This is a genomic window from Pirellulaceae bacterium, assembly GCA_019636385.1.
Taxonomy (GTDB): Bacteria; Planctomycetota; Planctomycetia; order Pirellulales; family Pirellulaceae; genus Aureliella.
Genome location: JAHBXT010000004.1, coordinates 1 through 57,671, shown reverse-complemented (window position 1 = coordinate 57,671; position 57,671 = coordinate 1). Strand labels below are relative to the sequence as shown.

The following is a 57,671-nucleotide window of genomic DNA, read 5'->3' as shown; positions in this document are numbered from 1 at the left end:
GTAATCGATATAAAGAATATTGGCCGGTCTGGACGATGTTGTCGAGCAATCTGGACAAACAATTTGAACAGTTCCAAGACTTCTTCGGGCGACTTGTCTGAGTTGTTGGCATCTTTGCCACCGGTAATATCATTGGCGACAAACACGACCAGTGCTCGATAGTCATGCGCGGCCAGTAGTCTCTCGGTAAAGACCACCAAGTCACTCAGGCGTGCGCCGCCGTAACCACGCCCAACGGCTGGCCAAGGTGCCATATCCCGGGCGATGTCCTTCCACAGTCGAATACTGGACGAGCCTACAAACAGGATCGCGTTTTCTGGGTCGGGCTGTTGTTGGTCGAGCTGTTCCAGCTTTTTTAACTCACCCTCCCAACGCGTTATGGCTTCGTGGCGATAGCGTTCAATCAGCGGATGCTGGGCTTGGCAGGTGTCCACTGGCATCCAGCGAATCAGCCAACAGTACAGACCAACCGTCAGCAACCAGCGCAGCGGCATGTTGCCAGCCCTCCTGTCGGTAAAAGCTTTGAAATCAGGTGAACAAGACATACGGCGACTGCTGGCATGTTGTTTAGGGTGGCTGTGTTTCGGTAGGTGTAGGATTCGGATCGAGCGCTTGACGTGCGCGATTCAGATTGTCTACAGCTGAAGTATAGTCGGGCGCTAACGATACGGCTTGGGTGAATTGCTCGATTGCCTCCTTCGTCTGCTCAAGATTCATGTAGGCCACGCCCAGGTTATTGCGCGCTCGGGCGTGCCATGGTTGATGCTTGATAACCTTCAGGTACTGATCGCGAGCGGCTGACCATTGTTGGCGAGCTGCCATCGCTGTCCCGAGTTCGAAACTGGCTTCAGGGTACACCGGTCGGTTGCGCAGGGCCGAAGTGAAGTGCTTAATGGCTGTGTCGAATTGGCCCAATTGAGAACTCAGCAGCCCAGCCAAAAAAAGAGCTTGAGGATGTTCAGGTTGGCGCTCCAAGATCGAAGGCAAAAGTTCAGCCGCCTCAGGTGCCCGCCCAACTTTGACCAAGGAGTGTGCCAAGCCGAGTTTGGCATCAACATTGTCAGGCTCCAGTTGAGTCAACTTCTGGAAAAGCGGAAGCGCTTGCTCATATTGCTCTTGAATAACCAATACGTTGGTCAGATTGTCGATGGCTTCAGCGTAGTTAGGCTCAATCTCGATCGTCTTGCGAAAATGTTCAGCGGCCTGATCCAGTTGTTCCGGCTGAATTCCTTGATTCAGTGCCAATTTTAAGACGACGCCTCCCAGTGAATTGTAAACATCGGCGATGTGTGGCGAAGCGAGAACACCCTGTTGAGCCACCTCCAGGGCTTCCTGCTGACGTCCCTGGTACAGGTAGAACTTGGCCAGATTGACCGACGCTCCCCATGCCGCCGGATTCTTGGCCAGCGTGTCGCGATAGATGCTTTCCAGACCTCGATAGTCCCATGTGCGGCGGAACGTCAGCAGCGCTAAGGCAGCGATCAACGTACAAGCTACGCCTTTGAGGACGCGGTGGGTACTCGAGGGGAGCGTGGGTTGCCACGCGGCGTAAAATTTATAGGCAGCGGCCACGACAAGAGTCACGAAGGCGATGCTGGCATGATACTGAAAATGGTCGGCCACAAACGAGTAGCGGAAAGGATAGACATCGAAAAACCCAAGCGCCGGAAAGAGTACGCCGACAAAGATCAGCACTGCAGCTAGCGGCCCGCGTCCCAGCCTACCTCGTGCCAACCACAGCCCACCGATTACTGCCAATGCTGCTAGCGGAAATGCAAATTGCCAAGCTTGTGTTGCAGTCACCGTCCAGCGCGGATAGAAAAAGATCAGTGGCTCGGGCCAAACCAGCTTGCTGGCATAAAACCATACGACACGACCTGCCAACAAGACGCGTTCCACCAGTGTCATCGCCCACTCATTGCCTCGCGCACCCACGTGATACTTCTCTAGCCACGCCGTGGCCAGCCCCAGACCGCCACCCAGTACGAAGAACGGGATCAGTGGTCGCAAGCTCTTCCAGGGCGATACGCCGGTCTTCCACCACCGGAGAACAAGAATCACTGCTGGCAGGGTACAGACTACGGTCTTGCTGAGCAGTGCAGCGCCAAACAACAGCAGCGAAGCCCAGTACAGGCGCAAGTTAGACTTGCCCGGATCTGGATTTGGCTGACCCAGCTGAGAGTACTTGCAATAACACATTAGACTGGCCAGAGCCAACGGCAGCGACAGAACGTTCTTGCGTTCTGTGATCCATGCGACCGACTCGACCATCACCGGATGGACTGCAAAAATTGCCGCTACCCACCACGCTCCTGCAACGTTCAACAGGCGCAGCAAACGCCAAATTAGCCAACTCGCCGCCGCATGCAGCAGTACATTCACCACGTGGTAGCCGGTCGGCTTCAGTCCCCACAAGTGATATTCAATCCAATACGTTGTGTGAACCAACGGATAGTATTGCGGGATCGCTCGCGGCTCCAACCACATGCGATACAGTCCCTCCAGATTGCGGAGCGTCGAATTGTTGACGACATACGAGTCGTCGTCCCATATAAAATCGGCTCGCAACAACGGCAAATAGGCCACGCAGGGCAGAAGAATCAGTAGAGCTGTAGCCAGTAGAAATCGCGGTTTTTCATGATTGGCAGCTGGCTCCGTCGGGTTATCGCTCCGGACTGCCTCTGAGGATAGCAAACCGCCTGTCACCGCCGGTGATCGTTGCTCGCTAGCGCCAGCCAACAATTTGTGACTGCCGGTTGCATCGCGTTTTTTCTTACGTGCCATCGGCGAACTGGCTTTAACGCATCCAAATGGAAATTGAAACCAACAGGATTGTTAGCGGCAAGTGCAAAAGACTCACGTGCAGCATACGCCTGGCTGTCGCCTGATCGGGCTGCCGCGAGAAGCGCCACGCAGTCGCCGTCTGCCACAGGGCCAGCAACACGGCCAGCGTGCACAATACGCCCAGTCCAAAGTTGCTGGGAGGGATCGCCAGTATTGCCAAGACGATTAGCGCCAACGAGCCGGTCATGGCATGCCAAGCGGCCCCGCGCCCCGTCTTGTCGGTGACGGTAATCATTTGGTAGCCGGCCGCTTCATACTGCTGACGATACATCCAAGCAATGGCCATGAAATGCGGCAGCTGCCAAGCTACCAGCAGACCCAACAGAATCCAAGCGTACGGAGCCGAAAGTGAACCTTCAGCCGCTGTCCAACCCATCCACACCGGTAAGGCGCCAGGGATTGTTCCCACAAGCGTGTTGGTCCAGCTAACCATTTTAAGGGGAGTATAAATCCATACGTATGTTCCCCATGTCGCCAGGCCGATGAGCATGGTTGGCAAGTTTACAAGCCACGCCAAGTACAACGATCCGGCGATCACCAACAGCCAGCCCATCCAGGCCGCTTGGCTGGCAGCGATTCGACCGGTGGGCAGTGGTCGCTGGCTGGTACGAATCATCACCGCATCGCGTTCACGTTCGTACCATTGATTCATCACGCTGGCGCTGGCGGCAACCATTGCCGTTCCCACGCAGGCATGCAGCAGCGACAGCAGCGGTGCGTGTCCCCCAGCGGCCACGAAGGCCATGACGACTGAGATCAGGATCATCAGCAAAATACGAGGCTTAGTCAACTCGATGAAATAGCCCAGCCGTTGGCCCAGAGTTGCCGTTACGATCGCCGAAGCTTGTTCCACGTTTGACTTACCTGTCAACTTTTGAATTGGTCGCAATGCTTATTGCTGAAAGCCGCAATGGCCAGCACGCGGGTTGGTGGGCGCTGCCTACAACTTCTGGTGAACGTCGTTATGGGTACCATCGGCTGCGCCAAGCCCGCAGGGTGAGCATGGTCGCTAGGCTGATGACCAGTGCGCCTGTTGCTACGTGACCGGTTACGATAGCACTTTCCCAATAACCTTGAGCGCGAATCGTATACTGCGCTAGCCCACTACTCAACTCTTGCCAAGGCAACGCATAGCGAACCAGCCACGTTCCGCAGCCAAGAAATACTTGGCAGACGATAACTAACAGTATAAGCTTCGCCGGCCGCTTGACACCCCCAAAAAGCTGCTGGCGGCCGGTCAAAACAGCCGCAGTTACACTGGTCATCGCTACTAAGGCAGCCAGCATCAGGTGAATATGCACAAATCCCATGAACGTGCCAGGTTGCGTATCAACCGCTGCGTGACGCAGATGGGCTCCGGCGACAACTTGTGCGTAGGCGAGCAGCAGCAGGGCGCTAGCAATGATCGCCAAGCGGCGAGATGCTGATGCGCTCGAGCCGCCGCGCGGCTCGGCGGCGTGCCACCAACGGGAACTCATCACCGCCGTGGCCGTAGCCATCGCCAAAAACAGTTGCGCAATACAACCATGAATCAGCGCCACAAATCGCTCGTCCAAACGCACTCTCAGACCGCCCAGTACACCTTGTGCAATGACCGCTAGCAGCACGATCACACACCAGCGCCGGAACCAACACCGCTGGTCCCATCGCATTGCAGCGACGACGAGGGCAATCGACAGCATTCCGGCCAATGACCCCAACAACCGATGACCATGTTCGACCATCAGATCGAATCCGCCGTACAACCAAGTCGAGGGCGGATACAGAAACATATTCCAACCATAGGTCCCTGGCCAATCGGGAACCGCCATTCCTGCGCCGTAGGTGGTCACCAGACCTCCCACCCAAATCAACGGAAAGACGGCAATTGTCAGTGAAACGGCCAGCCCATGGACGATGCGGCAATAGCCGCTATCGACTGAATTGCAATGGCGAACCTCCGCCGTCGGCTGCACCTGTCGTCCCTGGCTCACAGTGTGGTCTCCTGACTCAAGTGTTCGTCGGGATTCTGCCGTGCAGCCTGCGTCGGTGCATCGCTGGTGACATGGGGAGTGCTCTTGGTCAGGCTCAGTAAGTAATTCACCACATCCCATACCTGCTCGGTCGTCAGTCCCTGGGGTACAGACGGCTGAACTGCAGCCGCCGGCATGGGTGTGCCTTCGATGCCATGCACGATTCGGTTGTACAAGTCGGCAGGTCGTGCTCCACCGCGAAAAACCCCCAATGTCAAATCGCGAGCTGAATTGGATATGGGCTTAAATGCACCAGCGCGGAAGAATGGCTTGAGGGAGGCTTTATCCGTAGTGTGGATACCGGTGGCACTGGTCCAGTCTTTCGTCCAGTCGTCGAAGTCTCCTTGCCAGCGACCACCCGCACCGGTTTCACCGTGGCACTTGGCACACCCGGCCAACTCACTTTGAAAAAGTTGCCGCCCACGTTCTACTGACTGACTTAACCGACTTTGTTCTTCGGAGCCCTTGGCCGCCTGACCCCAGGCGACCCAACCGGCTGGAGGTTCAGATTCGGGCTGCGATGGAACTCGCCACTGAGTCAACAATCGGGCAACAATCTTGTCGGTGGCTACTGTGTCCGCTTGACTGTCGGAATTGTAGGCGATTTCGTCCAAGAGCGCTCGTTCGGTTTGACCGCGAACGCTAAGGTAGATTACATAATCTACCAGGGCCTCGATGTCTTCGCCCTTTAGCAAATCAAAGGCAGGCATGCTGGTACCAGGGATGCCTTGGCGAAGCGTGCGAGCCAGGTCTGCACGAGTCGGCTTGGTGCCGATGGGCGTTGATTTGAATTTGAATTTTCCCATACGAAAGTCGCGCGGATAAGGAGCCAGCATTCTTGCCGCAGCACCTCTTCCATCGCCGGTTAGACCGTGGCAGCGAACGCAATGCTTGCGATACAAACCGAACTGCGTATCCTCCTCGTCGCTCGAAACGGGGCCTGCAGCACGCTTCAAATTAGCTAAGGATAAAACAGATGTTATTCCTTCGGCAGGAAATCGCGGATCGTTTGGTGTACCAAAGATGTCCTCAAGAGAATGGGCGATGTCTGACAGCGCTTGGCTGGGCAATGCCTGGCCAATTTCCTTTTCCAGTCGAAGGACTTGCACGCCGTTGGTCGAAAACGCCGGCTCGCTGCGCTTGCATCCCACAGCAAAAACGATGGGGCATAAAACAGTTGCGCAGGTCACCCAAAATCGTATGTTGTCGGATGTCGCTCCGCTAACCGGTGCGTGGATTGTACGACCGGTTATGATGCCGTCTGCGAGACGAAGGCTAAGTGACGCTAAGCTCGACAGAACCTGAAAAAGCAACCATCCAATGAGTGGCAGCGCGCCAGCGTAGGCTGGACCTCTGTAACCAGGATGCGCCAAGTTCCCGTGAAGTAGAGCATTTTGGTTTTGAACTCTTCGCGCACTCAACGCAATGGCCCGCGTATTCGAAACATACTGTCCGACTGAGAGTACCGCCACGAGCAGTGTACCCGTGCAAAGAACTGGCTTGAGGGGCATCTTGAATCTGTTCAAGCTGAAGCTCGCGACTCTAAAATCGGGATCCGCTCCCTGAACGCGTTAAGCCGGCGTTTCATCGCGCTCCGACAAGATGGCAGCCAGTCGCCGAATGGTTTGCGGTGACGATAGTGCTAGCTTTCCAAACCCAGGCAGGGCTCCGAGCGATACCGCCTGTTGTTGATGTTCTTCGTAGTTTGTTATTAGCATTACAGGCACCGATCGAAATCGTTCGTCCGCTTTAATCGCCTTCAGCACTTCAACGCCGTCGGAGTAGTCCTGGTCGAGCTTGCGGTTGATGAGCACCAAGTCAATTTGGCGGGTGGCAAGGATTTGAATCGCATCCTCAGCCCCGTGCGCCTGAATTACCTGAGCTTTGAATCGGCCAGTAACCAGATTGCAAATTGAGTTGTGGTCTGGACCGCAATTACCCACATCGAGAACTACTTTGGACATGGCTTGACTTGCACTTACGCACTCGAAAATCGCTACTTAGCGATCTGTTCAGCGGCAGCTTGTGTTTGAGAGCCACCGTCACATCCGCTGGTGGCCGCTGTTAGCAGCATTCCGGAGACGAACGCAAAAAATATCAGTGCTGCGGCATACAGTTCACGTTTCATGGCCCTGTCGATTCTCAGTCGAAGTACTCGTCGCTTTCATCAAATTTCGGCGAAGCTATTATAGCGACTCTCATGGTTCCCACAGCCCTATGGCGGGTTCCCGGATAAATGACAAGTGCGGTTTGTGGTCGCACAGGCAACAACCGTCCGTCCAGTTCCATTTGAGCGTCTTGGTCGCAGGCCAGAAATAGATAGGTCTCGGTGGTTTGCCGGTGGTAGTGGACACGGGCATCCTTGGATATGTCCGTTATATGCAGCGAGTATGGCACCTGTAGTTGGTCCATCAAACCGCGTCGAGCTACTCCACACGGACACTCGACTCCGGGCAGCGCTGCGAAGTCGATGAATTCAAACGGCAAGCTGGCCATAATCTGGGGCTACCCGGACAAAATTGCAGTCAAATCAGGCAATATAAGCCGTGCGTGACGGTTGTGTGGAACGCTGTGAATGGACCGAAAGCGGGAATTTTCAACACCTAGATCCTCTAGAAAGAGTGTACGAATGTTCCCTATCAATGCAATCGTGGGGTAGTCTGTACTGATTACTCTTTGTAGGTGTGTCCGTAAATATCTCCTAGCACGAAAAGTCTACGCAATCGAAACAACCGCGCCGGCAAAATGCCGTAACTCGTTTCTCGAAAAAGGCTTGCGGTTGCTCAACCTTTGCTTTCTGATCGACCGATACCTGAAGCTGACTCAGGCGACAAATGCGTCCGCGTTTTCCGCTTGAGTCAGGAAGGGATTACTGAGTCTTGGAAAGATTCGTCCCTTCTTCGGTGCGGTAGACCCAGGCAGAAAATGGGAGTGAACGCAGGATTCGAGTCATTCTCGGGTTTTGCATCCGTAATCGGCACACGAAGTGGAACAGGCGGCTGAGCCCCTTACTCGGCCAGTCTGTTCGTTGCCACCCCGGTCGGAGGGCGATTTCGGCGGCGACTTCGTACGTCGAAACCGGTCTCGGCCATCACCCCCAATTCGGCCAAACCGCGCCAATTACCAACGGTTCATCGTTTAGGGAGTTGAGAATCGATGAGATGGAACAAGTTACTCGGATCCCTTCTATTAGGCGCTAGCCTATGTACGCCATCCTTTGGCGGGGGACTACTAGACCGAATGCTCGGTCTGAATGGATGTGGGTGTGATAGCAGTTGTTGCGACACTGGTTGCGCTGCCGATCCCTGCTGCAAAGCCGATCCAAGCTGCGGTTGTGAAAACAACTGCTGCGACAACAGCAAAGGCTGTGGATTGTTAGGCAAACTGCGAGGCCCATCGTGCGGCTGCGAGACTGCTTGCGATCCTTGCTGCAAAGCCGATCCAAGCTGCGGTTGTGAAAACAACTGCTGCGACAACAGCAAAGGCTGTGGATTGTTAGGCAAACTGCGTGGCCCATCGTGCGGCTGCGAGACTGCTTGCGATCCTTGCTGCAATGCGGCACCTAGCTGCGGCTGTGAAACCGCTTGTGATCCTTGCTGCAAGTCGCGTCGCCGACCGATGCTGGAACTGCTAGGCAAGATCGAAGCTCGCAAGCGACAAATGCTGCGAGGTTTGTTAAGCTGTGGCAACAAGTGTGATAGCTGCTGCGACGCTTGCGATCCTTGCGCTAACTCCAGCTGCTGCAATGCTGCTCCCAGCTGCGGCTGCGAGAGCAACGCTTGCCATGCAGCTCCAAGCTGCGGTTGCGAAGACGCATGTTGCGATAGTGGCTGCGGACGCTCAGGCCTGTTGTCTCGCCTGTTCCAGAAGCGCAATGCTTGCTGCGACAGCGCTTGTGACTCCTGCTGCCAAAGCTCCGGTTGCTCGAGCTGTGCTCCGGCTGCAGCTCCTGCTGCCTCGGAAGCAGCTCCGATGCCTCCAGCACCAGTCGTTGACCCAAGTGCTTACCTGAAGAGCAATCGACGTGTCGTCCAAGCTACGAGCTACGTTCGCTAAGCTTCGGCATAGTAAACCGCTTGAGCTTCAGATACGTTAAACTTAAACGGCTCGCCAGTGAAAATTGGCGAGCCGTTTTTTGATGAAGCAATCCCACGAAATTCACAAATGTAGTAACGCCCCGTCGCCAAGCAGTTGTTGTTCTCCGCGAGCGGCCCTGAATCTGAACGAACGCAATTGAATGCTGTCAAACCTAACTTCAGCCACGTTACAACTTGTATGCGCTTTTCGAGCAAGCCGTGGAGTTCCCCACGCATTGCGTGCTAAGTTACAAAGTAAAATTTAATGGATCGTATCGGCTGTCTGGCCGACTATTACTTACTGGAGGAAATGACATCGCATTTTGGCGAGCCGTCGCAAGCGTCACGATTGATGCAAGCATAGGCCAATATCGATTCGTATTCCACGATCATTCTCGCAACTCAAGGCGCCAATGTATCGAATCGTTGTTGGACTGATCTTTATCCTGTCGCCATCGACTCTACTGATGGCACAGATTTCTGACGGAGGCTATGGATCTTATGATGAACCGTGGTTGCCACCGCGCTGGAACCAAAGCGACTCCGGCGGGATAGAGCTGGCCGGCGTCGAATTGTTTGGGGCTGATAAGCTCCGCGACAGTGATAATCGCCCACGCATTCCGGAACCGATGGTGTTCGATCTTGTGCGCCCCCTGGGAGCCCAGCGCGGCGAGGCGGAGATCAATGTGTTGGCAATCGTGCCCTGGCATCAACGCAAGCGACACGCCGAATGGGCACCCGAGATCGAGTTTGCTATTCGTGATGGAGTAGCTCTGGAATTTGAGCTGCCTTTCGAAGAAGGCACACTGGAGTCCTACAAATTCGCTGGACAGGTGACGTTTGGGACCGCCCTCGGTGATCGATTCATCCATGGCGCGCAGTCAATCCTGCTCTATAACCGTAAAACTCATAATTGGTCTCCCACCATCTTGTATCTGATGGGCATGGAATTTGATCGCTATTGGTCAGCTCTGGCCATGGTGGGTGTCGACACTGAGATCAATGGGCCTGATCGACAAGACAGAACTAGACGGCTGTTTAATTTGTCCGTGTTTAGACATCTGACCGACCATGCAACGCTGGGATTTGAAACCAATGGTGCCACCAGCTTGGGAGGAAGAAATTCTCTGTTGTTAATGCCTCAATTGCACTGGGAATGGCGGGATAACATTATGCTACAAACCGGCACGGGAGTGTTCTTTAATTCCCAAGTAACCTCCCCGGAGTCAGCTTTTCGCTTAATCTACACCTTTTGACGAACGCTTGCCGTTTCCTCAACATTCGTGACCCCAGCGAGTTTATCGGATTGGCCAAAGATTTTGGAACGCCGGGTGACTGTTTAACTCGCTGCCTGCAGGGAGATACTTGAGAACTGAAGAAACGCCGTGCGCGAAACATGGTTCAACCTGCATATTCTGAGAAAGCTTACTGCGCTTCTCGCTTCTGTCCTCACTGAACGTATCACAATTACATGCGCAAATCGAACTCGGAAGCTTCTAATAACTCAATGTCGCCGGCTAAGCCCGGTGCACAAGAAGTGGATTGGAAGAGTGTGCTGGGGTCGGATCAGTTAGGGCTAGATGGCGTCGAGTTGGAGCAGTTTTGCCAGTCGCTAATACAGCACTCCCGTCGAGGTTTGAGGTTGCGCGATGATTCGTCGGTAATTGTCCTGCCATTTGAGGTACAGCCTGTTCCGTGGTATCAGCGTGGTCGCTGGGTGGCGAATGACGCGATTCGCCCAGGTGCGTTTTTGCATCATGCCGCAGGCGATTACTACCTGCAAGATGCCGCATCCATGTTGGCCCTAGCGCTGTGCCAAGTTCAGCCGGGACAGCTTGTCTGTGATCTGTGTGCGGCGCCGGGGGGCAAGGCAACCGGGCTGCTCGAACAATTAGAGGGCAGGGGGCTGTTGGTCGCCAATGAAGTGATTGGTAGCCGCTTGCCGGTCCTGCAGCATGCGTTGTACCGAACCGGCTGGGCGAATCATGTGACTACGAGTTCCGATGTCGAGCGGTTGTCCAGTCACTGCTGGCAGATGTTCGATTGCGTTCTGGTGGATGCTCCCTGTACCGGGCAATCGCTGGTAGGGCGAGATCGACAGTCATGGTCGGCATTCTCCAAGCTGCAGATCGAACATAGCGCCGCGCGACAGTGGCGCATTCTACATGCGGCCAGCAAGCTGGTACGCCCTGGTGGGCGATTGGTCTATTCAACCTGTACCTTTTCAGTGGCTGAAAACGAACAGCTGATTGAACGATTTCTGAATCATGAATCGCACTGGGAAATGCTGGCGACTCCGGAACTAGCCCAGTGGAGCAGTCCGCGTCTGCCTGGCAGCTATCGACTGTGGCCACACCGAGATCATTGCGATGGTGGCTTTGCAGCCGCATTGCAGCGCCCACGTGGTCAGGATGATCCCCCGGCAATAGACAATGACTCATCAATGGGTGCGCGTAAACGATGGCAAGGCTGGCGTGGCAAACTGTCTCAATTGCCATTTTGGTTACCAAATGATTCTGTGGATGATTTCGACCTCCGGCAACAAGGTAAAGTCATCCATCTGGTTTCTAAGTTGTTTCCAGCTCGATGCAGCGCCATCTTGGAATCCGGTGTGCCGATGTTTGAACTACGGCGAGCGGTCGCCGAACCCTGCTATGCCAGTTCCGTATTGAATTCTGCACTCCTTCAGCCAGTTCAACAGGTAGTGCTGTACGATACTCAGGCAATTCGTTATTTTGCTGGAGAAAGCGTTTCCGTGGAAGCAGCCAACATCAAGGCTCAAGTAGCGGAAGCCGGCGGCTGGTGCCAAGTTCAGTGGCAGGGGCGTGCGGTAGCCTGGGGCAAGCTGGTCGCTGGCACACTGAAGAATCATCTTCCCAAATCGCTGCGACAGAATAACTTGATAGCTGCTCAGTCAAGGACTCGCTGCATTTAAGGAAGTATTCACGCGAAATGCTGTTCAGGCGTGTAGTCGGCGGGCGCGAGGCACAGCCTACGGTGATGGAGGAGCGTTCCTGGCAATCCACTCATTTAGTTTAGCCTCTGTCAAACGGATCGCCGGCGCCTCGCTGGTCCCTCTCTCCAAATCAACCTGCAAATCAGGAATTGCTGAACATGACGACAACTCAACTTAGAATCGTAATTGTCGGCGGTGTGGCCGGTGGTGCTACCGCAGCCGCCAGGGCTCGGCGAGCCAATGCCAGGGCCGAAATTACGATTTTGGAAAAAGGGCCTGTCATTTCATTTGCGAACTGCGGACTGCCCTATCATCTGGGAGGCGAGATTGCGCGCCGCGAGTCACTCTTGGTAGCCACCAGTAAGTTATTTTGGGATCGTTTCCGTATTCGCGTCTGCACCGGTCACGAAGTACTGGCTATTGATCGGGCCGCCAAATGTGTGGCTGGAAAAACCAGCCAGGGCGAGACTTTCAGTTATCCCTACGACAAATTAATCGTGGCCACTGGCTCTGAGCCGATTCGCCCTGATTTTTGCAATGTCACGGCAGACAACCTGTTTCAGTTGTGGACACTCAGCGACATGGACCTGATCGTCGACTGCCTGTCAAACCGAACATGCAAACGCGCCACCGTGATCGGTGCGGGCTTTGTAGGGCTGGAGGTGGTCGAGCAGCTAGTGCAGCGCGGGCTCAAGGTCGATCTGATCGAGCGGCTGCCCCAAGTCTTGGGGCCTCTGGATGCCGAGATGGCCCGACTAGTACAAGCCGAATTAGAGCGACATGAAGTCAACGTGAAGTTGAATACGAGCGTACGGCAATTGCGCGTCGATCAGGGGCGCGTCGTCAGGGTGGAGCAGGACGACGGCCAGTTACTGGATACCAATTTGGTAATCGTTGGAGCCGGTGTAAGACCTCGCACTCAGTTGGCAGCTTCGGCTGGTTTAGAAATTGGCTCGGGCGGAGGAGTGGTGGTGAATCGGTTCTGCCAAACCAGCGACCCTGATATTTATGCTGTGGGCGATGTGATTGAATATCATCACGGCGCGCTTGGTCAGCCGATGCGAGTGCCGCTGGCCGGCCCCGCTAATCGTTCGGGTCGAGTAGCTGGAGGTCATGCTGCCTGTGGTCATGGCCCGCTGATGCCGCCGGTTCAAGGGACTTCCATCGTCCGCGTTTTCGACGTGGCGGCTGGCCTGACGGGACTGAGCGAACGGTTGTGCGCTCAGCGTGGCATCGCGTACCGCTGCGCTACGATTCAAGCTGGTCATCACGCAGGTTACTTTCCGGGCGCTAAGAATCTGACGCTCAAACTAGTCTACTGCCCGCAAACTCGTCGCGTGCTGGGGGCTCAGGCCGTGGGTGCTCAGGGGATCGATAAGCGGTTGGATGTGGTGGCGACGCTGCTGCATTTTTCCGGCACGGTCGATGATCTGGCCGGGCTGGACTTGGCATACGCACCGCCGTTTGGATCAGCCAAAGACCCAGTTCACATGGCGGCCTTTGTGGCGCAAAACGATTTGGCTGACTATCCCCAGCTCGCACCTGCTGGCGCGTCTCTGGCCGGTATTCAAGTTGTCGATGTGCGCAACGATGACGAAATCAGCAAACTGCCACTACCCGATGCGATTGCCATTCCGGTTGACTCAATCGTCGAGCGTTGGCAAGAGCTAGATCCTCACCGCCAGACCATCGTGGTGTGTCACTCCGGCAAGCGGGCTCACGTGGCAGCCAGTTGGCTCAAAGGCCAGGGGTTTCAGGACGTCAAGAATCTAAACGGAGGCATGTCGATTCGCCAATTAGTAGCGCCCACGACTGAGCGGGTTGATGGCGGTAGTGGCGGCACCTGATGTCTGACCGGTGGCTACCCTGCCAGAGGCATCGCCTTTGTACTCGATTAGCAGCAAGGCTTCGGCGCGATTGCCAGGGCCGATGGGCAGCAGTCGATCCAGCCCCAGGATACTGGTGCCTTGTCCCAACAGCGAATTGTTAGGTGTGCCCTGTGGTGCAGCGACGATGCCGCAACTGAGAATCAATACTTGATCGCTTGGCCAAGCAAAGCGTTCATGCAGTCGCCAACTGACTACTTGCGGCACTTGGATTTGAGTATTCAGCGCCTGGCCGGTTGCTGTCGGCAGCTCCAAAGCAACATTGGTCAATCGTTCGACCTGATCGATGTCGCATTTGACAACTAGATCTACCGACTGGCGATCGACGCTTAAGAGTGGACTGAGTTGCATGCGATAGCCTTCTTTGATCTCGCCGGTGACCGGCATATAGGAAGGAAACGCACCGGCGATTGCCTGGTGATTCTCGACGAAGTTGCGCCCACGCAGTTGTTCAAAGACCTGTGCCTGGCCGTTGTGAACTACAACATCTGATGCTGTCAACTCGCGAAAGTCGGTGCGCCCGCGCAGGAGCGCTAATAGCAGCGCGGTGTTTTCTTTGGTCAACAGGAAGGCGTTCACACCGGGAGACTGAGCTCGCTGGATGCGCATCAACGAGTGAGCTCGGGTGCGCCAGTTAGGATTTCCCAAGGCCATTAGTCTCATGCCATACAGTTGTGGTGCCGTAGTTCCGTTGACGAATCGTTCGTGGACACGGCGAACGATCTCATGCATTTGTTGGTTATGGTAGACACGCAGTGTATCGCGATCGGCACTGATAAATCCAAAGGGATCGCTGAACCAAACATCCGTTCCCGTCTCTCGCAAGATCCAGTCAACGATCGCTTGTTGTGGGCGTTCCTGTTGGTTCAGCTCTTTGGTGTAAGGGCGCAAGTCATATTCTTGCCAATATTGACCGGCAGATGATGGAAGTTGTGGAGTGGTGCCTGCCGGACGGGAGCTGGATAGACCAGTGCTGGATGCCGGAGCTGGGCTAGTCGGCAGGCTTTGCAGACTCGGGGCCTCGGATTGAGCACCGGCTGGCAGGGCCGTCAAGCAGCTGCCGCAAACGGCTGCGCAGAGTCCTAACCAGACTCTTGTCCGGTCGATGACTGATGGAAACATGAGTGCGTCCTTGTTATGTTCTTCGCTGCGTTTGTAACCTACCGGTCCAGAATCGGACTTATAGTGCAATCGGGGTTGCCTAGCCAAGGCCAGTAAAGGCTAGCAACGGAGGCAAAGCACCGGCCTGGACCAATTTTAATTTCACCAAACATTTGACAGCGGGCTGCGAAACTGGCAGACTAAGCAACCTCACAGCCATTCGACAGCTTTTGCGAGCGGTGAGGTTCGACTGCCATGAATCCCTTGCCACTGGACTCTAAGAAGCCATTGGACGACAAGCAGGTTCGCCTGGACAGCGACCATGGTCTGCTGGAACTTGGGCGTCAAACTCTCCATCAGTTAACGGCCCAGGCTGAGGCCGCACGCACCGAAGCGCGGCGCATTGAACTCGAACTACTGCTGAATCAAGCCGACAACGGTGACATTGAGCCCCTGCGGCGGTGGTTTCAGACCATTTCAACTCTGTCGACGAAATACCAGCCAACACCCCGCCAACCTACAGATTCACAGGCTACGGATTCACAGGCTACGGATTCACAGGCTACGGATTCACAGGCTACGGATTCACAGGCTACGGATTCACAGCCAGGTGATGGGCCCCTACCTTCAGTGGAGAAGTCTACGGTTGTTTCATCTGGCAAAGTGGTACGGCGCGATTCGGCCTCGTTCAGAAACCGGCCAGCCACTGAAGCCAGTCCTCGCCAGCTTGCGCCAGTAGATGCCTCAGCGCGGGCAACTAGTCCAACGGCTGAAGTGGCCATCGAGCGAAAGCCAAAACGGAAACGATCAGGCGTTGGCGGACTGATTTTCAGCACTTTGGTTCACTTACTATTAGCCATCGGTCTGGGGCTGATAACGATACAAATTCCGGCCAAAGAGATACTCGGGTTGCAATCGAGTACTTCCCCAGAGGCGGAACTGGATACGATTGAGGTTACCACACCAGTCGACATAAGCACTCCCAATGAGCTGACTGAGCCCGCATCGACCAGTCTGACCAGCGACATGGCGAGCGCATTTTCAGATTTAGGACCAACTACCAGCCAAGCTCTCGATTCATTATCGGCAGCCACTTCAGTAGCGACCTCTGCCGATCGCGCCATGTCTGCGACCACATCGGACCTTCCCAAGAATGCTGGTGTCACGTTTTACGGAACGTCCGCCGCCGGTAACTGTTTTTGTTTTCTGATCGACGGTTCTGCAACTCTCAGGGGTGCTCCGTGGGAAGCGGCCCGTACCGAGTTGTTGCGGTCGCTGATGTCACTTCAGGAAAAGCAGCGTTTTTACGTGCTGTTTTACAACAAAACCATTCACCGCCTTCCGGATCCCCTCTCCAATCTGCCGTCAAGTTTTCCCCTCTACGCTACACCTGAGAATCTGAGATTTGCCACCGCTTGGATTCAGAGCCTGCAGGTTGAACCGTCGATTCCAGGTGGTAATCACAAAGAGGTGTTGCAGGTTGCCTTGGAGCTGGAACCGGATGCAATTTTTTATTTGACCGATGGCCAGATGTCGCCAAAAATACTCACTGGTGTCTTGGAGATGTTGCGCCAATCGAATCGAGTGGATGATTTGGTCGAAGGGGAAATCGTTCGTGTTCCCATCCATGCAATCGCTTTCTACGATCCCCAATGGGCTGTCAACATGCAGACGATTGCAGCGGAGAATCAAGGGCAATTCAACTTCGTTCCCGATCCCAATCCAGATTCCAAGTCCAGCTTCAAGTTTAAGGCACGCAAATAAGCACCCAGTCTTGAGTGTACAGTCGGTGGTTCGTCCATACTGGAAAGTCTTATGGATCGCGAGGATGGTAAGTTAAGCTCCGCTCGTGTTGCCGACAGTAGCGTTGCCGTGCTCTGTAGCTTGGTGGTGCACCTAAGCCTGCTATTGCTGTTGGCCTGCTGGGTATTTGCCAGCGACAACCTGCTGCCTGGGATTCACTTGTCAGCACAGATGTCCACCTCTTCCGAAACTGCGTTCCAAATGGCTGCGCAAGTAGAGCCGGCTGAGGAGCAGGATCTAGCAGTAGAACCTTCAGTGGTTGAAATCGCGGAAGCGGATGAAGCTTGGATCAATGCGCTCCAGGATTTGTCCCCAGAGCCGTTTGGCCACGACCTAACAGCCGCGCCCAGATCGCCAGACGGCAGGGCCCTTGCCGCCATTGGGGGAAAAAGTGAACAATCCCATGGCGGAGCGTCGTTTTTTGGGAGGTACGCCGGCGGAAACCGGTTTGTGTTTGTCGTCGATAGTTCACAAAGTATGGAAGGTGAGCGCTGGAATATCGCTCGCAAAGAGTTGATCGAATGCCTGCGCGGACTGCGTCCAAACCAAGAATTCTTGGTGATCTGCTTTGATCACCGAACAACGCTCATGTTTGGCGACGATCTGTCAAACGCCCACTACAGCCCGGCGGATGGAAAGACAGTGGCTCAGGTTGCGCGCTGGCTGCGATCGCATCTTTTAGGGCACGATACAATGCCTGCCATAGCGATGGCGCTGGCACTGAGTTTAAAGCCGGACGGAATATTCTTGCTGTCTGACGGTGAATTGCGGGATAATACCGTAAGCCTGTTGACGGGGCTGAATGCCCGGTCCGCCTCTCGACCACAGGTTCCCATCCATACGATTCACTTGATGAGTCCTGTAGGCTGGGAAACGCTGCACAGGATTGCTGAGGAAAACAGTGGCTCGTTTGTTCATCTGCAGTCAATGAACGGTCGGGTCGTGAAAATACCCTCCGTCCGGACGGCCTCTGGAGTGCCGCTGGCAGACTACCCGTTTGCAAACCGCCGCCCGTAATGCTCCAGCGGCAATTGCTTTATCGGGAACTTTCTAAACGCAGAGTCCCTCCAACCGGAAGCCGCTGGGTCGGGACTGGTCGCTTTGACCGGTTTGGACCGGTTGGGTTGATTTTTTCGGTTGTTTCGCCCCTAACAGCTATAGCGCACAGTCGTGTTTGGTAATCTCGACCTGAGTCGTCTAGGGGTGGCCGTTCGTTGAATTCATGGTCCAACCGATTAGAATCCAAGCTCCATGCGCGCATTTTCTCCAGATTCGCCAGCTTTACTAATTGCCACTTTTGGGTGGCATGGCCCTGGGAGCTACGAGAATATGTTGATTGCAGACACATCCAAACGAGCTACTGCCGCGCAACTCATTGCAGTTTCGCACTACATCAAGAGGTTTTCATAGATGGCCAAAGGTGGTTTCTTCAAGTCGCTGAGGCTGCCGTCGGTCGGTCGCACAGCCAAACGCGATAGTGTACGCCGCGTGCTGCTAGAGGCATTGGAGACGCGCCAATTGCTGGCGGCCGGTCCGCAGTTGATTGGGGTCCAGCCCAATGCGGGTTCCTTATTGGACAGTGGCGACGTTCTGAGCGTCTCCCCGCGAGAACTGGTATTTCGCTTTGACGATGCTGTGGGCCTCGATCCCGAGACTCTGTCTGGCATCCGAATCGTCCGCAGTGGCGCCGACGGCCTCTTCGAACGCGCTGCAGTGGCGACCGATTTCGGAACGAATGGTCAAACGTTAGTTGAATTCTATGCCCGCGAAGTGGGCGAGGCTGGCAATGGAATCAGGTTGCACTTTACCACAGCGTCGCGATCAGATTCTCGATTGCCACGAGTTTCTGTGGTAGGGCGTACGATCAATGTTGAATTGAATAACAATCCGCTGTTGCAAACGCGAGTACAAGACTTGCTGCAAGCATTTAGTTATGACGGCGCAGTCACCGCAGCCAGTCCTTTAGTGTACGCACTGCGATTGCGTGGTTCAGACACCATCGCGATTTCGCCGACCGCCGACACGAGTCGCGATTTTGTGTTGGCAGGTGCGGGTGCTGGCAAGGCTGCCACCGATTTTGGGCTCGGCAATACCGTTTCCGTGGATTTCGTGGCCCGCGAGCCGGGAAATGCGGGAGTCGGCATTCGCATCCATGTTACCTCACGAGATCGTGGCGGAGCAGCCAACCCCATCGTGACGGTCTCGGGCAAGACCATCAATGTCGAAGTCAACAGCCACAGTCGTTTCCCGACGACCATCCAAGAATTTGTCGACGCCATTAACTCCAGCGATTCCCTATCCTCGACACTGATCGAAGCTCGGTTGGTCAGCGGTGCTGGGGCGATACGCATCGGTGGGCAGCCGACAACATACTCGCCCATCGTATTGGGTGGCGTCAGCGAGGTTGAGATTCAACCAGGTTACGTGGGCTTGGGCGATACCGACCGCGAAGTTGTGCTGCGGTTTGCCGAACGGCTACCGCAAAGTCAATACCGCATTGATATCCTGGGTCGAGGCACGCGCGCTCTGCGAAACGTGGACGGCCAGGTATTCAACGATGGCGTCTCGCGAACCATTGTCTTCGGCTTGAATTTGGGGGCCAGAATTGAATCGGTCGTCCCTCAGCCGGTCTTTCGCAATTCCAGCGGACAACTAGTTCAAAACCGCAATCAGATCGACCTGTATTTCAACGACGATGCGCTGATTGATTTGAGTGCCATCGCTACGGTCAATGGGACACCTCTGGCAACCCTGCAGCAGACCCGTGTTCCTTTCTTCCTGCAAAGCGCTGACGCGATTGTGCTCAAGTCCGGTAGCACGCTGGCTGCGTCCGTACTGGACCCCAATTTCTACCAACTGATTCACACCAATGACACACTGGACACGCGAGACGATCAGCCACCTTTCAAACCAGCGGCGATTCGCTATTTTCCGGAAGCGGGGCGAGTCAGTTTGATCTATGACCGCAATTTAGACGAGCTACGGCACCCAGTCACTGGCGTGATATTGCCGGCGGTTGACCTGCGTTTGCGAGTGGGCACCAATGAATCCGCACCGTTACCTCCCGTGGCCGTGAATGCTTTGGCGGTCAATCCAGGCGATACCTTTGGCACTGCGATGAACCTTGGTAGCACCTGGACACCCGGCAATGGCGGCTCGCAAGCCATATTAATCGACGCCGAAATCAAGAATCAAACTCCATTGCTGCTGGATTTTCCAGGCGGCAGCGACGAACCGGGAGGCCGCTACAATCGTTTTCAAGACAACCTGCGCCTTATCGCTGATAACGTCGATGGCACCAGCGTTGTCTACTACAACTTCCAAAGTCTCCTAGGGCGTTTGGGAACCACCAATCTATCCAATGCCATTACCGAACAGCAGCGGCTGCGCGTGCGCGAGGTGATGTCGTTGTACGAGCGCTATTTAGGTGTGCGCTTTGTCGAGAGCACCAATCGTGGATTCACAGTTGCCGTGGGCGATCATCGCGCGGTTCGACCGTTCGAGGATGTCGCGGGCAGCGGGCAGCCCGGCGTGGTCGAGGTGAATGCAGTCGGTGGCACCTACTATGAGGCTGGCTATCTGCAAAATGGACAATTAGCGGCGGTGCTGGACATCCAAGATTTCAGCAACGCAACGCTAAACGAAGTCGGCGGTCCATTTCAACGAGCCGCCATGCAGGCCGTCGGTCGGCTAATGGGACTGGGGTTAGCGGATGAAGTTCACGGCTTCACCGTGCAAGCCTTCAACTCAGCTTTAGTACCCGGCGTCGGTTCCGACATCGTCTTACCGGGCGATGTAGACATCGTGCATGGCCAATATCTGTATCGTCCCGATAGCAAGGATATCGACCTATATCAGTTCCGCTTGCCGGTGGCCGGCCGCATTACCATCGAGACATTCGCCGAGCGCATGTCACAGGCTAGTTTGCTGGATACCACGATTCGATTGTACCAGCAGAATGCACAAGGTGGCTGGGTAGAAATAGCGGCCAATGATGATTACTACAGCTCGGACTCGTTCGTCCAGTTGGATTTGCAGCAAGGCAACTACATTGTTGGTGTCAGCGCCAGCGGCAACAATACATACGATCCGACGATTGCCGATTCGGGCCTAGGCGGGCGCAGTCAAGGTTCCTACCAACTGAGAATGGATTTTCGTCCACCGGCGCAGAGCGTGCTGCGCGACAGTACAGGCCTGCCCATTGACGGTGATTCAAGCGGCGAAGCGGGCGGCGTATTCAACTTCTGGTTCCGACCAGCCGGGCCAGCCAATACTAAATTTGTCGACAAAGTCGCACCAGTCGGCGGTAGTGGCACGCTGGCAGCACCTTATCGAAATATTCATGAAGCACTTACGGCAGCTCAGCCGGGTGACGTAGTGCGAATCGTTGGCAATGCCGGAGCTGATGGGTCGCTGGCGACATTAGCCGATAACTTGGCCTACGAAATCGGCTTCGATAGCTTGGGACGCCCGCTGCCCGACGGCGCCACATTTGATGTGCCGCGCGGCGTAACGGTCATGATCGACGCGGCGGCGGTTCTGAAGATGCGGCGTTCACGAGTCGGTATTGGCAGCAGTTCGACGAACGTGGACCGCAGCGGTGGTAGTTTGTTGGTGCTGGGCACCCCCAAGCTGGTCAATCAAGCTGGGGGGCTGGTGCGTGACGCCAGCGGTCAACCGGTCATTGGCAGCGTCTATTTTACCAGCGCCAGCGATCCATTAATCGGTAAGAACGCTAACACCCTAGTCGTTGGTTCAGCTGCCAATGCAGGCGATTGGGGCGGCATCGACTTCAGGCACCGGGTGGACAGCTCCGATCCGGCGCGGGTCAATAATGAAGCTCAAGGGCAATTCTTGAACTGGGTGGCGCACGCAGATGTGCGCTATGGTGGCGGCCAAGTTGTCGTTGACGGAGTATCGCAGGTTATCACGCCGATCCAAATGATCGATGCGCGGCCAACGATTGGCAATTCGCGAATAACGCATAGCGCCGATGCGGCTATGAGCGCTACACCGAACAGTTTTCGAGAAAACAATTTCCAATCGCCAGCCGAGCAACATGGCAGCGGTGGTACCTTCAGTGTGGACTACGATCGAGTCGGACCAGCCATCCACTACAATCAACTGGTCAACAACTCGATCAACGGCCTGCAAGTTCGCGTACGCACCAACACCAGCACGCAATTGGAAACGATGACGATCCCCGGTCGATTTGACGATACGGACATCGTCCACTTTGTGCCCGAGAATCTGGTCATCGCAGGCACTCCCGGTGGAGCCGTGTTGATTAACGAAGCTCCGTCAATATTTAGTGTAGCACCACAGTGGATTTCGACCGGTAATTTGTTGCCCGGATTATACAACTATCGAGTCACGCGCGTGGTCGGCGGAGTGGAGGGGGCACCATCGGAGCCGACTTCATCGGTGTTCCCGTCTAACACGTTGATTCCGGTTTTCACGTTGGGCTCGGTTTCGTTGACCAATCTGCCGACCGGTTACAATCGCATCTACCGTAGTTCGGCTGACGGCCAAGGTCCTTATGTCTTGGTTGCTGATTTTAGCCATTTGAGTAGCGGTCCCAGCAGCTTTATCGACACCGGTACCGATCTGGGCCTTGAACTGGCCGACGATCTGGAGCGCTTCCGTACTCGGCCAGATGCTCGACTGGCAGTCGATCCGGGAACGATCGTCAAGCTGCAAGGTTCCCGTATCGACGCCGCATGGGGTGGGCAATTGATTGCCGAAGGTCGCGACGGACTTCCGGTAGTGTTCACTGCTTTGATGGATCATCGTTACGGTGCCGGTGGTACGTTCAATACCGGCAGTCGATCCACGCCGGTCGTATCTGGTGACTGGGGCGGCATCTACGTCGGCCAAGGCTCCAAGACGAGTCTGGACTACACGGTGGTCGCTTACGGCGGTGGGGCAACTCGCGTCGAAGGGGGGTTCAGCGATTTCGCTGCGGTTGAGGTGCATCAGGGCGATTTGCGACTCACCAACAGCCGTCTAGAAAATAACGCCAATGGAGCGACGGCCAGCAATGATCCTCTGCGATCGGGGCGTGGCTGGAATTCGCCCGCCACGGTCTTCATTCGCGGCGCACAACCGATCATTGCTCAAAACATCATTCACAGCAACTTAGGGCCGGCGATTAGCGCTAACGTGAATGCACTCAATTACCAAACAGTGGTAGATTCGGGGCGCAGTCGTGGACTTTTGAGCCGCGTTGAATCCACCGGCAATTACGGTCCGCTGGTCACTGGCAATCGATTGGCTGACAACGCCATCAACGGCATGGTAATTCGCGGTGGAGTGATGACTACCGAAGGTATCTGGGACGACACGGACATCGTACATGTGGTATTGGATGAGATCATCGCTTCGGATCACAACCACTACAGCGGACTGCGGCTAACCAGTCGGCATGGCCAGAGCCTAGTGGTCAAATTTAAGGGTGAGCAGGCCGGGCTGACGGCCACTGGCTTGCCGATCGACAACGCCCGACGAATTGGTGGCTCGGTGCAGATCGTGGGCTTGCCCAACTACCCGGTCGTTCTGACCAGCTTGGACGACAGCACGGTCGGAGCTGGTTTTACGCCCAGCGGTGCGCCGCAGCGCCACACGGTGCCGGTAACCCAAGCGGTTGGCGCTAGATTGCCCACCGGACCAGAAGTCAACAATGGATTATTGATCGATAACGATGTGGACCGCAACACGCCGGGCTATTTCGGATTTGACGTTGGTCCGGGTGGCAGGTCCAACTTCGCGGGCAGCGGTGGCATCACGGCCCTTGGCAACTCGCGGTTGTTGATCAACAGTAACGTGCTGTTTGCACACACAAATTTTATAGATGTGGGTGCTAATGGCCAAGCGATTGATCTGGCTTCAACCACCATCACGACGCCTCCCACGCTGATTTCCCCTGACTTTGTGATCAGCGAAGGCAACTTGACAGGTGCCAACGGATTAATCAATTGGCGAGTCGAGACTTGGATGGATAACGGTATTGCGCGGCTGAATAATCGAATCATTCTGACCAGTACGGGAGCGCTGGGCAGCGTGCGGGTGATCAACTATCTGGATGAAGATGTCGAGGGCATTTCCGACGATTTACTGTACGTCACAGGGACACCGGGAGAGGCCGATTTTCGAGTGTTTACCTTGGATGGTCCGGAGCGAGTTGGCTTCAGCCACGGTGGAGTTTACTCCACGACTCCAGGGCAATTGGAAAATGCAAATTACGTGGGATGGGCGGCCGATCGCTTTAATAATTTGCAGACGGCCATCGTGGGGACTGGTGCTTCCTACAGCCTTGCAGGTAACATCAACACCGCCAATTTAGTTCCGTTTATTGACGCACAACTGGGGCAGGTCTACGGATTGGCCGACGTGACCTCGGCATTCGCGTGGGACGTCCAAGCCACAGCCAATCGTTCGGTAGTGACCTCTTTCCTGGAATTGATCCCGCGCAACCCCAGCTCGTCAGCATCGGCCGGTGATTGGCGCGGTATTTTGCTGGACACCTACAGCAACGACCGTAACCTAGCGGTGGTTGTCGAGAACGAATCCAGCGGTTCACGCATTTCCGGGACGAATAACACCACGTTTTCGGCCCAGTATCTAGGAGGCATTGCTCGTCGCGAGAAGAGCGATGACGAGAATCGTAGACTGGGCTTTCATGTATTGGGCAACATCGCTCACCCAGGCGATGTCGATGTCTACAGCTTTTTGGCGGATGCCGGTTCTGAAGTCTGGCTGGATATTGACCGTACGGATAACTCCTTGGATACGGTCGTCGAACTCGTCAGTGCCGATGGGCGCACGCTGGCCCTGTCCATGAACTCGCTAGCCGAAGAGGCCGATCCGTCGCTGTTGTTCCGCGCGGCCGACATGCCACAGTTCAGTGTCAATCCGCTGCGCAAGAGCATGCCCGAGTTCTATTACGCGTCTGCTCAAGGCGCTCCCAAGGATTTGAATAGCACCAATCCACGAGATGCAGGGATGCGCGTTGTCCTGCCGGGCAATCCAGGCGGCACGAATCTGTACCATGTGCGCGTGCGCAGCAGCAGCCTGCGCGATGGCGATCCGATCAGCGATCTGCTGACATCTGCATCGGTCGGACGGGGGCTGACTACGGGTAGTTACCTATTGCAAATTCGCCTCGGCCAGGACGATGAAGTACCCGGCTCGGGTGTCAGCTATGCCGACATTCGCTATGCGACCAACGGCCTGCACCTGCGTGGCGTTCCCAGTAATTCACCGCTGCTGGGCGAGATTGGTGAAATCGAACGCAGCTTAACCGGCCCCCGCAACGATACATTTGCAAACGCGCAGCCCATCGGCAATCTGCTGGCTACCAATCGACAGGCACTGAGCGTTTCTGGTGCGCTGGACAATTTGAACGACGTGGACTGGTATCGGTTTGATCTGCAGTATCAACGGATCACTCCCTCTGGCCTGCGCGAGTATTTTGCCACGATTTTTGACGTGGACTATGCCGATGGTATCGGGCGCCCGGATACCTCGATTTACTTGTTTAACGCAGCAGGCACCCTGATTTTGAGTGGCCTGAGCAGCGGGCACGTCGATGACCAAGCGTCGGCTGTGGCTGGACAGAATCACTCCGATTTGTCACGCGGTTCCTTCGGGAATCTCGATCCGCTGGTCGGGGCCTACGAACTTCCGGTCGGTACTTACTACGTAGCCGTGACCAATCTGCGGATGGTGCCGGCGGTGATGTCCCAGTACACCGATCCCAACAGTCCCTTCAGCAGGGTGCGACTGCAACCCATCGACAGTCTCCAGCTTATTGCCGAGGACCATGTCAACTTTAGCATTGGTTCGACCGGACTACCGCCTGTGATGGATGTGTTGTTTGATCCCATCCAGTCTGTCGTGCCCTTCGATCTGTCAGACATGGTGATGTATGTGACGCAGAATGTGGGACGATCCAATGGCGTAGAGTTAACGAATGTCTATTTGGTTAATCCATTCACCGGCGAGGTTCGTAATCAGTTTGGACGAGTCGCGGGTGACATTCAGGACTTAACTATGCGCGTCAACGGCCAGATGCAGGCCTTTGATCGGCCGCGGACTGCCGTCGTCACTCAGAATGGCGATCGCGATACCTTTTTGAACTACTTCACGGTCAATCCCATCACCGAAGAGGTGTCATCCGCTGATGCCACACTGGACACGTTTAGTCTCAATCAAGCTTTGGATGCCGTCATCGACAGCAATGACGGCTGGAATCCAGAAGCGCTGACCTTTGGCCGCTTGGGAGATCGGGAGCGAGGCTTCATCGTGGCCAGTCGGCCGACGCCCGCAGGTGTCGAGCCAAGCTACTCGTCCCCGCGGTTTATCACCGATAGTGATCCGCCACTGGGTCAGACGCGGCCTGGTGTGACTCGATTCACGAACGTGATTTTTGAAATCAATCCTAACGATGGTCAAGCGATCAGCTTTGACAATGACCCTGGCTTCCGTCGCGAGGGCAATGCCCGCGGTGTAGGCGTTGGCAGCAGCGTTGTTGAGCGTGGCTACATCGACACCTTTACACGCGACCTCGCGGGGAATGCTGTCACTCGCGCCTCGCAGTTGGTCGGCAGAGCCACAACCGCCGGTAGTGCCGGTTCGTCTCCAGATCGCATCATCCGAGATGGAAACGTGGTCAGCCTGATCGACAGCACAAACTTCGTCACGCGATTTGAGTTCAATTTTGGTCCAGAAGTCGAAGTGCGTTACAACCCGGCTCAGGGCATCTCTGTAGCCGATGGCAGACAGTTCATTCTGGACGGTGTGACTTATGAATTTGACCTAAGTCTCGGCGGACCCTCGGTGACGCCGGGTGCTGTGGGAATTCGATTAGCGCCCGGCGCATCGCTGCAACAATTCGTAGATGCAATCGCCGCAGCCATGCCCAGCAATATCACGGTGAGTTTCCACGCCGGCAGGATGAATTTTAGTGGGGCTACCACGGGCGCATTTACGCAACTAGTTCAGGATGGAGTGTTCGTTGATTTTGGTAGCAGTGGGAACGTGGCTGGCGGGAATATTTCGGTCAATGTGTTGGCGTCGGACACGGCTCAAACGGTTGCTCAGCGTCTGGCAGTTGCCATTAACCAGTCCGGTATTCCCGGTTTGAGCGCAACCACCAGCGGTGATACTCTGCAATTGGTGGGAGCATTAGTATTGAGTGCAGGACCACTGCATGCTCGGGGTGTGGCTCCGGGAGGTATCATTACCGGGGCGGCTATGATCGGCAACCGGATGTACGCGGTCAGTGACACCGGTGGTCTATTCTTTGTGGATAATCCATCGATACCGCGCACCGGTAACGTCGGCACGTATGTGAATAGTTCCTACGCGCTGACAGGCATTCAGTTCTCGTCACTGGTGGCTGGCCCGGCCAACGTGAGTGGCGGACAACTGACGCAGATACTGTTCGGGTTGGACACATCGGGGAACGTCCATGCGTTCGATACCAATGGAGTTCCTCAGCGCGTCTTCGCCAATGGAGCTACCAGAATCTCGACTGGCCTGACCAGTGCTACCGGCTTGACATTCTCGACACTCAACACCAACTTGTGGCACACTACAGGGCGGCGTGCTGATGATCCTGGTCATGGTTTGGAGCAGACCAGCAATAATTCCCGAATCGCCGAAACGGGCGGCAGCAGTTTCTACTTTGGCTTGGAAAATACCGGCAGTCCCAACCATTTGACTTATAACTTTCCCGGTGGTGCAGCGGGTGCTCTGGAGAGTCTGCCGTTCAACCTTCGAGGAGTCAGCGCAGGTGACCAGCCGACGCTCTATTTCAACTATTTCTTTGCTTCGGAAGGCGCCGCCTCCGATTTGCCACTGGGCAGCGATGCCAACGACTACATGCGGGATTCGTTCCGTGTATATGTCGCTGGCGAAGATGGCCGATGGATTCTGACGGCGACCAATAACGACCCTGCGCATAGCATTCGCAATAACCGCAATTTCGATGATGAGCTGGACTTGTCGGTTTCGGGTAACGATGAAGTTCAACGGCTGTTCGACAACACTGGCCAGTGGCGGCAAGCGCGCATTCCACTGCATTTGTTCGCTGGACAGGACAACGTCAAGATCCGGATCGAGTTTGCATCGGCTGGCGGTTTTGGATATGGATTGCGCGGTGGCAAGGGACCGGAAATTCGCACGGTCGGTGCCAACCGGTTGTCCGACGGACAGGCGTTACTTTTGAATGGTCAGCGGTTCGAAATCGAAATGGGTGTGTCGCTAATTTTGCCGTCGGGCAGCGCGGTACGCCAGGGTGACGCGGTAACGATCGACGGGACTCGCTTCGTCTTCACCACAGGTGCTCCCGTGTCTGCGCCGGATGTGGCGGTAGTCTATAGCCCAGCGATGAGCGCTGAGCAACTGGCAACCGCTTTGCAGCAAGCCATCCTGACACGCCCCGCCTCGGGTAGCGTGATCAGTGGATTGTCATTTACGTCAGAGCAGAACGACATCATCACTAAGGCTCAGGCCAGCGGAGCCGACGGTAGCTCGATGCTGATCAGCGGTACTGGGCGCATTGGCGATAATGCAGCGCTCAGCAACGCGGCCATGGATGTGGATATGGTGCGTGTTTTCGCCCACCGCGGCGCCACGGTCATTGTGCAAGCTCAGGCAACTCCAGGCAGTTCACTTGACACATTTCTGCGAGTTTTCGACGGGCAGGGGCAACCATTGCGTCGGACGGATGGCTCATTAGTACAGAACGATAACGCTCCAGGAACGACAAATAGTCTACTGAGTTTCACGGCTCCAGCCGATGGAACATACTTCATTGGCGTTAGTTCCGCAGGCAACTCGAACTACGGTGCAACCGTGGCCGGTACCGCTGCAACGGGCAGCTCGACCGGTGACTATGTCCTGCAGATCGGTATTCAGAGAATGCTGTCTCCGGTTGTCGCTGGCAGTCGGTTGCAATTGGAAGGTGCCAGTACGGTACAAGTTGCGCCTGGTGCAGCCATTGCGACTCAAGGCGCCTTAGGCAGTGGCGGAGTGCCCGTGCGAATTACTGCTGACATGAATGCAGCCCAAGTGGCCGTCGCGCTCCAACGAGCTTTGGCGGACCACTTTGCCGGCGGGGCTACGACGGCCTACCCGATTCGCGGTGGTGATACTCTGTCGGTGACCGGTCTAGTGCAATACGATTCTTTCAATCCAGTCACTTTGCAGCCCGAACCATCGTCGTTTTCTTTTGATCCCGGTCCCTTCGGGGCCAACACAACGTTTGTCGGAGATGCATTCAGTGCCTTCAATGCGGGTACGAGGTTCGACGGCACCACCGATCGCTTTTTCCCCGGTTCATTGCAGGGTCGAAACAACGCCCATGAAGGCGTACTCGTGGACGATTTTATCATCGGCTTGGCAGGTCGCGGTGAAATGGTGCTTGGTCCGATCGTAGGCAGCACCGACTTCATCGTGGATCCACAGTACGGTGTTACCAATCCACGGCGCGACACGCGTGGTATCGAACACATCTATACCGGACCTTATCAACTGGAGGTTCGCGGCGGTGACGAGTATGGTGTGCCCAGATTGCCCGGATTGGAAACCACGATCCGATACGTTGATTCCAAGGCCATCGACAGTTTGTTGAGTCCAGGAGTGGCGATCAAGTTCAATGACGCTGCAGCGCTGATCGCTGGTACGACATTCACTGTCAGCGACGGAACGCGCGTGGTTACCTTTGAGCTGGATGATGTCAATGATTCCCTGAATGTCCAGCCAGGCCGGGTTGCGTTTCCTTTCAATACGGCCGTGGTCAATCAACTGACGGGATCTGTGACAGCCGAGTCAGCTCAGACGATTGCCGCCCGATTCCGCGATCTTGTCAACGGTACCGGTATCCAGTCTTTCCTGGCTGATGTCAGTGCAAACCTGTTGAACAACGATCGCATGGGTGCGACCAGCGACACCGTGGTAATGATCGGCCAAGCGGTCCTGCAAATCCCTGATTCGTTGGGCGAACTGATCATTTCTCGAGGTCGCGGCGGAGCCAATCGCGAAAGACCACAAGGCCAGATCGTCATCGAATCTGCCCGAGTTTCAAATTCGCTGGAGTTTGGAGCGTTGGTCACCAGCTCGCTGCGCGACCCGATTACCAATGCTCCGATCACTGGCACGCCGCGCAACACCGTCACGATCAACGATGAGCAGTTGGTTCCGGGTGCGGTGATTATGAATAGCGAGTTCTTGTTTAATCGCAGTGGCGGCATCAGCGTCGTCGGCGATGCTGGCGGAGCCAATTTGCCACCGGCTTCGGTACCGTTTGTGCGGCTGGTCAACAATACGATCCTGGGCGGCTCCCTCAGCGCGGTTGCTGAGTTTGTGCCGACGATCCACAGTGGATTCGTGTTTGACATTGGAAATCTGGCCTTCGCCGACGCCGTTGTGCGCTATTCGCCGCTCATCGGTGGTGGGCCCGGCCCGATCGCAGGGCTGGACGATCCCAACGTTGCGTTGGGACCTCCCAGCGCGGCGAACAATGGTGAACCGGCACCGGGCGGATCAGCGGTCAGCCTGGGGCGTGGTGGTCAATTGGTACTGCAGTTTGCAGATAACTTGCTGACTGGCTCAGGCAACGCCGATCCCGACTTGGTCGTGTTTGAAGTGGGCGATTCTGAAGAGGTGCTAGTGGAAGTTAGCGCTGATGGCCTAGCTTGGACTGCCGTGGGACGTGCGTCGGCTGCGGTACCCGCATTGGATATCGACGCCTTTGGGTTCAACCGCAACAGCCGACTGGCTTTCGTGCGTTTGACCGACATTGCCGGTCAAGGAACGCAGTCTGGCAATTCCGTAGGTGCCGATATCGACGCAGTGGGAGCTTTGTCCAGCGTGGCCGTTGATCGGTATGCCGCCGGAGGGACCGGCATATCGGTCACAAGCAATGCCACCGCTACATTGTTGAACAATGTGCTGATCAACAATGCCGCCGGTATCCATGTGGATAATTCCAGTCGATCCACTGTGATTGGTGGATCGTTGTATCAACGCAACACAGCCAATGTGACCGGGGTAGCCGACCTGGGACGGCTGCCCATCGTATCGCCTAACACCGCTACGATTTACATCAGTCCCGGAATTGGAAATCTGTTCCCAGCGATGGGATCGCCGGTGATCGACAGCTCAATCGACTCGCTGGAAGATCGTCCATCCCTGGTGGCGGTCAAGCAACCGCTGGGCTACACCGCCTCTCCGATCCTGGCTCCCCGGCTGGACATCAACGGACAATTGCGAGTAGATGACCCCACTGTCGAGACCCCGGCTGGTGTCGGTGAAAACGCATTCAAAGATCGTGGCGCTCGCGAACGTGGTGATTTGGCAGGTCCGTTAGTGGTCATGTTGAGTCCCGGCGATAACGATGTTGCCGGTTTGGACCGCAATAGCGATCCCACAATCGTCGAACTGATTGGCGCGACTCCACAGTATTTCGATCTTCGATTGATCGATGGTTTGGAACCCACCGACCCGATGACCGGTTCCGGTATCAATCATGATACAGTTAGCGCATCGTCGGTGTTGGTCTATCGCAATGGGGCGCCGCTGGCCGAAGGCATTGACTATCGCTTCGGTTACGACTCGACCAACGGCGTCATTCGCCTGCAGCCATTGGCTGGTATTTGGCGCGGCCAAAGTGTGTATACGATTCGCCTAGTTAACTCTAAGGAGGCTGCCGTCGTTGCCCATCCCGCCACGGCCTATCAGGATGGCGACCAGTTTCAAATTGTTGACGCAGTCGGCAGTTTGACCAAATTCGAAATCGACTTGGGTCTTCGGGTGATCATCCCCAGCAGTAACGGCGTAGATGCCGCGCTGGAAGATGGAGCCACCTTTGCCATCGATGATGGGACGCGGCGCATCGTGTTTGAGATCGACAATAACGGTCCCGTCGGTTCAGGCAATCGCGTGGTTACCTTGCCTGTGGGAGCTTCGCTTCTCCAGGCAACTCAGGCGCTGATAGCTGCAATTGGACAGTCTGAATTACAGCTTGATGTCCGTCAGATCGCTCCTGGACGGTTGCAAATTCAGGGTGCTTCGGCAGTCAAATTTGAGACGCTCACCAGCGGCCTGGCTGTAACAGGCCAGACAGGTGTCCAACGTGCGTTCGGCCTGCAGATTCCGTTGGTTGCAGGCGTGCCGAGCGGCCTTGCTGACGGTCAAACATTCACGATCGATCGCAGCGGAAGTCCAGTCACCTTTGAACTGGACACCAATAACAATGCTCAACCGGGCAATACCCCGGTCCGCTTTACACCAGGAGCGTCCGCAAATCAAATCGGTGCTGCGCTGGTGTCGGCCATCAATAGTGCGGGACTCGGTTTGGCAGCCAGCTACGACGGGAACGGCGCGGTACGATTGGGTGGAGACGCCAACACCAAATTGAGTTTGTCGAACACGGTTCTTACCCAGATAGGTATCGCCGGACAACCGCCGGCGGTGGCGATTTCGGTTCCCGCCGATGCCACGGCGTCTGAGGTGGCAGCTCTGATTCGCCAGGCGATCACCAATGCGGGATTGACCGGAGTTACCTTGACCACTTTTGGCAATCGACTGCTGATCGAAGGCGCTCAAGGGGTTTCGGGGGCTGGGGCAGGGCAGATCGGGGCGATTCGCGACATGGCTGGCAACGCGCTCAGGCCGAATCAAGTGGATGGCACAACCATTCTGACCGTCTTCCTGGGCGAAGGGTTCGACTATGGTGACGCGCCGGCGCCCTATCTGTCGTTACACGCTGACAATGGACCACGTCACCAGGTTGTCGATGGCCTGAGCCTGGGAGCAACTGTGACGGCGGACGCCGATGCTCGTGTGCCGAACGCCGATGTGGATGACGGTCTGCAAATAGGTGTTTTGAACACCGCTTTCCAATCCAGTGCTCAAATCAGCGTTACCAACACAACGGGCCGTCAGGCTTACGCCTCGCTGTGGATCGACTTCAACGGCGATGGGTTCTTTTCCGACGCAGAAAAAATCATGGACGCTGAGGCTGTTGGATCTGGAGTGACCACCGTCTCCTTCCTAGTGCCGGCTACAGCCAATCGTGGTAACAGCTATGCCCGCGTGCGGTTAAGTACCGATCGAGACGCTATTGGTTCACCCATCGGTGAGGCCTCAGATGGTGAAGTCGAAGATTGGCCAGTCGAGATTCGCGCTAACCCGTTTACCAATCCGGTCTGGAATCTGGATGTCAACGCCAGCGGACTTGTCTCGTCGATCGATGCTCTGCAGGTCATCAACTGGCTAAACGATCCAGCTAGGCCGAATGATTTAGCCAGCGCGACGGTGACCAATGCCCCGCCTTACGTCGATGTCAATGGCGATGGTAGAGTCACCGCCCTTGATGCTCTGCTGGTTATCAACTATTTGAATTCTCGACCAGCCGCTGCCGGTGAAGGCGAAGGTCTGGGCCAGGGCGAAGGTGAAGCGGTACTTCCGCCTGCGACCGGAGTGCAAATAGCTATTCCGACGTCGTCGTCACCAAGCCCAACTGCCAGCACCTCATCATCACAGGTGGTTATGGCCGGCGATTGGATACACGGGCTATTGGCGGGCAACCAGGCAACTCCTGGCCAGGAACAGACCGATGCCAGACTAGTCCGCAATCTAGGAGATGTAAATAATGACCTGCACTGGCTACCCGAGATTCAGTGGTCGGAGGCGACTGAGCCCTGCGACCTGCTGTGGGAAGAGATCGGTTCTCAGGCAGGTACCGCGCAACAGCTTAGAACGAGCCTGTTTGGCCCCATGCAAATCGGTGACCGCGCAGCTGTCGCCTTGAGAGGTGAGCTAGAGGAGGCGATACTGGACGATTTGCTGCAATAACCCCTACATTCGACTACGATTGAGAGGGTTCATGGACCTTCTGCAGTAGGCGATCGTTGAGCGGTCCAGGTGGTTAATTACAGTCGAGGGATGGCCAGCCAGCGCTGTTCATCCACTTTTTTCAAGGTCCGCTAACCACATTCCACCGCAAAGGGCTCCGAAGATATGTTCTTTTGGAGGCGATCCCAAGGTGCCAGCCCTTGTAGGACGGCTTGTCAGACCGCCTGGCTTTCGTACCACCGGCGGTCGTACCGTCGGCGACTGGTCTGCGAAGCGCTCGAAGAGCGGCGATTGCTGGCCGGCCTTCCCTTTGGTGCCCAGCCCAACGATACGGCCGAATTTATGTTAGGGTCGGTGCTGGTTACACCGGTGTTTTTGGAGAGCAACGGTCGCGTTGACGCCAGCTCCGAAGACTGGAACAGTCAGCATATTCAAGAAACGCTTGGAAAGATTGACCAAGCCATGGACTGGTGGGTTGAAAGCCTCGCTCGGCTGAATACCGTCCACCAATTGTCGTTTGTGATAGACACGACCTTCGCCACCAATCCCGTTTCGACCGACTACGAGCCCATCAATCGCATTTCCAATCATTACACGTTCTATGTCTCCGAATTTTTGGATAACCTGGGCAGGGCAACGGGCGACATTGAACGTGACATTCGGGCCTTTAATCATTCGCAACGAATGAAGTTCGGTACTGATTGGGCCTTTACGATCTTTGTGGCCAACAGCCAGCGTGACTCCGACGGTCAGTTCGCTGCGGGTGGTTCGTTCAACCGCGCCTTTGCCTTTGCCGGCGGGCTGTTTATGGTCGTGCCCTCGACGCGACCCGCCTCGACGTTTGCCCACGAAACCGGCCACATGTTTTGGGCTCGCGACGAGTATCCTGGAGGTGGGACCTACAATTCGTTTCGAGGATACTATAACACGCAGAACCTCAATGCCTGGGACAATCCCACGCCGGGTTTTGTGCAGCAGCCCAGTCTCATGGCCGCTGGTACACTGCTGGAAACCGCATATCAGAATTTCACTTCCGCAGCCTCGACATTCGCTCAAATCGGCTGGCAGGACAGCAATGGCAACGGCATTTTTGACGTTTTGGATGTGCCTAGCGAGCTAACCGGTACCGGGAGCTACGATTTAGACACCGGAATCTATCGTTTCGTGGGTCAAGCAACAGTCAAGGCACTGGCCAATCAGAATTCTTGGGGTTTGCGGAATAACATCACCCTCAATCGCATTGGCCTCATCGAGTACCGATTGGACGATGGCCCATGGCAGATCTATTCTCAGCCGAACCAGTACCAAGTAAACCTCGACCTCAATATCGTTGTTCCCACTGGTACCAGCAAGATTGATATTCGCGCACGAGATCCGGCCACTACGGTCATTAGCAACACGGTGACGGATAGTTTTCGGTCTCCGTGGCAAAATCCTCGTAATCCCTTTAACGTCAATGATGACCATCGCATCTCGGCACTCGACGCGCTGCTGGTCATCAACGCTTTAAATTCGCGTGGCGGCGGAGAACTGGGAAGCTCTGGCATTTCTCCTCCACCGTATTTAGATGTCAGTGGCGATGGGCGGCTCACGTCTCGAGATGCGCTGCTGGTAATCAACCACCTTAATTCGCGTAACTCGGGGAGTGGCGAAGCGAGCGCAGCCACTCTGGAAACTGAGAGCAGCCAGACGTTTGGAGAATCCCAATTGCTTGCTGCTCCACCAGTCATGTCAATTACCGTTTCAGGATATTTGGGAGAGGAAGCAGAATCAACCTCAGCCATCACACGGGAAATCCAATCCAGCTTTCACCGCCAGTCCACAGTCCCTGCTGTAACGACAAGTCAAAACGGTCTTGATCGCTATCTGTGCGACCATGCCCTGTCGGAGCTTGGCGGACATGATGAATCCGAATACGGCGAATACACCGAACCGGTTGACGCCTTAATTCAAGTCCTCGCCAGCTCCAAGCTGGCAATCAAAGCTTAGCCACCGTCGTAAAACGTAGCCACCTTCGCCAGACGGTGGAGGGGCATGTCGGCCTGTCCACGCTCTGGCGAGTGTAGCGAACGCCCCAGCCATAGCCACGGTCGTCAGCCGGTGGACCTACCCAGCTCGGCCAGACGGTCGATGCTCCAAACCTGGTAACTTCTCTTGCCAGCAGCTGTCTCCAAGCGAATTTCCCAGCTCGACTCAATCCATTTCGGCCGTACTTTGACCAGTTTTAGGAACTATTCGATTCATTTGGTTTCCAAGGAAAATAGGGTCTTTAACGGTTAGTTCGTAAGCACCAACTACGCCGAAACCCTGAGAAAATGGTCGCCAAATACCGCATTCGATCAATTCTTCCTGAATTGATAAAATCACCCAGACTGACTAATCTAGTGATTCGCTAGAGGCGAGCATTTTTCCGTGTTAACTCAGCAACCTTGATAGATTTCCACGACGACTCGGTCGCAGTCGCCCCATCAGCTTCTGGCGAGTTCCATTCCGTTTCAGTCACTGAATTCCAAAAGTCACCCAGGCGAACGTTTATGAAGAATCGAGCTGCAAGAATGTTGAGGCTATTCAAGAGAGACGCACGTCCGGTCGTGGCTCGTCGGCGAGCACCGCAACTGGAGCGGCTCGAGAATCGACAGTTGTTGGCAGCTGACCTGCAGCCCATGCACAACAGTCTGATCGCGGAAGATACGAACCTGGACTTCCGAATCAGCGCGATGGACGCGTTGCTGGTGATCAATCATCTGAATAGTCGCGGCGCACCAGCCAAGGCCACCAGCACGAGTGCCACTCAAACTGCCAGTCGATACTACGACGTCAACAATGATGGTCGAGTCTCAGCGCTGGATGCCTTACGAGTCATCAACCGGCTGAACGCCGAGGGCGAGGATGCGCAATTCCTGGTCAATTATAACTATACCATCACCAATATAGTCTCTCCCAATGCGCCCGAGACCGGCACACCGCTTTCGCAGGTTGCCGTTGGCCAGCAATTTCAAGTAAATGTATTTGTTCAAGACCTGCGAGATATCAATTCCCTGCCCGAAAACAATGAAGGCATGAAAGTTGGCGGCGTCTATTCGGCTGGACTCGATATTGGCGTCAATTCACTCAATTTTGCCGATTATAACTTCACTCAACAAAACGGATTTTCGTCGGGAGTGCTATTCTCGAATCAGTTTACCAGTGGACGCTCATCGGCTCAGGGAAACGATGTGACCCAGGAGTTTTTTAATGAGATCACTGCATTTTCAGGTAATACTGTTCCACCGGACAACCCGGTCGGCCTCAGACCTTTTGTATCCTTCAGGTTCACTGCTACAAACCCCGGAGTAATGACCTTTTCCCCTAACGCACCTGAGGACATTGGCTCGGAACATTTATTGTTTGGCGTAGACAACCTTATTCCCAACTCAAGTGTGAACTTCGGCAATTCCTTCAGCATCACGATCATCGCGGATCCGACGACACCCATCGCCAATCCAGATACGCTCAGTACCAACGAAGATACCGCCCTGACTATCGTCAACGCGACGTTGCTGGCCAACGACACATCGCCGGCCATCCCGCCGCGAACTTTATCGGTGACTGGAATACAAACGATTCCCGGGACCACCGTGGGTACCTTGGTTGGTAATGTTTACACTCCGCCACAGGATTTTAACGGTAGTGATCGGTTGACGTACACGATCAGCGACACCAGCGGATTGACCGCGACGGGAACGATTACCATCAACATTGCTCCAGTTAACGATCCCCCAACTGCAGGCAATGACAATTTGAATGTGGTTGAAGATAGCAGCGACAACACGCTGAATGTACTCGCAAACGACTCGCCTGGACCGGCCAATGAATCCAGCCAAACACTGACCATTATTTCCGTAGGTACTACCAATAATGGAGGATCGGTCAGCATCGCTGCAGGCGGTCAGACACTCAATTACACCCCAGCACCTGGCTTTATTGGCACGGAGACGTTTACCTACACCATCCGCGACAGCGGCACGCCGCAGCTGACGGCCACCGCCACAGTGGTCGTCACGGTTGAACCTGCCACGTTGCCACGCGCTCGTCGCGACACCGCTACGGTAAACGAGGATAGCACCAATAATCCGATCGACGTACTTGCCAACGACTTGGCCAACGAAAATCAATCAAAGTTGCTGATCGATTTTACTCAGCCGGTCAACGGTACCGTAACCCGCAATGACAACGGCACTCCAAACGATTTGTCGGACGATGGGCTGCTGTACACACCTAATCCCGACTTTTTCGGGATCGATACATTTACCTATGTGATGAATGACACCAGCGATCCGCAAGGACCTAATTCCATCGGCACCGTGACCATTACGGTCACCAACGTCAATGACCGACCAACGCTGGTGGACGATTCGGTACAGGCTGAAGAGAATGTTGCCCGAACAATTACGTTTTCCAGTTTGACACAGAATGATTCGCCCGGAACCGGCGAGTCCGATCAAACCCTGACCATAACCACAGTCAACGCACTTTCCGCAGTCGGCGGCTCAGTTCGAATTGAGGGCAACAACGTCATCTACACTCCGACTGCCGGATTCTTTGGGACGTTTTTGTTCACCTATAACGCTACCGACAGCGGCACCCCGCCACTGACGGCACTCAATCCCGCTACAGTCACCGTGAGCGTCAGTGAGTTCAATGATCCTCCCGTGCTGCAAGGCGATACCGATACCACTCTCGAGGACATTGCCAAGACCATCGCCTTGTCCACCCTGCTGGCCAACGATTCGCCCGGTCCTGGTGAGAGTCATCAGACGCTAACCGTTACTGGGGTTGCGCCAATCACGACTGGTGGTGGCAGTGTGCAGATTCAGGGGACCAATGTGGTCTACACCCCCGCACAGGATTTCAATGGACCTTTCCTGTTCACCTACACCGCCCAGGACAATGGTTTTCCGCCCAAGTCCAGTACGGCCACGGTCACGATCAACGTCACTCCGGTCAACGATCCACCTCGGCCAGGAGCGGACAGCGTTCGCGCTTTCAAGAACAATCCGTTGCAAATTCCGGTTGCCGATCTGCTGCGGAACGACACCCCCGGACCTGCCAACGAAGCCACGCAGACGCTGACGATCATTGCGGTTGATTCCGCCACGGGCGGCAGCGTGTCGCTCAACTCGGCTACCGGAATCGTTACCTTCACACCAGAAGCCGACTTTACCGGCAGTGCCTCATTCCGTTACACGGTTCGTGACAACGGTGGCACCGCCAACGGCGGCCTGGACACCGCCGAAGGTTTAGTTTCCGTCAGCGTTGAAGAGTTCCAGCCTAGCACGATCGGCGGCAGAGTATGGGTCGATGAGAATCGCAACGGCCAGATGGACACCAAGGAGCGTTTTCTGGGTGGCGTTGAAATAACGCTTACCGGCACGACGCTCGGCCAGGCAATTGCACCCATCAAGATTCAGTCGGCATCCGATGGCAGTTATGAATTCAAAGAACTGGGCCCGGGCAGCTATCAAATCAGCTTCCAACAGCCCGAATTCCTACAAGGCATCCCCGGTTCCACCAGTGTCCGCAATGTTCAAATTGCGGCACCTGGCGGAGGTAGCGTGACCGAGCACTACGCTCTGGCCGGACTATCCGCCAAATATGCTACTTGGGCCAGCCAGTTGGTATCACGCTACTATTACACGGATCCCAGCCAGGCTGTGCGCGGTGCCTTTTTTGCCGTCGGATCGGATAATTCCCTGTTGTGGGGTATGAAGCTGGATGGCTTCGAGGAGGCCTTGTTCACCGAAGCGGTCTTTCAAGGTGACACGCTGCTCGTCACGCGCGTCGATGCTAACCGTCAAGTATTCACGGCGCGATTCGAGAAGGATGAATATTCTTTCACCACAGATGGCCAAGGCAATACACTGGTGCGAATCATTGGTCCATCCAGCAGTTTCCAGTGGGCTGGCGTCAATCGCAGCTCCCCAGGTGTCGGAACGCCTTCTCAGTATTTGGATGCTGTCGACGACTTTTTCGCGCAGATGGGTTGGCAGTGAGGACAGTAGTAGGTAGACCTCTGAGCCTGCACGATACGCACGATGTGTGACTTGCGGCACGACAGGCACAGTTGGCCCGCGCGGTCGTATACGCGATGGTGATTCTGGTAGCCGCCAGGGTCGTTCAGCGTATTGCGGTAGGTGCCATCGGCCAAGGTCGAACCTTCATATTTGATCGCTTGTCGCAGGATGTCAATCATGCTGCGATGTAATCGCTGAGCCTGTTGCCGGCTGAGCTGGTTAGCTGGCAAGGCTGGATGAATCCTCGCGGCATGGAGCATCTCGGATGCATATAAATTGCCAACTCCAGCCAGCAGCTTTTGATCCAACAAAGCAATTTTGATCGGTCGTCGCGTTCCCGTCATCCGCTGGCGGAATTGACTAGCGGTAATTTCGAGTGCATCCGGTCCGAGCCGTCCTGCCACGATCCGCTGCTCGACTTCTTCCGGAGGCAACAGCTCCACAGTGCCCAACCCACGACGATCCCAAAACTTCAATTCCAGTTTTCTGCGACCGCTGAATCGCAACACCAGCCGCGTATGACCGCTGTCAGGAACCTCGTCTAGAGCGACCAGACCGGTCATCTTGGGTTGCAGTATCAGTGTCCAGTACCTGAAGTCGATCAATACTCGTTTGCCCAATCGACGGACGCCTGTAACAGCCTGTCCGCGCAGCCGCCGATGAATCTGAGCCACACTCGGCTGCATCGAAATTGGCCGGCAAGGGCAGGGCGGGGCGGTAACTGATGCCACGCAGCAACCAACGATCGGTCGCAGTCCACGACACATTGTTTCAACTTCAGGCAATTCGGGCATTGCGCCTCCGGAGGAAATCCCAGTGATATCCAAGTCCACTGGGCAGCGAATCTCTGAAGTAGTTCGACTCGGCAAGCCAGTGGAATATGTCGCTACTCTCGCACTGCGGTGGTCCCAATCGCCGCACCGCCAACGGGTGCCAAGCCGTGTGTATCGAAGTGTACAAGCTCGCGGCGAACGATACTCAGCAGAGTCTGCAGTAAGCTGACCGCCATCGGGCCCACGACAATACCGATTGGTCCCAGAGCCTGAATGCCACCTAGAATACTGAGCAGTGCCAACAGGGGATGCAATTGTGACTGTCCATGCAGTACAAACGCCTTCACGAAGTTGTCAATCGTGGCTACGACCAACAGTCCCCAAGCAGCCAGCAGTCCAGCGGCTAGATAACGCTGTTCGACCAAAGCCAAAAAAATGCAGATTGGTACCCATACTGCCATGGGTCCAACGAAGGGAATCAGAGCGGCGATCGAGGTCAGCATGATCAACAACACCAAGTAGTCGATGCCTGCCACCGCATAGCCAACTCCTGCCGTCAGCCCTTGTGCTAGGGCTGCCAGTAGTGTTGCGAGTACCACCGCGCGGCTGGTGCGAACAAACTCGTCCAGTAACTCGCGGACATGCCCCATGTCCATCGGCAGCAGTAACATCAGCGAATGGATCATGGCTGGACCATCGACCAAGAAGAAATAGGTCGAGAGACTCAGCACCAATAGGCCAAATACCAGATGAAAGGTAATCATACCCGTTGATTGAGTAAACGACACCAACCGAGGCTGAACGTACTCTAACACTCGTCGCCGAACAGCTTCCATATCCTCGGCGGTTGGATTGGCCATTTCTCGCAGAAACGAACGCAGCGCTCCACCATGCAATTGCGTCTTCAAGGTGCCAAACTGTGTCTTGAGCTTCAGTACCAATTCAGTCAGGCTCGCGTCAGATGGATCGCCATTGTTGTCACTGTTGTCGGCGGGCTTTATCGTCGGCTGAACTCCTATCGCCTTGGCCAGCTCAATCAATTCATCAATCTGAGGAGTGTACGCCGAAAAGCTTGCATCACCGGCCAATTCTCGTCGCAGTTCGTTCAGGACTCTCACGACTTTCCTGGTTAATTCCGGTAGAGCGACAGTGCTTTGAGCCAAGGTGGCGATACTGGCTCCTTGAACCAAATGCTCCACATCTGCGTTGGCAGTCCGCAAGACTTCACCCCAATGCGGTAAATCCAAGTCTAGTGAACTGCGCAACCTGCCGAATTGCAGTTCAAGCGAGCTGACGCTGTTGTTCTGGAAAAACCGAATGCCTTGGACGGCGGCAGTTCCTACCAGAATACCTACGGGCAGCAGTAAGCAGGCCACAATGGCAAAAGTTGTCAGTCCTGCGGCCACATGAGAATGATTCCCAAACTTGCGGAGCATCCAGCGATGTAGAGGCTGAAACACGACTACCAGCACGATCGCCAAGAAGACCGGAATCAAGAATCCGGCTAGAACCCTGTAGAACAGCAAGCTGATCAGCAGAGTAATCGCCATCAGTACCAAAAACGAAACGATCCGTGACATACAACATCCAACTAATTCAACAGCCCTTCGACCCATCGGCCATTAGGCAACAATTCGTCGATGGTCGTTCGATATTGTAGCAATCTCCCAAACTTCGTCAGGCTGGGCATGACTAAGGATGGAACCGCTAAGACTCGAACCATCAACAATGGTACTGCATCGCAATCGAGGTTAGCGCCCCGCCTTACATGGATTTTTATGATTTAGCTGTTTTTGATTGTCAGGTTAGTAGCTCGGTCAGGCATGAGTCTAAAAGGTTGAGTACTATTACACCATCCGCCTTTGGCCACGGACGGGCCTCGGCAACAGCCTGTTGGCAATTTTGTCCCTCATTCGCAACCGGACCTCTTCCTCAGGCATGCATTGGCCGCTAGTGACGGCTAATCCGTTCAATGAGCATCGACAATTGGAGTTAACTATGCGAACTGCTCGGCTCTTCAACGGTTTCTTGCGGGCCATCGCCTGCTGGTCGCTATTGCACTTCACATGCCTAGGCCAGCAACCACTTGACCGGGAGGACGGGTATCGTGGCATCTGGTACTACAATCAGCCATCCAAGGATCAATATCGCTTCAAATACAGTGGTGGCTTTGCGACTTACCCACAACAACACATTCCGATCGCCTTTTATAGCCCTGAGGCCAATAAGACGTATTTTGTGTATGGCGGCACGTCGGCACGTAGTGACGACGACAAACAGGAACTGCTGCACATGGTTTCCTATTTCGACCACGCAACTGGCTTGGTTCCACAGCCGGTGCGGCTACTGAATAAACAGACCTCCGACGCGCACGACAATCCCACGTTGATGCTGGACGATGACGGCTATCTATGGATATTTTCACCCTCTCACGGCACATCCAGACCATCTTTCGTTCACCGCAGTCGCCAACCCTACTCGATCGAACAATTCGAGCGTGTGTGGCAGACGAATTTCTCATATCCGCAGTCGTGGCATCTTTCGGGTCATGGCTTTTTGTTCCTGCATACGCGCTACAATGTAGGTGCAGAATTTCGGACCGAAGCGGCACGGAGTCTATTCTGGATGACCAGCACCGACGGGTACCAGTGGAGTTCTCCTAATATGCTAGCGGCAATTGAGTTAGGAGATTATCAAGTTAGTTGGCGCCATGGCGGTCGATTAGGTACCGCCTTCGATTATCATCCGCGCCTTGGGGGCCTCAACGCGCGTGCCAACATCTACTACGTGGAAACGATTAATCAAGGGCGCTCCTGGCAAACAGTTGACGGACACCCCGTGACGACACCGATTACGCAGGCGGATGCTGCGGTTCTGGTATACGATTCGCGCAGCGAGGATTTGTTGGTCTATTTAAAGGACTTGAATTTTGACTCTGCTGGCCGGCCTATCATTCTGTTCTTGACCAGCCGAGGTTATCAATCCGGCCCCGAAAACGGACCGCGGCAGTGGAACACAGCGCGCTGGACCGGCGATCGGTGGTTGGTTCAACCGATAACGCAGTCCCTGAACAACTATGACCATGGATCGCTGTACATCGAAGAGGATTCAGTCTGGCGGGTAATTGCTCCCACACAAGCCGGACCTCAGCCTTACAATCCCGGCGGTGAGATGACCATGTGGATTAGCCGCGATCAAGGTGCCACTTGGCAATTGGCCAAGCAGCTCACCCGCGACAGCCTTGTCAATCACACCTATGCGCGTCGTCCGGTCAACGCGCATCCCGATTTTTATGCACTCTGGGCCGACGGACATGGACGCCAGCCATCGCGGTCACACCTTTATTTCACCAACCGCGACGGCACTCATGTCTGGCGACTTCCGCCTACGATGACCAGCCAATTCGCGGCCCCCGAAATAATTTGGTGAAATCTAAGCTCAAGCCAGCCTGAAACGCGAATTCGTTCCGTAGCTTGTCGCGGTTGCCTGCGGCGCCTGCAAGCCACTGAATTGGCTAGCGGCGTACCTGAGTGTATTCTAGCTGCAGTATTTGTCTCCGGGGATGCAGACGGAAGCCCAACGAATCAGGAGCGAGTCTGCAGGATTGGTGAATTGGCTCTGCGATGATCAGTGGCCTCCACGTATCAAGTATATTGCATCAGGCATGATTCGATTGTCGGAGTGTGCGTTTCAAGCTTCTCGCGCTGAACTTTTCGACTGACGTAACATACGAACAAACTCACGGAGGACGGCGGTGTTGTCTTGATAGCCTTGGCCGGTCACGAGTAACCCGTCGACGACACACCGCTCGCCAGTGTAAATGGCACCACCTTGATGCGCGTCCATGGCACACTTGGGTACGGTTGTGACTCGCTTGCCGCGAATGCAGTCAGCAGCAGTCAGCAGCTCAATACCGTGACACAGGCAGGCGATGGGCTTACCGGCCTGGGCAATGTCGCGAATAGCCGCCAATAGATGTTGGTCGTAGCGCAAGTATTCAGGGGCTCGCCCACCGGTGATGAAGGCACCGACAAATTCGTCGGGCTTCAAGTCGCGAAAAGCAACCGAGGCCTGCAAGTGGTAACCAGGACGTTCCTGGGTAATATCCCAGGGGACATCCGGATTGGGTGGCACTTCATGAAGGACAGTGTGATAGAGCCGAGCTTCGGGGCCCGCTACTACGACTTCATAGCCGTCCTCCGGCAAGCGATAGTAGGCGTAGAAGGTATCTAGGGCTTCTGTCGCGTCGCCAATGGGTAGTAGGATTTTCATGGAGCTTCCTGGTGGGTAGGTCTTTGGGCGGGGCGATGCGAAATGTGCATTGTGTAGTTCGCCCTGGGTGATTGGGGCCGTCTATCGGCCCCAGCCAACGGCGCTATCTTGGATGTTGTCGGGGATTGCCGCCCCAGCCGAGCTTATGACGTAGCGTGCGGTATTCGTTCTTGCTGGGTACGTTGACCATCATAAACGCGATAGGGGCGCGGCGAATGCGGTAACAGTCGCCATCTTGCAGTGGCCCAAGCACTCGACCATCGAACACGGCGGAGACCGAGCTGTGGCCCTGGCGTACAATCATGTCGAAGACGCGGTCCACCTGATCGACCACCGGTCGCATGGTCAGCGTGTGTGGGCTGATGGGGCTAATGACTACAGCTTCCAGGCGCCGATGCAGAATCGGGCCGCCGGCCGAAAGATTGTGAGCAGTTGAGCCGACCGGTGTGCTGACGATCAAGCCATCACAACTGTAGGCACAGGCAAACTGTCCGTCGATGTACAGGTCAATGTGCAGCATCGAATAGGGGGGACCGCCTAAGATGGCAGCTTCATTCAAGGCCAACTGCGCGGTCGGAGCCAAACCGCCGATGGCCGTATTGCTAGCCATATTGGCTCCGCTGGCAGGAGTGTTATCCAGCATGGAGGCGGTTGCCCCGTCGCGAAGGATGCAACACTGGAGCATAACGTGCTTGTCGACAGGGTATTCTCCTGCGCATACATGCGGCCAGACTTGTTCTAGTTCGTTGTCATCCAATGCGGCCAAGAACCCCAAGCGTCCAAGGTTGACTCCGATGACGGGCAGTTGATTGAGTCCCATGCGGCGCGCGGCAGACAGAATCGATCCGTCGCCGCCCAGCACGACCACCATGTCCACGTCTAAGGACTGCAGGTCCAGCGTTTCCGTTTCGTCCACAGCGACAATGTCGGCGGATTGTTCGAGGATCCGCAAGACGCGATCACGGACGCTGCTCACGCGCAGTCGATTGACAGATGCTAACACGGCGATGCGCGGCTTGCCGGATACCGATGCCCAGGGAGCCGGGATTTGCATGTTCAGCCGTTTCTAGTTAACTGCAATGCGCAGGGCTACCAGTTAATTCCAAGCATAATCCAACCAGCTTGTCAGGCGAAATGCCCAAATCGCACAACAGATCTTCACGCTCACCGTGGTCGATATAGCGATCGGGGATGCCCAAGCGTCGCATGGGCGGCAATTCCCAGCCATGGTCACAGGCGGCTTCTAACAGGGCGCTGCCAAAACCGCCCGCCAATGCTGATTCTTCGAGCGTCACAACAAACTTGCATTGCCGGAATACTTGCTCCAGCAGTTCGGTATCGAGTGGCTTGATGAATCGAGGATTGATCACAGCAATCTGGACGCCCCGTTCAGCCAACTGGTCAGCAGCTTGAATGGCCATTTCCAATAGTGGTCCAAGCGCGACGATCGCTCCCTCGGTTCCCCAGCGAACGATTTGACCCTTACCACGTTCAATCGGCTGACTGGATAACTTAAGGTCGCGGGCGGTTGCTTTGGGATAGCGAATGGCCGTGGGAGCATCTTGTTGCAACGCAAAGTCGAGCATGGCTGCCAGTTCTGGACCATCGGCCGGAGCCATCGAGATGATATTGGGAAACAGCCTCAGATAGCCAACGTCAAAGACTCCATGGTGCGTAGGACCGTCGGGACCGGCTAACCCCGCGCGATCCATCATCATGACAACCGGCAAGCTTTGCAGTGAAACTTCCTGGAAGATTTGGTCATAACTGCGTTGCAAGAAGGTGCTGTAAATGGCAACGATGGGTCTGACTCCGGTTTTGGCTTGTCCAGCAGCGAAGGCCACAGCATGCGATTCGCAAATGCCCACGTCAAAGAATCGTGAGGGGAACTCGTCTCGCACAGGTTCCAGTTTGTTGCCTTGGCACATGGCGGCAGTCATGACGGTTACATGTTGATCGCGGCGCATCGCACTGGCAATCGCGTCGCGCGCAAAATTGGTAAACGCGGGCGAACCGCCACTGCTCATAAACTTGGCTTGTCCTTGCTGGTCTTCAAAAGCCGGTGGCGTATGGAAGAGTACCGGGTCTTGAGCGGCAGGTTGATAACCGTGGCCCTTTTCGGTTACCACATGCAACAAGACCGGTCCTTCTTCCTTGTCCAGCATCTTCAGATACTTGCGGAGCAGGCCAATATCGTGACCATCGATTGGACCGACGTAACGAATGCCTAGCTCTTCAAACAACATTCCGCCATGCAAGCCGGCTTTGACGGCTTCTTTAATCTGCGCCAGCAGTCGCTCAGTGGGGTCTCCGAGAACGGGCACATGTCCCAGCATTTTGACGACTTCATGCTTGAGTCCGGTATAAAACGGATTGGAACGCAAGCGATCGAGATAGCTGGCCATCGAACCCACGCGCGGGCAGATGCTCATTCGATTGTCGTTAAGCACAATCAGCAACTTGCTCTTAAGTTCCCCGGCGTTGTTCAGTGCCTCGAAGACGATACCTGACGGAAACGCACCGTCGCCGATTACGGCTACGCTGCGTCGCTGGGGTTGATTCATCAAATCATCGCCGCTCTTTAGTCCCAAAGCGGTCGAGACACTGCAACCGGCGTGACCGGTCATGAACAGGTCGTAGGGACTTTCTGCTGGATTGGGATAACCCATCAAGCCGTCGCGTGTGCGAATCGAAGCGAATTGCGCGTAACGGCCTGTGACCAGTTTGTGCGGGTATATCTGATGGCCTGTATCCCAGATTAGCCGATCTGTGCGAAAGTCGTAGACGCTGTGCAGCGCGAGGCACAGCTCAACGACTCCCAGGTTCGATGCAAAGTGTGCCGTCCGAATGCTCAACAGGCCACACAGCACGTGACGAATTTCTTCGGCAGCCGTCTCCAATTCGTGCAGACTCATCGAATGTAGATCGAGAGCTGACTGAATACGCGGAAGAATAGAAAGTGTCATGGATTCTCGTCTTAGTGCGTTCGCTCGATTACAAACCGCGCCAACTCTTTTAGTTTAGTCGATCGACCGCCAAGTACCGATAGGATTTCGCAGGCTTGTTCGGCCAGTTCTTGGGCCGTTTGCCGAGACCGTTCCAGGCCGACCAGCCCGGGATAGGTCAATTTGCCGTGGCGGGAGTCCTTGCCGGTGGCCTTACCAAGCTGCTGCGGGGTGCTTTCCAAATCTAAGCAGTCATCCACGATCTGAAAAGCCAAGCCCAAAGATCGGCCAAAGGCCCCCAATCGCCCCAGCAACTCTGGAGCCGCACCGCCAATCACGCCTCCCATCCTGAGGCTGGCTTCTATTAGCGCACTGGTCTTGCGAAGGTGGATGCTTTGGAGCAGCTCTGCGGTCTGGCCGGCAGTGTCTGGCAGCTGACCAAACCGGCCTTCGGCCAGCAGGTCATCCATCTGTCCTCCAACCAACTTACTTGGCCCGGCGGCCTCGGCCAAGATCGCACAGCACTGGACGGCCATTTCACTAGGCAGCAATTTGCACAGCGTTTCGATGGCCAGCATCTGCAGGCTATCGCCAGCCAATACGGCAGTTGCTTCATCAAATTGAATGTGGCAAGTTGGCAGTCCGCGGCGCAACGAATCGTTGTCCATGCAAGGCAGATCGTCGTGGATCAACGAATAGACGTGCATCAATTCGACGGCAACCGCTGCGGGTATCGCCCGAGTCCACTGCCCAGAGACCGCTTCGCAGGCGAGCAGCACTAGTGCCGGGCGCAAACGCTTGCCGGGAGCTAATACGCTGTAGCGAATCGCAGCGCTCAATCGACTGGGGCAGCCATCACGATCGGCCGTACATTGATGCAACGCCTGCTGGATGGCTGGAATCAGAGGAGCTATGGTTTCATCGAGCCGGCTGACGGTAGATTGCTGCATGGATGGATTTGGCGAAGGAGGGCAATTCAGATTTTTACGAACGATGCGCTAGAAACTGGTTTCGTCGATATCAATGCTGTCAATGCTATCTGCGCTTCGACGACGGCTGCGATCGGCTCGTTTCTGCTCAAGCGACTTAGCTGTCTGATCAAGAGACTGCGCCGTCTGGTCGAAAGGTTGTGCGATTGGGTTGCCTTCGCTGTCTACGCCAGATAGCAATTCTACGGTCCGCTCGGCCTTGGCCAATCGTTGGTGGCACAGCTGAATAAGTCCGATCGCGCGGCTGTATCCGGTCAGATCCTCTTCCAATGTTCCGCCACCCTGTTCTAAGCGGCGTACAATCTGCTCCAATTCGGCCATTGCAGGCTCCAATTGTGGCGGCTCCTCGTCATTTTTTCGCTTCGACATGGCCGACAGACTAGGCAAATGGCGAATAGGGTATGGCGGTCAAAGTACCAAAATGTAGCTGGTAGGACCAGCATTATCGCTACGACCCCATTCTAGCCTAGTGGCCCTACACATGCCCAGCTCGACTGGAGCGGATCGGCTATGCGTCCCTCCATAAAAGATAGTAGGAATAACTGGAGAATTCCCCAATCATCTGCGGGAATTGCGCAACCGGTCTCGACACAAAATGCCCCAGAATTTTCCGATCAAAGCGAGCGAATTGGCCAATCTGGCTAGTTCGTTGAAAGAGCGCTTACAGCGCTTTTCCAGCGATCCGGAGACGGGTGTCGAAACTGCTGTTGGAGACCCTGTGCGGCAGTCTGGGCGCTGGGGCGAAGTGGGACAATCAGCGGCTCAGAATTTATCCTCCTGGAATAACAACTCGGCAACGGCTTCACCATCCCCCAGTCAACCGACAGCAGTGGTTGATAACGATTCGTCCACACTGGCCGTTCAGCAGATGAGTGAACTCATCGGCCAGACTCTACACAATTGGCGCACAGAGTTTCGGTTGCTGTTGGCCGACGCCATGAATGAGCAGAGGGCGGCGATGCGCCGCGATGTGCTGGAGATTCAACTTGATATGGAACGACGCTGGCAAGCCAAGTTCGCAGCCAGCAACTCGACGAGTCATACGAACGGATTGCGGCAGCGCGAAATGTCTGTGGTCCTTGAAGAAATAGATCGACTGGAGATCGCCATCGCTGGGATGAGGGATTTGGAAGACCAGCTAACTCAGGCCGAACGTGACCGGGAAATGCTGCGCACTCAAAACGAAGATCTCGCGACCAGATTGGCTCAACAAGCCACTGGCATAGCTGGCAGCACGATGGCTGGAGCATCGGGCTTGGAGCAATTGACTTGGGAGCAGCGCAAGCAAAGGATGCTTACGCAACTTGACTCAGATTCAAGCAGCGGCGAATGTTCGCGCAGCCAACGATTGGAAATCGAGCGGGTGATTGCGGCCACTGACGAGGAGATCGCGCGACGAGACGAGGAGATCGAAGATTTGCGAAGAATCGTGGCTGCTCAATCGGACTCACGAGAAGGTGTTGCTATTGGCGCTGTCGGCTTGGCTGGACTGCTGGATGCCGATGAACTTATTCTGCAGGAGCGGCAGAAGCTGCAAGAAATCCAGCAGGAGTGGGAGGCTAAGCTTCGGCAGGCGGAGATCGATCTATCGTTAGAACGTGCGAAGATAGCTCGCGAGCGAGCTGATATGGAGCTGCAGATTTCTCAGGCAGCTCAGCAGCAATCGCAACCGCCACTTGGGGATAAGCAGCGGCGGTGGATGGACTATCTTGGACTGAAAGAGGAATCCAGTGCATCAGCCACGGATGCGACCACGGATTCTTCCACGGATAAGTCGCGGAAAAAATGCTGACTAGCAACATCGTCACGATTAATGTCCAAGCTCCCGTGAAGCGAGTCGATTTGATGCCCGCAATGGCTAGCCAGAACCACAAGGGATACAACCAAAAGACCCAGCGCAACCCGCTACATACGCCTCCATAATTTCGATCGTCCACTGGCCGCATCCAATAGAAAATCAGCACAACAATACTGGTCATCGCAATTGCGACAGTTAGTAGAAAGCTGTCAGGAGTGAACTGCCGATTGGCCAGCCAGTGCCAGCCGATTCCAACCGCGCCGATCAAGCTGAAAATCCAAAATGGAGTAAGGCTAAAAATGCCATGGTGTCCAACCAGGCAGTGCATGGCGTAACGCACTCGACTGGGTTCACCGATATCCACACCCTGTTTCTTGCCATCCACCCAATAGCTGGTCGGGAAATCGTACCAATCTCCCCAGTGATAGATACCCACAGTTTGGTTTGCTAGATCGGCTTTCAATGCCAGTCGCCACTGAGACGACTCGTCCCACAATTCCCACAGTTGTGTATTGCGTCTGGCGCGACCGATTTTGGCTTGGGGACTCAGGTGGATGTTGTGCGGTGCCAGCGCTTGGGCCAATTGCGCAACGTCCAATTGCGAGACATCTTCGCTTTCACTTAGCGGTAAGGTTGTAATCGATGCTCCCAGGCCCCGCTGCGAATAAGCTGGTCGGAATGTGCCATGCGCCCAATAGTTGGTTGCAAAGAACGCTAGGGTGATAGGCACTAGTGAGGGCGCATAGACCCCCAACGTCTTTCGCCAATCAACTCCCAACAATATCAAGCCAACCAGCACCAGCCACGACAGTGCCGGCATTTCATTGGCAGCCAGAAAGCTGGTTGATAGTCCGCATAAGGCAAACCAGCGGCGACGGCGATCTGCGTGATGGATGATTCTTAGCAGGCAAGCCAACGACACACCTGCAGCGACTGCGGCTGGCAAGTGATTGTTGAGTGTGTTCGAGAAGGTAGACAGGAATGTACCCAGCGTTGCGAAGGCTGCCAACGCTCCAAAACGCAAGTCGTCCAGTTGAGCTCGCCGCGCCCAACTGATCAGCAGCCACCACAGTCCAACTAGCGGTAACAAGTTGACCAGCACAAGCATCAGGCGGGCCACCAAGAATGGCTGAGCCATCAGCGTAGCGCCTGTGGTAGCACGCACCAGCCAGTACACGCCAGCATACACAGTTGGCAGTAGTGGAGGTTTGCTGCTGTAATAGTGCTGAAGACCATCCCGGCCACGATGCTGAACCAGGTCAATCGTGTACCAAGTGCGGCGATTGGTTTGCGGATCGCGAATTTCAATGACTTCATCAATGGCGTAGCTGCCATTAACGACCAGTGACAGGATCGTGCACCAACGACTGCGATCATTGGCGCTGAGGAATGGTGTTTCGCCGGTGCTGGACTGAACAGTGGCGATGCGCACCAGTTGAACGGCTGCCGCGATCAATAGGACGCAAATTCCTATCCAGCCCTGGCGATTGGACCTTGAAGACAAATCACTAGCCAAGATTGCCTGCCTGCCGTGGAATGGTACTTCCTTGCTCAATTCTATTCCCTCGGTTTCAAGGTCGACTTGACCAACCGTCCGTTCGAAGCCTGATCGGACTGGTCGGTATCATTGGCCACGCTGTAGGGTGCCCGATCGGGGCGGAGCATAGCGGTAATCAACTCGGCCAGGAATCCCATGCTAACCAACTGAATTCCCAGCAGTACTGCTAAGATGCAAAAATAAAAACTGGCCCGCTGGTGCAGGTGAAGGACCGTCGCATCTGTCGCCAATCGACTGACGGCCCACCATACCGACAAGATCAACAGCCCTACATTCCCGAGGCCAAAGCTGATCAAGCCAAACGATCCCAACAGGTGCTGAGGGCGATTGCCGTAGCCCGTCAGAAAGTGAACCGTCATTAGGTCTAGAAAACCTTTGATGAATCGCTCCCAACCGTATTTGGAATGCCCGTGTTGTCGAGGTCGATGTTGAACGGAAATCTCCGTAACGCGAAATCCGCGCGCAGCTGCCAATACCGGAACGAAGCGATGCATTTCACCGTACAAGTGGACTTCGCTGAGCACCTCGCGGCGATAGGCCTTCAATCCACAATTGTGGTCGTGCAGATAGACGTTTGTCAGGCGGTTGATTAGCCAGTTGAAGACTCGACTAGGCCAAACCTTGTGCCAGGGATCATTTCGAATCTCCTTCCAACCGGAAACAACATCAAACCCCCTATCAAGCTCGACTAACAGTCGCGGGATCTCACGTGGATCATCCTGCAAGTCGGCATCCATCGAAATGACTACCGACCCACGGGCTCGATCAAAACCAGCCGCCAGGGCCGCTGCCTTGCCAAAGTTTCGCCGCAAGCGAACACCGCGCACATTAGCATGCCGTTGGCTTAGGCTGTGGATTGTATGCCACGATTGATCGGTGGAACCATCGTCGATCAGCAGCAGCTCGAAGTCCAGCTTGGCATCGTCCGCAGTCTCAGCAATTTGTCGGTGCAGTTCGACCAAGCTATCTTGTTCGTTATAGACCGGCACGACAATGGATATGCTCATGGCGACTTAGCAAGTTGAACTTGAGCGGGTAGACGTAAAAAATAGCAAACACCAACCATCACCAGTTCGGTAATCAACCACACGACGCGTAGCCAAACCGCACAGCACAGGGCGGCAGTTGGTCCGACGACTGGGGCCAAAACCATCGACAATATCACCTCGCGCACACCGGCTCCACCTGGTACCAACGACACAAATCCCAGCACGACGGCCAGCGCGCAGGCTCCGTAGACGCTCAACCAAAACTGCACCTGCCCTACGCCGGCTACTTGGGTACTCGGCAAACCTTGCAATACGCAACCTAAGCTTAATCCAAACGCTAACCAGGCGAAACCGAGAATCAGCCAACCGTAAAACATCAGTCCAATGTTCAGCCGACTGGACCACTGCTCCAGCGTCTCTTGGGCTACTCCAGGTTGAAAGCGTTTTAACAAATAACGCAACAGTGGCGGAGAGGTCGGGAGCAACATCGACAGCAATAGCCCAGCCGCTAATAGGGAGAACCGCCAGTCAAGGTTCAATAGAATAAGACTACCAGCCGCGACCGCGCCACCCACGGCCATCATGGTTAACGTCTCCATGAAAATGGTGAGCATCGTAGCCACCTGTCGCACACCATGCGCGGTCAGCACTGACAGTCTTACCACAATCACCATGGCTTTGCCGGGAACATACTTGCCAAGGCCACCATAGAAGTAAGCCCACAATGCCTGGCGCCAAGGTACGCGCTGCCCCAGGGCTCCCAGACATACCAACCAGTAACCAGCGGCAAACAGCATTCCAACTGCGTAGGCCAACCCGGACAGCGCCAAATATCGCCAATCGGCCTTCCAAAAATCACGTGCTTCAGTGCGGACTTTCGCCGCCTGATGCCGCAAAAGCGTTGCCTGTTGGCTGGCGGCGCTGCTTGATTCAGCCTCGGTGCCGGCCGCCGCTGACGCTTCAAGCTCTGTTGCCTCCTGCTCCAACCGGTCGGCCCGCTCGTCCAACTCGACCTGTTGTGCTTGCAATTGATTGGTTGAATTCTGAACCGAACGCACGACCCCCCAGACGACAACCAACCACACACAGGCGTGGGCCAACAACTTCGTCACATTCCTTGACTGCTTCATGGCATCCTTTGGTACGGCCTAGAGCTTGAGGTGATCGCCATAAGCGTAATCGACCGGTTGATATGCAATGGCCAACTCTGGAGTTTCTAACCGCCGAAATCCTTGGTGTCGCGACGTCATGAGTCGGTCCAGGGCACCTGCGGTCAACATGTTGCGCTCAACAGGGTAGGCGGGCTGGCCAGTATGAATCATCGACTCAATCCCTTTGAGCAGGCAGGCAAAGTGCGGATAGCGAGGTTCGGTGCGCTCATCAAAACGGGTTACGACTTGATCGCCGGTGGTCGTCTTCACTGCTGCGGTAATCGCTTTGGCCGAACCTGCCAGCATCAACACAGGAACCACTAATCCATCACGATAGCCCACTACGAACAAGGCGGTGTCCTGATGTTCAGACTCGGCAATTGCCACCGACGGGGCTTGAGCGCACTCAAGCGCATCCTTTAGCAACTGGGCGTCGATGAGCCCCTCGGCAATCAATGGCTGCACATCGGCCAACGGACGACAGTGAACGAACTGGATGCCCCGCTCTGATCGAGCCCGCCGTTCCACTATGCTCTGCAAGAATTCGAGCGTATGGATGCCGTAAATGTCTAATCCCGAATAGCCAATTGCAAGGCAGCTTTTCACTTCGGCTCCCCAGGCGAGCGTTACATCCGGTGTTCGATAGCCGACCGGAGCGGAAGAGCCTGCCATCCAAGGCACGTTTAACTCGCGTGCCCGCCGATACATCCACTGGGCGTCGTCCCACTGTGGTCCAGGATGCTTGTCGTTGAATACCGGTACGACGCTGCCGCATTCTGAGAATGTATCTAGTATCTCTTGGAAAAACCTCCTGCGCGGATAGAGGTGCTGGCCAAGTTCGTTGTACGGATAGTCGCCATGTTCACCAATACTGATCACTCCATCTACGGCCAGTCTTGAACCACCTAGGGTTAGCGCTTCACGAATCGACCGGCACATCCGAAAGCCGTGCTGCCTGGCAAAACCGACTGACATGTCATCGGCTGGGAATTGATCGACGTACAGTGACACCAGTTCCAAATTCGGTCCCAGGCCACCATCGTGCTTCCAGCCTTGCAAGATCTTGGTCAGGATGACGTCGGCGTGTGAGTTGGGCCGATAGATGGTGACTACTCCGGCGACTTTCTTCTTACTGCTTGCGGTCGGCGCGGCAGGTAACTGTCGCTGCGCCATCCAGCCTGCACCCATGCCGACGGTGGCAGCAAAGAACTCTCGGCGGCTGCGGCTCTGTAAGTTGACAAGTTCGAAGCTGGGGTATTGAGCCATGCCGAAATTCTGTGTGCAATAGAATGCGAGGGCAATCCACCTACTGGTGAGCGCAGCCGTTTGTTCACTGTGATCCGTAGGGCTGGTTATACCTTATCTGCTAGAGGATGCCATACTTGTCAAACGCCTGTTTGGCACTGAGGCCGGATTGAATCGCCTGGCGGACGCGATCTTCGCCGGTTACTTTGGCCAGCGCCCGAGATAGTGCTTCCTGTTCCACATCTTCGGGAATCACTACAATTCCATCCGCATCGGCAATGACCAATTCGCCAGGCCGAAAGACAACCGAGTCAATTTCCACGGCAACATCCATGTCAATCACGCGCTGGCGGTGAAGACTGTCGTAAACGCAAGTGCCCCTGGCAAATACGGGGAAGCCAATCGCTGTCATTTTTGCTGTATCGCGAACGGCACCGTCGATGATCGCGCCAACGCATCCATGCTTGAGGGCGGCTGTGGTTAACAGCTCGCCCCAAATTCCACTGCGTGTTGAACCTCCGGCTGCCGCAATCAGCACATCGTCTGACTGGCAGGAATCCACGGCGCGCAATTCCAGTTCGTATGGTCGTGAATCGTGGTGATACATGTCGGCCCACAGGGTTGTCTTGCAACGACCAATCAGCACACTGTTGTCCGCAGTTGGCATTCGAGTCTGCAAGTGCAGGGCAGGGCGGGGCGATTGATGGTGATAGCCCAAGCTGTCCAGTGCATCGCACACTACGGCACTGTACAGCAAGGATCGCAGTTGATGATAATCATGCACGTTGCCAATCTCCTGTGGAAAAATGAATTCTGCTCGTTGTGGCAATTCGGTTGTGCGTAACGGCTAGAATAGTTCACTGCAGCCGACTCGCAGAGCACGGCTGCATGGATTCCCATCCTCGCGTCTACTTAAATCATGTTGCGCATTGGCATTCTCGGTCTACTGCACGAGTCCAACACGTTTGTCCAACAGCGGACGACCCTGCGTCATTTTCAGGACGACTTGTACCTTGAGGGTAGCGAACTGGTTACACGCCTCGGCAGCAGCCATCATGAAATCGGTGGATTTATCAGCGGTTTACATCAATTGGCCAAGGATCAAGCTATACAGCCAGTGCCACTCATGGTAGCCCGGGCGACGCCCAGTGGACCGATCGCTGCCGAAGCGCTGGACAGCCTGGTCGATCACATACGAGCGCTGGTTGAGCGTAACAAACCATTAGATGGCTTGCTAGTAGCCGCTCATGGTGCGGCGGTGTCTGAGGCTCACTTGGATGCGGATGGCTACTGGCTCAGCCAAGTTCGCCAGGCATTGCCCGGTGAAGTACCAGTCATCGCGACCTTGGACCCTCACGCAAATCTATCCGCCCAAATGGTCCAAGCATGCACGGCTTTGATTGCCTATCGAACCAATCCTCATTTGGATCAGCGGGAGCGCGGACTTGAGGCGGCTCGATTGATGGTCGATACACTGACAGGTCGCGTGCATCCGGTGATGGCAGCTCGCTTTCCTCCCTTGGTAATCAACATCGAACGGCAGTGTACCGCCGAGCCGCATCTTCGACGACACTTCGATTTGGCGGACCAACAACTGTTGCAGCCACGAGTCCTGTCCAATAGTGTTCTGTTGGGATTTCCCTACGCTGATGTGTTCGAAATGGGCGCGTCAGCCATCGTTATTACCGATGCCGATCCGAAGTTGGCGAATCAATTTGCCGACCAGCTCGCCGACAGCCTGTGGTCACACCGCCACGAGTTGATTGGTCAACTGGTCAGCCTGCACGAGGCGCTACAGCTTGTCACACATATTTCACCAACACCAGTTTGCCTGTTAGATATGGGTGACAACGTAGGCGGAGGGTCAGCCGCTGACGGAACGTTCATCGCCCAATCGCTGTTGCAGCGTCAGTTGGGGCCGGCCTTGGTGTGCATCTACGACTTGGCGGCGGTTGCTCGATGCCAGCAGGCTGGCGTCGGAGCTATCGTGTCGTTGGAGGTCGGTGGGCACACGGATCAGCTCCATGGACCACCTCTGCAAGTGCGAGTTCAAGTTCGCTCGTTGCACAATGGCAAATTCTGTGAACCGAAGGCGCGGCACGGAGGCATCATCCAGTACGACCAAGGTTTGTCGGCAGTAGTTCAAGTGGTCGACCAGCCGCTGACGTTGCTACTGACTTCAAAACGGATGGTGCCTTTCAGCCTACAGCAGTTGATCTCGTGTGGCATTCAGCCTGGTGACTATCGAATACTGGTAGCCAAAGGGGTTCATGCGCCTCTGGCAGCTTATCGTGAGGTGTGTGACCAGTTCATTCGCGTCAATACGCCGGGCTCCACCTGTGCGGACCTGACGCAAC

General features: G+C 55.3%; 30 protein-coding genes (1 of these 30 running past the window's edge). 10 read left to right on the top strand and 20 right to left on the bottom strand.

What is annotated here, in order from left to right; translation table 11 throughout:
• From KF752_14785 to KF752_14755, 7 genes are all read right to left on the bottom strand, one after another.
• Positions 1-545, bottom strand: the 5' portion of a protein-coding gene (locus tag KF752_14785) for a hypothetical protein (GenBank protein ID MBX3422817.1). Its footprint begins 244 nt before the window's first position; only the first 545 of its 789 coding nucleotides appear in the window; its start codon is at positions 543-545; its stop codon lies off the left edge, out of view.
• 22 nt (positions 546-567) lie between these two features.
• Complete coding sequence (locus tag KF752_14780; GenBank protein MBX3422816.1) at positions 568-2,784, bottom strand: tetratricopeptide repeat protein; 2,217 nt, start codon at positions 2,782-2,784, stop codon at positions 568-570.
• A 13-nt stretch (positions 2,785-2,797) separates the two neighbouring features.
• Positions 2,798-3,697 carry a heme o synthase gene (cyoE, locus tag KF752_14775; GenBank protein MBX3422815.1) on the bottom strand — a complete coding sequence of 300 codons (900 nt, stop codon included), beginning with the start codon at positions 3,695-3,697 and terminating at the stop codon, positions 2,798-2,800.
• A gap of 109 nt (positions 3,698-3,806) precedes the next feature.
• Positions 3,807-4,817 carry a COX15/CtaA family protein gene (locus tag KF752_14770; GenBank protein MBX3422814.1) on the bottom strand — a complete coding sequence of 337 codons (1,011 nt, stop codon included), beginning with the start codon at positions 4,815-4,817 and terminating at the stop codon, positions 3,807-3,809.
• Positions 4,814-6,007 (bottom strand): cytochrome c, encoded by a 1,194-nt coding sequence (locus tag KF752_14765; GenBank protein ID MBX3422813.1) that lies wholly within the window; start codon positions 6,005-6,007, stop codon positions 4,814-4,816. Before KF752_14765 ends, KF752_14770 begins: the two co-directional genes overlap by 4 nt.
• A gap of 420 nt (positions 6,008-6,427) precedes the next feature.
• On the bottom strand, positions 6,428-6,820 hold the full coding sequence (locus KF752_14760; GenBank protein ID MBX3422812.1) for a response regulator: 393 nt from the start codon (positions 6,818-6,820) through the stop codon (positions 6,428-6,430).
• 178 nt (positions 6,821-6,998) lie between these two features.
• A complete protein-coding gene (locus KF752_14755) occupies positions 6,999-7,352 on the bottom strand; it encodes a cupin domain-containing protein (GenBank protein ID MBX3422811.1) in 354 nt (117 codons plus the stop codon).
• 1,993 nt (positions 7,353-9,345) lie between these two features.
• On the opposite strand from KF752_14755, the gene KF752_14750 reads away from it, so the two are divergent.
• The 3 genes from KF752_14750 (at position 9,346) to KF752_14740 (ending at position 13,735) form a co-directional block, all read left to right on the top strand.
• Positions 9,346-10,188: a hypothetical protein gene (locus KF752_14750; GenBank protein ID MBX3422810.1), complete on the top strand. Its 843-nt coding sequence runs from the start codon at positions 9,346-9,348 to the stop codon at positions 10,186-10,188.
• Between the two features lie 251 nt (positions 10,189-10,439).
• Positions 10,440-11,867 (top strand): hypothetical protein, encoded by a 1,428-nt coding sequence (locus tag KF752_14745; protein ID MBX3422809.1) that lies wholly within the window; start codon positions 10,440-10,442, stop codon positions 11,865-11,867.
• Between the two features lie 179 nt (positions 11,868-12,046).
• Entirely contained in the window at positions 12,047-13,735 is a 1,689-nt protein-coding gene (locus KF752_14740; GenBank protein MBX3422808.1) for an FAD-dependent oxidoreductase, read from the top strand.
• Here KF752_14740 and KF752_14735 read toward each other — a convergent pair.
• Positions 13,685-14,896 carry a hypothetical protein gene (locus KF752_14735; GenBank protein MBX3422807.1) on the bottom strand — a complete coding sequence of 404 codons (1,212 nt, stop codon included), beginning with the start codon at positions 14,894-14,896 and terminating at the stop codon, positions 13,685-13,687. The two genes, KF752_14740 and KF752_14735, sit on opposite strands and share 51 nt — an antisense overlap.
• A 234-nt stretch (positions 14,897-15,130) precedes the next feature.
• Between KF752_14735 and KF752_14730 the strand changes: the two genes are divergently transcribed.
• The 5 genes from KF752_14730 to KF752_14710 all read left to right on the top strand — a co-directional run bounded on the left by KF752_14730 (position 15,131) and on the right by KF752_14710 (position 39,573).
• Complete coding sequence (locus tag KF752_14730) at positions 15,131-16,639, top strand: hypothetical protein (GenBank protein ID MBX3422806.1); 1,509 nt, start codon at positions 15,131-15,133, stop codon at positions 16,637-16,639.
• A gap of 51 nt (positions 16,640-16,690) precedes the next feature.
• Positions 16,691-17,695, top strand: coding sequence for a VWA domain-containing protein (locus KF752_14725; GenBank protein MBX3422805.1), 1,005 nt, complete (start codon positions 16,691-16,693; stop codon positions 17,693-17,695).
• 393 nt (positions 17,696-18,088) lie between these two features.
• Complete coding sequence (locus KF752_14720) at positions 18,089-33,541, top strand: pre-peptidase C-terminal domain-containing protein (protein ID MBX3422804.1); 15,453 nt, start codon at positions 18,089-18,091, stop codon at positions 33,539-33,541.
• 165 nt (positions 33,542-33,706) lie between these two features.
• Positions 33,707-35,530 carry a protein containing Planctomycete extracellular domain protein gene (locus KF752_14715; GenBank protein MBX3422803.1) on the top strand — a complete coding sequence of 608 codons (1,824 nt, stop codon included), beginning with the start codon at positions 33,707-33,709 and terminating at the stop codon, positions 35,528-35,530.
• A 545-nt stretch (positions 35,531-36,075) separates the two neighbouring features.
• A complete protein-coding gene (locus KF752_14710; GenBank protein MBX3422802.1) occupies positions 36,076-39,573 on the top strand; it encodes a tandem-95 repeat protein in 3,498 nt (1,165 codons plus the stop codon).
• Here the strand turns inward: KF752_14710 and mutM are convergent.
• Together mutM and KF752_14700 are read right to left on the bottom strand one after the other, a co-directional pair.
• Complete coding sequence (gene mutM / locus KF752_14705; GenBank protein ID MBX3422801.1) at positions 39,522-40,388, bottom strand: bifunctional DNA-formamidopyrimidine glycosylase/DNA-(apurinic or apyrimidinic site) lyase; 867 nt, start codon at positions 40,386-40,388, stop codon at positions 39,522-39,524. The two genes, KF752_14710 and mutM, sit on opposite strands and share 52 nt — an antisense overlap.
• Positions 40,389-40,480: 92 nt before the next feature.
• Positions 40,481-41,947 carry an AI-2E family transporter gene (locus KF752_14700; GenBank protein ID MBX3422800.1) on the bottom strand — a complete coding sequence of 489 codons (1,467 nt, stop codon included), beginning with the start codon at positions 41,945-41,947 and terminating at the stop codon, positions 40,481-40,483.
• Between the two features lie 418 nt (positions 41,948-42,365).
• On the opposite strand from KF752_14700, the gene KF752_14695 reads away from it, so the two are divergent.
• Positions 42,366-43,796: a BNR-4 repeat-containing protein gene (locus KF752_14695; protein MBX3422799.1), complete on the top strand. Its 1,431-nt coding sequence runs from the start codon at positions 42,366-42,368 to the stop codon at positions 43,794-43,796.
• 261 nt (positions 43,797-44,057) lie between these two features.
• Here the strand turns inward: KF752_14695 and KF752_14690 are convergent, their stop codons facing one another.
• From KF752_14690 to KF752_14645, 10 genes are all read right to left on the bottom strand, one after another.
• Positions 44,058-44,639 (bottom strand): DJ-1/PfpI family protein, encoded by a 582-nt coding sequence (locus KF752_14690; protein MBX3422798.1) that lies wholly within the window; start codon positions 44,637-44,639, stop codon positions 44,058-44,060.
• Between the two features lie 103 nt (positions 44,640-44,742).
• Positions 44,743-45,693 (bottom strand): NAD(+)/NADH kinase, encoded by a 951-nt coding sequence (locus KF752_14685; protein MBX3422797.1) that lies wholly within the window; start codon positions 45,691-45,693, stop codon positions 44,743-44,745.
• A 16-nt stretch (positions 45,694-45,709) separates the two neighbouring features.
• Positions 45,710-47,605 carry a 1-deoxy-D-xylulose-5-phosphate synthase gene (gene dxs / locus KF752_14680; protein MBX3422796.1) on the bottom strand — a complete coding sequence of 632 codons (1,896 nt, stop codon included), beginning with the start codon at positions 47,603-47,605 and terminating at the stop codon, positions 45,710-45,712.
• An 11-nt stretch (positions 47,606-47,616) separates the two neighbouring features.
• Positions 47,617-48,534, bottom strand: a complete 918-nt coding sequence (locus KF752_14675; protein ID MBX3422795.1) for a polyprenyl synthetase family protein — start codon at positions 48,532-48,534, stop codon at positions 47,617-47,619.
• A gap of 48 nt (positions 48,535-48,582) precedes the next feature.
• On the bottom strand, positions 48,583-48,942 hold the full coding sequence (gene xseB / locus KF752_14670; protein MBX3422794.1) for an exodeoxyribonuclease VII small subunit: 360 nt from the start codon (positions 48,940-48,942) through the stop codon (positions 48,583-48,585).
• A gap of 1,190 nt (positions 48,943-50,132) precedes the next feature.
• Positions 50,133-51,926 (bottom strand): hypothetical protein, encoded by a 1,794-nt coding sequence (locus KF752_14665; protein MBX3422793.1) that lies wholly within the window; start codon positions 51,924-51,926, stop codon positions 50,133-50,135.
• A 2-nt stretch (positions 51,927-51,928) separates the two neighbouring features.
• On the bottom strand, positions 51,929-52,936 hold the full coding sequence (locus tag KF752_14660) for a glycosyltransferase family 2 protein (protein ID MBX3422792.1): 1,008 nt from the start codon (positions 52,934-52,936) through the stop codon (positions 51,929-51,931).
• Entirely contained in the window at positions 52,933-54,048 is a 1,116-nt protein-coding gene (locus KF752_14655; protein ID MBX3422791.1) for a flippase-like domain-containing protein, read from the bottom strand. The genes KF752_14660 and KF752_14655 overlap by 4 nt, the downstream gene beginning before the upstream one ends.
• A gap of 18 nt (positions 54,049-54,066) precedes the next feature.
• Positions 54,067-55,335 (bottom strand): hypothetical protein, encoded by a 1,269-nt coding sequence (locus tag KF752_14650; protein MBX3422790.1) that lies wholly within the window; start codon positions 55,333-55,335, stop codon positions 54,067-54,069.
• Positions 55,336-55,435: 100 nt separating this feature from the next.
• Positions 55,436-56,098: a hypothetical protein gene (locus KF752_14645; protein ID MBX3422789.1), complete on the bottom strand. Its 663-nt coding sequence runs from the start codon at positions 56,096-56,098 to the stop codon at positions 55,436-55,438.
• 138 nt (positions 56,099-56,236) lie between these two features.
• Here KF752_14645 and KF752_14640 point away from each other — a divergent pair.
• Positions 56,237-57,671 (top strand): M81 family metallopeptidase (locus KF752_14640; GenBank protein MBX3422788.1); only part of this gene is annotated, 1,435 nt, incomplete at its 3' end.

What these genes read in the sequence shown, in the direction of transcription:
- KF752_14655 (MBX3422791.1), bottom strand. Translation starts at nt 54,048, where the DNA reads ATGAAGCAGTCAAGGAATGTGACGAAGTTGTTGGCCCACGCCTGTGTG.
- KF752_14780 (MBX3422816.1), bottom strand. Translation starts at nt 2,784, where the DNA reads ATGGCACGTAAGAAAAAACGCGATGCAACCGGCAGTCACAAATTGTTG.
- KF752_14700 (MBX3422800.1), bottom strand. Translation starts at nt 41,947, where the DNA reads ATGTCACGGATCGTTTCGTTTTTGGTACTGATGGCGATTACTCTGCTG.
- KF752_14755 (MBX3422811.1), bottom strand. Translation starts at nt 7,352, where the DNA reads ATGGCCAGCTTGCCGTTTGAATTCATCGACTTCGCAGCGCTGCCCGGA.
- KF752_14735 (MBX3422807.1), bottom strand. Translation starts at nt 14,896, where the DNA reads ATGTTTCCATCAGTCATCGACCGGACAAGAGTCTGGTTAGGACTCTGC.
- dxs (MBX3422796.1), bottom strand. Translation starts at nt 47,605, where the DNA reads ATGACACTTTCTATTCTTCCGCGTATTCAGTCAGCTCTCGATCTACAT.
- KF752_14715 (MBX3422803.1), top strand. Translation starts at nt 33,707, where the DNA reads ATGTTCTTTTGGAGGCGATCCCAAGGTGCCAGCCCTTGTAGGACGGCT.
- KF752_14650 (MBX3422790.1), bottom strand. Translation starts at nt 55,335, where the DNA reads ATGGCTCAATACCCCAGCTTCGAACTTGTCAACTTACAGAGCCGCAGC.
- KF752_14690 (MBX3422798.1), bottom strand. Translation starts at nt 44,639, where the DNA reads ATGAAAATCCTACTACCCATTGGCGACGCGACAGAAGCCCTAGATACC.
- mutM (MBX3422801.1), bottom strand. Translation starts at nt 40,388, where the DNA reads ATGCCCGAATTGCCTGAAGTTGAAACAATGTGTCGTGGACTGCGACCG.
- KF752_14725 (MBX3422805.1), top strand. Translation starts at nt 16,691, where the DNA reads ATGGATCGCGAGGATGGTAAGTTAAGCTCCGCTCGTGTTGCCGACAGT.
- xseB (MBX3422794.1), bottom strand. Translation starts at nt 48,942, where the DNA reads ATGTCGAAGCGAAAAAATGACGAGGAGCCGCCACAATTGGAGCCTGCA.
- KF752_14720 (MBX3422804.1), top strand. Translation starts at nt 18,089, where the DNA reads ATGGCCAAAGGTGGTTTCTTCAAGTCGCTGAGGCTGCCGTCGGTCGGT.
- KF752_14760 (MBX3422812.1), bottom strand. Translation starts at nt 6,820, where the DNA reads ATGTCCAAAGTAGTTCTCGATGTGGGTAATTGCGGTCCAGACCACAAC.
- KF752_14730 (MBX3422806.1), top strand. Translation starts at nt 15,131, where the DNA reads ATGAATCCCTTGCCACTGGACTCTAAGAAGCCATTGGACGACAAGCAG.
- KF752_14740 (MBX3422808.1), top strand. Translation starts at nt 12,047, where the DNA reads ATGACGACAACTCAACTTAGAATCGTAATTGTCGGCGGTGTGGCCGGT.
- KF752_14685 (MBX3422797.1), bottom strand. Translation starts at nt 45,693, where the DNA reads ATGCAAATCCCGGCTCCCTGGGCATCGGTATCCGGCAAGCCGCGCATC.
- KF752_14745 (MBX3422809.1), top strand. Translation starts at nt 10,440, where the DNA reads ATGTCGCCGGCTAAGCCCGGTGCACAAGAAGTGGATTGGAAGAGTGTG.
- KF752_14675 (MBX3422795.1), bottom strand. Translation starts at nt 48,534, where the DNA reads ATGCAGCAATCTACCGTCAGCCGGCTCGATGAAACCATAGCTCCTCTG.
- KF752_14660 (MBX3422792.1), bottom strand. Translation starts at nt 52,936, where the DNA reads ATGAGCATATCCATTGTCGTGCCGGTCTATAACGAACAAGATAGCTTG.
- KF752_14695 (MBX3422799.1), top strand. Translation starts at nt 42,366, where the DNA reads ATGCGAACTGCTCGGCTCTTCAACGGTTTCTTGCGGGCCATCGCCTGC.
- KF752_14750 (MBX3422810.1), top strand. Translation starts at nt 9,346, where the DNA reads ATGTATCGAATCGTTGTTGGACTGATCTTTATCCTGTCGCCATCGACT.
- KF752_14710 (MBX3422802.1), top strand. Translation starts at nt 36,076, where the DNA reads ATGAAGAATCGAGCTGCAAGAATGTTGAGGCTATTCAAGAGAGACGCA.